61 protein-coding genes (2 of these 61 cut by a window edge) are annotated in these 57671 nt (G+C 30.5%); 57 read left to right on the top strand and 4 right to left on the bottom strand.

Going from position 1 to position 57671, the window contains the following annotated elements; all coding sequences use genetic code 11:
* The 22 genes from der to spoVM form a co-directional block, all read left to right on the top strand.
* Positions 1-400: the final stretch of a ribosome biogenesis GTPase Der gene (der, locus tag AC2JAQ_RS10990; protein ID WP_423237569.1), read on the top strand. The gene continues 917 nt to the left of window position 1, outside the view; the window shows 400 of its 1317 coding nt (coding positions 918-1317); the start codon falls outside the window, past its left edge; the stop codon is at positions 398-400.
* A 4-nt stretch (positions 401-404) separates the two neighbouring features.
* Positions 405-1400, top strand: coding sequence for an NAD(P)H-dependent glycerol-3-phosphate dehydrogenase (locus AC2JAQ_RS10985; protein WP_488456486.1), 996 nt, complete (start codon positions 405-407; stop codon positions 1398-1400).
* 192 nt (positions 1401-1592) lie between these two features.
* Complete coding sequence (spoIVA, locus tag AC2JAQ_RS10980; protein ID WP_488456485.1) at positions 1593-3071, top strand: stage IV sporulation protein A; 1479 nt, start codon at positions 1593-1595, stop codon at positions 3069-3071.
* A 269-nt stretch (positions 3072-3340) separates the two neighbouring features.
* Positions 3341-4324 (top strand): asparaginase, encoded by a 984-nt coding sequence (locus tag AC2JAQ_RS10975; RefSeq protein ID WP_488456484.1) that lies wholly within the window; start codon positions 3341-3343, stop codon positions 4322-4324.
* Between the two features lie 257 nt (positions 4325-4581).
* Entirely contained in the window at positions 4582-5979 is a 1398-nt protein-coding gene (locus tag AC2JAQ_RS10970; RefSeq protein WP_488456483.1) for an NCS2 family permease, read from the top strand.
* A gap of 336 nt (positions 5980-6315) precedes the next feature.
* Positions 6316-7200, top strand: coding sequence for a YicC/YloC family endoribonuclease (locus AC2JAQ_RS10965; protein WP_488456482.1), 885 nt, complete (start codon positions 6316-6318; stop codon positions 7198-7200).
* Positions 7201-7213: 13 nt separating this feature from the next.
* Positions 7214-7483: an extracellular matrix/biofilm regulator RemA gene (gene remA / locus AC2JAQ_RS10960; protein WP_003458433.1), complete on the top strand. Its 270-nt coding sequence runs from the start codon at positions 7214-7216 to the stop codon at positions 7481-7483.
* Positions 7473-8126 (top strand): guanylate kinase, encoded by a 654-nt coding sequence (gene gmk, locus AC2JAQ_RS10955; RefSeq protein WP_423237563.1) that lies wholly within the window; start codon positions 7473-7475, stop codon positions 8124-8126. Before remA ends, gmk begins: the two co-directional genes overlap by 11 nt.
* Entirely contained in the window at positions 8107-8319 is a 213-nt protein-coding gene (gene rpoZ, locus AC2JAQ_RS10950) for a DNA-directed RNA polymerase subunit omega (protein WP_488456481.1), read from the top strand. The genes gmk and rpoZ overlap by 20 nt, the downstream gene beginning before the upstream one ends.
* Before the next feature lie 5 nt (positions 8320-8324).
* Positions 8325-9512, top strand: a complete 1188-nt coding sequence (coaBC, locus tag AC2JAQ_RS10945; protein ID WP_488456480.1) for a bifunctional phosphopantothenoylcysteine decarboxylase/phosphopantothenate--cysteine ligase CoaBC — start codon at positions 8325-8327, stop codon at positions 9510-9512.
* A gap of 38 nt (positions 9513-9550) precedes the next feature.
* Positions 9551-11746 carry a primosomal protein N' gene (gene priA, locus AC2JAQ_RS10940; RefSeq protein ID WP_488456479.1) on the top strand — a complete coding sequence of 732 codons (2196 nt, stop codon included), beginning with the start codon at positions 9551-9553 and terminating at the stop codon, positions 11744-11746.
* Positions 11747-11760: 14 nt separating this feature from the next.
* A complete protein-coding gene (def, locus tag AC2JAQ_RS10935; RefSeq protein ID WP_488456478.1) occupies positions 11761-12204 on the top strand; it encodes a peptide deformylase in 444 nt (147 codons plus the stop codon).
* 19 nt (positions 12205-12223) lie between these two features.
* Positions 12224-13153: a methionyl-tRNA formyltransferase gene (fmt, locus tag AC2JAQ_RS10930; protein WP_488456477.1), complete on the top strand. Its 930-nt coding sequence runs from the start codon at positions 12224-12226 to the stop codon at positions 13151-13153.
* A gap of 17 nt (positions 13154-13170) precedes the next feature.
* Positions 13171-13866, top strand: coding sequence for a zinc metallopeptidase (locus AC2JAQ_RS10925; RefSeq protein WP_488456476.1), 696 nt, complete (start codon positions 13171-13173; stop codon positions 13864-13866).
* A gap of 10 nt (positions 13867-13876) precedes the next feature.
* Positions 13877-15202 carry a 16S rRNA (cytosine(967)-C(5))-methyltransferase RsmB gene (rsmB, locus tag AC2JAQ_RS10920; RefSeq protein ID WP_488456475.1) on the top strand — a complete coding sequence of 442 codons (1326 nt, stop codon included), beginning with the start codon at positions 13877-13879 and terminating at the stop codon, positions 15200-15202.
* 34 nt (positions 15203-15236) lie between these two features.
* The gene (rlmN, locus tag AC2JAQ_RS10915; protein ID WP_488456474.1) at positions 15237-16280 is read left to right on the top strand and encodes a dual-specificity RNA methyltransferase RlmN; all 1044 of its coding nucleotides are present in this window, start codon (positions 15237-15239) and stop codon (positions 16278-16280) included.
* Between the two features lie 12 nt (positions 16281-16292).
* Positions 16293-17012 carry a Stp1/IreP family PP2C-type Ser/Thr phosphatase gene (locus AC2JAQ_RS10910; RefSeq protein WP_488456473.1) on the top strand — a complete coding sequence of 240 codons (720 nt, stop codon included), beginning with the start codon at positions 16293-16295 and terminating at the stop codon, positions 17010-17012.
* Position 17013: 1 nt separating this feature from the next.
* Positions 17014-19017 (top strand): Stk1 family PASTA domain-containing Ser/Thr kinase, encoded by a 2004-nt coding sequence (gene pknB / locus AC2JAQ_RS10905; RefSeq protein ID WP_488456472.1) that lies wholly within the window; start codon positions 17014-17016, stop codon positions 19015-19017.
* Between the two features lie 200 nt (positions 19018-19217).
* Positions 19218-20081, top strand: a complete 864-nt coding sequence (rsgA, locus tag AC2JAQ_RS10900) for a ribosome small subunit-dependent GTPase A (RefSeq protein ID WP_423237553.1) — start codon at positions 19218-19220, stop codon at positions 20079-20081.
* Complete coding sequence (gene rpe, locus AC2JAQ_RS10895) at positions 20081-20734, top strand: ribulose-phosphate 3-epimerase (protein WP_488456471.1); 654 nt, start codon at positions 20081-20083, stop codon at positions 20732-20734. The genes rsgA and rpe overlap by 1 nt, the downstream gene beginning before the upstream one ends.
* Position 20735: 1 nt before the next feature.
* Complete coding sequence (locus tag AC2JAQ_RS10890) at positions 20736-21365, top strand: thiamine diphosphokinase (RefSeq protein ID WP_488456470.1); 630 nt, start codon at positions 20736-20738, stop codon at positions 21363-21365.
* A 65-nt stretch (positions 21366-21430) separates the two neighbouring features.
* The gene (gene spoVM / locus AC2JAQ_RS10885; RefSeq protein WP_423237950.1) at positions 21431-21514 is read left to right on the top strand and encodes a stage V sporulation protein SpoVM; all 84 of its coding nucleotides are present in this window, start codon (positions 21431-21433) and stop codon (positions 21512-21514) included.
* A gap of 92 nt (positions 21515-21606) precedes the next feature.
* On the opposite strand, the gene rpmB is transcribed toward spoVM, so the two are convergent.
* Positions 21607-21798 carry a 50S ribosomal protein L28 gene (gene rpmB, locus AC2JAQ_RS10880; RefSeq protein WP_003458496.1) on the bottom strand — a complete coding sequence of 64 codons (192 nt, stop codon included), beginning with the start codon at positions 21796-21798 and terminating at the stop codon, positions 21607-21609.
* Positions 21799-21992: 194 nt separating this feature from the next.
* Between rpmB and AC2JAQ_RS10875 the strand changes: the two genes are divergently transcribed.
* From AC2JAQ_RS10875 to AC2JAQ_RS10850, 6 genes are all read left to right on the top strand, one after another.
* Positions 21993-22340: an Asp23/Gls24 family envelope stress response protein gene (locus AC2JAQ_RS10875; protein ID WP_423237550.1), complete on the top strand. Its 348-nt coding sequence runs from the start codon at positions 21993-21995 to the stop codon at positions 22338-22340.
* A gap of 13 nt (positions 22341-22353) precedes the next feature.
* A complete protein-coding gene (locus AC2JAQ_RS10870) occupies positions 22354-24000 on the top strand; it encodes a DAK2 domain-containing protein (RefSeq protein WP_488456469.1) in 1647 nt (548 codons plus the stop codon).
* A 254-nt stretch (positions 24001-24254) separates the two neighbouring features.
* Positions 24255-26288 (top strand): ATP-dependent DNA helicase RecG, encoded by a 2034-nt coding sequence (gene recG / locus AC2JAQ_RS10865; RefSeq protein WP_488458798.1) that lies wholly within the window; start codon positions 24255-24257, stop codon positions 26286-26288.
* Between the two features lie 64 nt (positions 26289-26352).
* Positions 26353-26910, top strand: coding sequence for a 16S rRNA (guanine(966)-N(2))-methyltransferase RsmD (gene rsmD / locus AC2JAQ_RS10860; RefSeq protein WP_488456468.1), 558 nt, complete (start codon positions 26353-26355; stop codon positions 26908-26910).
* 1 nt (position 26911) lies between these two features.
* Positions 26912-27406, top strand: coding sequence for a pantetheine-phosphate adenylyltransferase (coaD, locus tag AC2JAQ_RS10855; RefSeq protein WP_488456467.1), 495 nt, complete (start codon positions 26912-26914; stop codon positions 27404-27406).
* Positions 27407-27409: 3 nt separating this feature from the next.
* Positions 27410-27940, top strand: a complete 531-nt coding sequence (locus AC2JAQ_RS10850; protein ID WP_423237546.1) for an ATPase — start codon at positions 27410-27412, stop codon at positions 27938-27940.
* Here AC2JAQ_RS10850 and ylbJ read toward each other — a convergent pair.
* Both ylbJ and AC2JAQ_RS10840 read right to left on the bottom strand, forming a co-directional pair.
* A complete protein-coding gene (gene ylbJ, locus AC2JAQ_RS10845) occupies positions 27923-29083 on the bottom strand; it encodes a sporulation integral membrane protein YlbJ (RefSeq protein WP_488456466.1) in 1161 nt (386 codons plus the stop codon). The genes AC2JAQ_RS10850 and ylbJ overlap by 18 nt on opposite strands.
* A 68-nt stretch (positions 29084-29151) precedes the next feature.
* Positions 29152-30357 carry a nucleotidyltransferase gene (locus AC2JAQ_RS10840; protein ID WP_488456465.1) on the bottom strand — a complete coding sequence of 402 codons (1206 nt, stop codon included), beginning with the start codon at positions 30355-30357 and terminating at the stop codon, positions 29152-29154.
* A gap of 235 nt (positions 30358-30592) precedes the next feature.
* Between AC2JAQ_RS10840 and pta the strand changes: the two genes are divergently transcribed.
* The 20 genes from pta (at position 30593) to rnhB (ending at position 47643) form a co-directional block, all read left to right on the top strand.
* Positions 30593-31594: a phosphate acetyltransferase gene (gene pta, locus AC2JAQ_RS10835; protein ID WP_423237543.1), complete on the top strand. Its 1002-nt coding sequence runs from the start codon at positions 30593-30595 to the stop codon at positions 31592-31594.
* A gap of 90 nt (positions 31595-31684) precedes the next feature.
* Complete coding sequence (locus AC2JAQ_RS10830; protein ID WP_488456464.1) at positions 31685-32881, top strand: acetate/propionate family kinase; 1197 nt, start codon at positions 31685-31687, stop codon at positions 32879-32881.
* Between the two features lie 119 nt (positions 32882-33000).
* Positions 33001-33495: a YceD family protein gene (locus AC2JAQ_RS10825; protein WP_488456463.1), complete on the top strand. Its 495-nt coding sequence runs from the start codon at positions 33001-33003 to the stop codon at positions 33493-33495.
* Positions 33496-33510: 15 nt separating this feature from the next.
* Positions 33511-33693 carry a 50S ribosomal protein L32 gene (gene rpmF, locus AC2JAQ_RS10820; RefSeq protein ID WP_488456462.1) on the top strand — a complete coding sequence of 61 codons (183 nt, stop codon included), beginning with the start codon at positions 33511-33513 and terminating at the stop codon, positions 33691-33693.
* Positions 33694-33749: 56 nt separating this feature from the next.
* A complete protein-coding gene (gene plsX / locus AC2JAQ_RS10815) occupies positions 33750-34769 on the top strand; it encodes a phosphate acyltransferase PlsX (protein ID WP_488456461.1) in 1020 nt (339 codons plus the stop codon).
* A gap of 76 nt (positions 34770-34845) precedes the next feature.
* Positions 34846-35076, top strand: coding sequence for an acyl carrier protein (gene acpP / locus AC2JAQ_RS10810; protein ID WP_003458423.1), 231 nt, complete (start codon positions 34846-34848; stop codon positions 35074-35076).
* A gap of 98 nt (positions 35077-35174) precedes the next feature.
* Positions 35175-35888, top strand: a complete 714-nt coding sequence (rnc, locus tag AC2JAQ_RS10805) for a ribonuclease III (RefSeq protein ID WP_488456460.1) — start codon at positions 35175-35177, stop codon at positions 35886-35888.
* Positions 35867-36940: an elongator complex protein 3 gene (locus AC2JAQ_RS10800; protein WP_488456459.1), complete on the top strand. Its 1074-nt coding sequence runs from the start codon at positions 35867-35869 to the stop codon at positions 36938-36940. The genes rnc and AC2JAQ_RS10800 overlap by 22 nt, the downstream gene beginning before the upstream one ends.
* A gap of 90 nt (positions 36941-37030) precedes the next feature.
* The gene (locus tag AC2JAQ_RS10795; RefSeq protein WP_423237537.1) at positions 37031-37126 is read left to right on the top strand and encodes a DUF4044 domain-containing protein; all 96 of its coding nucleotides are present in this window, start codon (positions 37031-37033) and stop codon (positions 37124-37126) included.
* Between the two features lie 16 nt (positions 37127-37142).
* On the top strand, positions 37143-40700 hold the full coding sequence (smc, locus tag AC2JAQ_RS10790; protein WP_488456458.1) for a chromosome segregation protein SMC: 3558 nt from the start codon (positions 37143-37145) through the stop codon (positions 40698-40700).
* A 13-nt stretch (positions 40701-40713) separates the two neighbouring features.
* Positions 40714-41628 carry a signal recognition particle-docking protein FtsY gene (gene ftsY / locus AC2JAQ_RS10785; protein ID WP_488456457.1) on the top strand — a complete coding sequence of 305 codons (915 nt, stop codon included), beginning with the start codon at positions 40714-40716 and terminating at the stop codon, positions 41626-41628.
* A 206-nt stretch (positions 41629-41834) separates the two neighbouring features.
* Entirely contained in the window at positions 41835-42173 is a 339-nt protein-coding gene (locus AC2JAQ_RS10780; RefSeq protein WP_488456456.1) for a putative DNA-binding protein, read from the top strand.
* 11 nt (positions 42174-42184) lie between these two features.
* Positions 42185-43543, top strand: a complete 1359-nt coding sequence (gene ffh, locus AC2JAQ_RS10775; protein ID WP_488456455.1) for a signal recognition particle protein — start codon at positions 42185-42187, stop codon at positions 43541-43543.
* 33 nt (positions 43544-43576) lie between these two features.
* The gene (rpsP, locus tag AC2JAQ_RS10770; RefSeq protein ID WP_003458442.1) at positions 43577-43822 is read left to right on the top strand and encodes a 30S ribosomal protein S16; all 246 of its coding nucleotides are present in this window, start codon (positions 43577-43579) and stop codon (positions 43820-43822) included.
* Positions 43823-43868: 46 nt separating this feature from the next.
* Positions 43869-44096 (top strand): KH domain-containing protein, encoded by a 228-nt coding sequence (locus AC2JAQ_RS10765; protein ID WP_322502720.1) that lies wholly within the window; start codon positions 43869-43871, stop codon positions 44094-44096.
* A gap of 56 nt (positions 44097-44152) precedes the next feature.
* Positions 44153-44650 carry a ribosome maturation factor RimM gene (gene rimM / locus AC2JAQ_RS10760; RefSeq protein WP_423237532.1) on the top strand — a complete coding sequence of 166 codons (498 nt, stop codon included), beginning with the start codon at positions 44153-44155 and terminating at the stop codon, positions 44648-44650.
* Entirely contained in the window at positions 44640-45350 is a 711-nt protein-coding gene (trmD, locus tag AC2JAQ_RS10755) for a tRNA (guanosine(37)-N1)-methyltransferase TrmD (RefSeq protein ID WP_423237531.1), read from the top strand. The genes rimM and trmD overlap by 11 nt, the downstream gene beginning before the upstream one ends.
* A gap of 119 nt (positions 45351-45469) precedes the next feature.
* A complete protein-coding gene (rplS, locus tag AC2JAQ_RS10750; protein WP_423237530.1) occupies positions 45470-45817 on the top strand; it encodes a 50S ribosomal protein L19 in 348 nt (115 codons plus the stop codon).
* 146 nt (positions 45818-45963) lie between these two features.
* Positions 45964-46809, top strand: a complete 846-nt coding sequence (gene ylqF, locus AC2JAQ_RS10745; RefSeq protein ID WP_423237529.1) for a ribosome biogenesis GTPase YlqF — start codon at positions 45964-45966, stop codon at positions 46807-46809.
* A 15-nt stretch (positions 46810-46824) separates the two neighbouring features.
* On the top strand, positions 46825-47643 hold the full coding sequence (gene rnhB / locus AC2JAQ_RS10740; RefSeq protein WP_488456454.1) for a ribonuclease HII: 819 nt from the start codon (positions 46825-46827) through the stop codon (positions 47641-47643).
* Here rnhB and AC2JAQ_RS10735 read toward each other — a convergent pair whose 3' ends face one another.
* The gene (locus AC2JAQ_RS10735; RefSeq protein WP_488456453.1) at positions 47644-48012 is read right to left on the bottom strand and encodes a YraN family protein; all 369 of its coding nucleotides are present in this window, start codon (positions 48010-48012) and stop codon (positions 47644-47646) included.
* 128 nt (positions 48013-48140) lie between these two features.
* Between AC2JAQ_RS10735 and AC2JAQ_RS10730 the strand changes: the two genes are divergently transcribed.
* From AC2JAQ_RS10730 to uppS, 9 genes are all read left to right on the top strand, one after another.
* Positions 48141-49664: a YifB family Mg chelatase-like AAA ATPase gene (locus AC2JAQ_RS10730; protein WP_488456452.1), complete on the top strand. Its 1524-nt coding sequence runs from the start codon at positions 48141-48143 to the stop codon at positions 49662-49664.
* Positions 49665-49705: 41 nt separating this feature from the next.
* Complete coding sequence (dprA, locus tag AC2JAQ_RS10725) at positions 49706-50746, top strand: DNA-processing protein DprA (protein WP_488456451.1); 1041 nt, start codon at positions 49706-49708, stop codon at positions 50744-50746.
* A 44-nt stretch (positions 50747-50790) separates the two neighbouring features.
* Positions 50791-52893, top strand: a complete 2103-nt coding sequence (topA, locus tag AC2JAQ_RS10720) for a type I DNA topoisomerase (RefSeq protein ID WP_488456450.1) — start codon at positions 50791-50793, stop codon at positions 52891-52893.
* 141 nt (positions 52894-53034) lie between these two features.
* Complete coding sequence (codY, locus tag AC2JAQ_RS10715) at positions 53035-53811, top strand: GTP-sensing pleiotropic transcriptional regulator CodY (protein WP_488456449.1); 777 nt, start codon at positions 53035-53037, stop codon at positions 53809-53811.
* A gap of 405 nt (positions 53812-54216) precedes the next feature.
* Entirely contained in the window at positions 54217-54918 is a 702-nt protein-coding gene (gene rpsB, locus AC2JAQ_RS10710; protein ID WP_423237522.1) for a 30S ribosomal protein S2, read from the top strand.
* A 79-nt stretch (positions 54919-54997) separates the two neighbouring features.
* Entirely contained in the window at positions 54998-55909 is a 912-nt protein-coding gene (gene tsf, locus AC2JAQ_RS10705) for a translation elongation factor Ts (protein WP_488456448.1), read from the top strand.
* 94 nt (positions 55910-56003) lie between these two features.
* The gene (gene pyrH, locus AC2JAQ_RS10700) at positions 56004-56717 is read left to right on the top strand and encodes a UMP kinase (protein ID WP_488456447.1); all 714 of its coding nucleotides are present in this window, start codon (positions 56004-56006) and stop codon (positions 56715-56717) included.
* A gap of 11 nt (positions 56718-56728) precedes the next feature.
* Positions 56729-57286, top strand: coding sequence for a ribosome recycling factor (gene frr / locus AC2JAQ_RS10695; RefSeq protein WP_488456446.1), 558 nt, complete (start codon positions 56729-56731; stop codon positions 57284-57286).
* A gap of 68 nt (positions 57287-57354) precedes the next feature.
* A protein-coding gene (uppS, locus tag AC2JAQ_RS10690; RefSeq protein ID WP_488456445.1) for an undecaprenyl pyrophosphate synthase crosses the window boundary here: on the top strand, positions 57355-57671 show its beginning. It continues 445 nt past the right edge of the window; 317 of the gene's 762 nt are visible here — the first part of the coding sequence; its start codon is at positions 57355-57357; the stop codon falls past the right edge of the window.

Genomic DNA, 57671 nt, shown 5'->3' with positions numbered 1-57671 from the left:
TTTAAGCAATTACCAAAAAGATTTACAACAAAAGCTTAAGTTTATGCCATATGCTAAGTACTTATTCATATCAGCATTAACAGGACAAAGAGTGCATAAAATCTTATCAACAGCTAAGTACTGCTATGATAACTACTCAAAAAGAGTTTCAACTGGAGTATTAAATGATGTTATAAGTAAGGCTGTTTTAATGAAGGAACCACCAGTAGTAGCATTAAAGAGATTAAAAATATACTACGCTACACAGGTTGCTACAAAACCACCTAAATTTGTATTTTTCGTAAATGATCCAAGTTTATCACATTTCTCATATGCTAGATACTTAGAAAACCAACTAAGAGATAGCTTTGATTTTGATGGAACTGGAATAGAAATAGAATATAGAGCTAGAAAGGAGTAATTTTATGAGTAAAGTGGCTTTTTTAGGAGCAGGAAGTTTTGGTACTTCCTTAGGAATATTATTGGGGAACAAAGGCGTTACGGTATCTCTGTGGGATAGAGATGAAAATGTAATACATGATATTAACGTAAACAGAAAAAATGATAGATATATAAAAGATCTAGTTATTCCTACAAATGTCACTGCTTATAAAGACTTAGATGAAGCTTTAAATGGGGCTGAATACGTAGTTCTTGCAGTGCCTTCACATGTTATAAGAACAGCTTGTAAAAGCTTAAAAGGTAAAATTAGTGATGATGTAATCATAATTAATATTGCTAAAGGAATTGAAGAAGGAACTAATCTAAGATTATCTCAGGTTATAAATCAAGAGCTACCAAATAATAGAGTAGTAGTTTTATCTGGACCAAGTCATGCAGAAGAGGTTTCAAAAGGAATTCCTACAACTTTAGTTGCAAGTTCAGAATGTATGGAGTGTGCGGAAAAAGTTCAAGATTTATTTATGGATAAAAACTTCAGAATATATACTAATGATGATATTATTGGTGTAGAAATTGGAGGAGCTGTTAAAAATATCATAGCTTTAGCTGCTGGTGTTTGTGATGGTATAGGATATGGAGATAACTCAAAGGCTGCTTTAATGACTAGAGGAATGGCTGAAATAGCTAGAATAGGAATTAAAATGGGTGGAAAAGCTGAGACTTTCTTTGGATTAACTGGTATGGGGGACTTAATTGTTACTTGTACAAGTATGCATTCAAGAAATAGAAGAGCTGGAATACTTATAGGTCAAGGAAAAACTGCAGAAGAAGCTATAGAAGAAGTTGGAATGGTTGTTGAGGGTATAAAAGCCTGTAAAGCCTTCTATGAGTTGAAAGAAAAAGAAGGAGTAACAATGCCTATAACTGATATAGCATATAAAGTTCTTTTTGAAGGTGCAAAGGCAGAAAATGCTGTTACTTTCTTAATGGAAAGAGACAAGAAAAAAGAAGAGATATAAGTTGTTTTTAATAAAAGAGATGTGTCAAAATTAATAATTTTGTGCATCTCTTTTTGTTTTTATATTTATAAAAGTGAAAATATTGAAATAAATTGTCCACAATTAAATGAAAATATATTTTACCTAAAAGTATACTTTTTTGAGATTTCTAATATATATATAGTGTTAATAATATTTATAGGAGGGTGTATCTTGGAAGATTTCAATATATACAAAGATATAGCAGAAAGAACTCAAGGAGATATTTATGTTGGAGTTGTTGGGCCAGTAAGAACAGGAAAATCTACATTTATAAAAAGATTTATGGACTTAATGGTAATACCTAAGATTGATAATACTTATAAAAAGGAAAGGGCTAAGGATGAATTGCCACAAAGTGGTTCAGGTAAAACTATTCATACGACAGAGCCTAAATTTGTTCCAAATGAGGCAGTTGAAATTGCATTAGACGATGGTATTAGGTTTAGTGTTAGAATGGTAGATTGTGTTGGATATATTGTTAAAGGCGCAAATGGTTATTTCGATGAGGGCGAGCCTAAAAAAGTTCATACCCCTTGGTTTGACTATGAAATTCCATTTGAAGATGCAGCTGAAATAGGAACTAGAAAGGTAATAACAGACCATTCAACAATTGGTTTAGTAGTGACTACAGATGGAAGTATAACTGGCATAGATAGAGAAGATTACTTAGATGCCGAAGAAAGAGTAGTGGCTGAGTTAAAGTCAATAGATAAACCATTTATAATTGTACTTAATTCATTATATCCAAGAGGAGAAGAGACATTAGATTTAAAACAGGAGTTAGAAATCAGATATGGAGTTCCAGTTCAGATAATGGATGTAGCCAATATGAATGAAAATGACATAAACGGTTTATTTACAAAAGTACTTAAAGAGTTTCCTGTTAAGGAAATTAATATAGACATGCCTCAATGGATTGAAAGACTAGAGCCATCTCATTGGTTAAAAGCTAATTTCATAAACATAGTTAAAGACATGTGTAAAAACATATCAAAAATTAGAGACGTTAAGGATCTGCTTAGTACTTATGGAGAAGAAGATTTCTTAGGAGTAGCTGATATAAATGAGATGAATTTAGGAGATGGAACTGTAAGAGTTAAAATGACTCCTAAAAGTGGAATATTCTATAAAATAATAAGTGAGATGTGTGATGAAGAATTAAATGATGAAAGTGATTTAATCGCCTTAATTAAAGAGCTTCATAGGGCAAAATCTGAATATGATAAGGTAGCTGAGGCTATAAATAGTGTTAAGGAAACAGGGTATGGATTGGTCGCTCCTCAATTATCAGAAATGAAATTTGAAAAACCTGATATTGATAGGCAGGGTTCAAAATATGTTGTTAAACTTAAGGCTAGTGCCCCTAGCTTGCATTTAATAAAAGCGGATATTCAAACTGAGATTTGTCCAATAATGGGAACTGAAAAAGAAACTCAAGAAGTATTCAAAACATTACTTGAGCAATTTGAAAGTGATCCGGAAAAATTATGGCAAAGCAATATGTTTGGAAAATCATTAGAGACATTAGTTCAAGAAGGATTAAGAAGCAAGCTTTATAAAATGCCAGATGACATTCAAAGTAAGATTCAAAAGACTCTTCAAAGAATTATTAATGAGGGTGAAGGTAACTTAATCTGCATTATATTCTAGAATATTAATATGTACTTAAAGACTATATCAAAGTTTTCTTTGATATAGTCTTTTTATATTGGTAATTGTTCTGTGTGAAATTTATGGTTATAAAGAAGTCACAAAAATTAATGAAAGAAATTAGAGAGTTAGGGATATATTAAATTTTAGACTTGAATACTTGAAGCAATATAAGTTTTATAATCATTGAAGAAAAATACTAATTTAAGTATAATAATCAATAGGACGAATGATGCTTAATCAAATATAAAAGAAATTCGGAGGTACTCATGAAGAAAATAGCTGTAATTTTTAATGGTGGAACAATATCAATGAAAGTTGATGATAGAATAAAGGCGGCAGTTCCAAGCCTAACGGGAGAAGAAATAATGGCTATGGTAACAGGAATAGAGAGCTTTGCAACTATAGAGTCACATAGTTTTTCTTCATTACCAAGCCCACATATTACTCCAGAAATAATGCTTGAATTATCAAAATTTATAAATGCTTTAATAGATAGAGATGATATAGATGGAGTTGTAGTAACTCATGGAACAGATACTTTAGAAGAAACTTCTTATTTTGTGAATTTAACAACTAAAACAAGTAAGCCAATAGTATTTACAGGAGCAATGAGAAGTGGATCAGAATTAGGATATGACGGACCTGCTAACTTAGCTGCAGCAATATGTACTGCTGCATCAGATGAGGCAAGAAATAGAGGGGTTTTAGTTTGTTTTAATGGAGAATTAAATAGTGCTTCAGAAGTAACTAAGGCTAACTCAATGGCTTTAAATGCATTTAGAACACCTAACTTTGGACCTATCGGAATAGTTGATAATAATAGGGTTATATTCGATAGAAGAGTTCCACAAGAGGACTTTATACCATTAGAGGTTATTGATAAGAAGGTAGCCATAATTAAATGTGCTGCAGGAATGGATGGAGACTTCATATATCACTGTATAGAAAAAGAGTATGATGGAATAGTTATAGAAGCTTTAGGAAGAGGAAATGTTCCTCCAACTATGGTAGAGGCAATAAAGGCTGCTTTAGATAAGGGAATAGTTGTTGTGCTTACTTCAAGATGTTTTGAAGGCAGAGTAAGTGATAGCTATGGATATCTTGGAGGCGGAAAAAATCTTAAGGAGCTTGGTGTTATATTCGGAGAGAGTATGCCAAGTCAAAAGGCTAGAATAAAGCTTTTAACTCTTCTTGGATTTAATAAGGACTATAGATATATTAAACATAGTTTTGAGAAGGAAAGATACTAAACACATATAATTTATTAAAAAAGTTATGAAAAATATTCGATAATAGTTGAATAATAATCTATAATGGTGTACAATAACATTCGTAGACAGATAAAACGTTCATAAATCGTAAAAATATTCGTGTTTTAAGTTTGAGGAAATGTTATTAGTAAACTTTTCTAAGGTTATTATTCATGGGGAATAAAGCTATTTTAAGTTTACTAAGCTTAAAATAGCTTTTTTATATTTATGAACTTAAGATGAAGGTGGAGGTTTTTATGGAAAATAAAATTCATGTTTTACACGAAGAAGAAAATTTACGTGTCTTACCTGAACACAAAAGTGAGTATAAAAGAGAGATTTTAGCCGGAACAACAAGTTTCTTAGCAATGGCTTATATAATAGCTGTTAACCCATCAATATTAAGTGCAGCAGGGATGCCAGCAGGGGCAGTAGTAACAGCAACATGTATATCTGCTGTCATAGGATGTTTAATAATGGGTCTTTATGCAAAACTACCATTTGGATTAGCTCCTGGAATGGGATTGAATGCATTCTTTACTTTTTCAGTAGTTATAGGAATGGGCATTTCTTGGGAAGTAGCTCTTACAGCCGTTTTCGTAGAAGGAATAATATTCATACTTTTATCATTATTTAAAGTAAGAGAGGCTGTTGTAGATGCAATTCCAATAAATTTAAAATATGCAGTTACAGCAGGAATCGGTTTATTTATAGCTTTCATAGGATTTAATGGAGCGGGAGTAGTTGTTGGAAATCAAGACACAATGGTTTCTATGGGACAAGTTGGTCCTAAGATGTTAATAGCAATGGTTGGTCTTTGCATAATAGTAATTTTAGAAAAGAAAAAAGTTAAAGGCTCAATGTTAGTTGGTATAGTAGTTTCAACTCTTTTAGCTTGGGGATATGCTTTAATAAATACTGATGCTGCAGCTAGCATAGGAATATATTTACCGAATGGAATATTTAAGTTTGAATCAATTGCACCTATAGCAGGAAAAGTTGATTTTTCATACTTAACTTCACCACAACATGTATTTAACTTTATAACTATAGTTTTCACATTCTTATTTGTTGACTTTTTTGATACAGTAGGAACTTTAATAGGAGTTGCTTCAAGAGCTAATATGTTAGACAAAAAAGGAAGAGTACCTAATGCAGGTAAAGCTTTAATGACAGATGCTATAGCTACTACTGCAGGGGCTTTACTTGGAACATCAACTGTAACAGTTTATGTTGAAAGTGCTACTGGAGTTGAGCAAGGTGGTAGAACGGGATTAACAGCTATAACAATAGGAGCTTTATTCTTCATAGCAATGTTCTTCTCACCAATATTCGTAGCAGTACCAGCATGTGCTACTGCACCAGCTTTAATATATGTTGGATATTTAATGTTAACTAGCGTATTAAAAATAGATTTTAGCGATATTACAGATGCAGTACCAGCATTCTTAATAATAGCTTTAATGCCTTTAACTTATAGTATAGGTGATGGTTTAACAATTGGAGTTTTAGCATATGTAATATTAAACTTAGTACACAACATTTTTACTAAGAAGAAAGAAGATAAAAAAGAGTTATCAATGGTAATGAAGGTACTAGCAGTCATATTTGTAATAAAACTTTGTTTACCTATAATAACTCAAATGGTTGGCTAATAATATTATATAAAATATATTAAGAAAATCTCATGTTTCGTTAAGTTACGTACTTAAAAAGACTTTGCTAAAAATTGATGATTATTTTGTAATAAATAATTTGATGTTTTTAAGCAAAGTTTTTTTTATTAGGAGATATTTTAAATCAATATTCATCTAAGCATAGTCTTTTGTTAAATAATATATAAATTAATTTTATCTGAAAAATATTTTTACAAGTATAGGTTGGAGGAATTTTTTATAAAAATAAATGTTAACAAATTGTAAATAATATCTTGTTATTATAGAAATTTTATATTAAAGTATATTTATATTATTTTCAAGGAGGCTCTCTTTATGGTTAAAAGCATGACTGGTTTTGGGAGAGCAACTAGTGAAGAAGGAAAAGATAGAATATTTTCTTTAGAAATGAAAAGTGTAAACCATAGATATTTAGACATGAACATAAGAATGCCAAGAAGTATGGTTTCTTTAGAAGAAAAGATAAGAAATATGGTTTCTTCTAAGCTTAGCAGAGGAAAAGTTGATATCTTTATAAACTATAAAGACTATGCTAAGAATCAAGGGGCTGCTGTTTTAAATGAAGAATTAGCTAAAAGCTATGTGAATTCTTTAGAACAGTTAAAATCTTTGTTTCCTAACATGCAAGATGATTTAAGTTTATCACTAGTAGCTAGATACCCAGACATAATAACTATAGAAGAAAAATCAGAAGATTTAGAATCTATATGGGAAGAAATAGGCTCACTACTAAATGAAGCCATAGAAAATATGATTTCTATGAGAAAAGTTGAAGGTGAGAAATTAGCTAGTGACATATTAGTTAAGTGCAATGCTATAGAGGAAATAGTAGCTTGTATAGAAATGAAGGCAGATGTTGTTGTTAGTGCCTATAAGCAAAAGTTAGAGGATAGACTTAAGGCTTTATTAGGAGAAGTTGAAGTTGATGAAAACAGAGTAGCTATGGAAGTTGCTGTTTTTGCTGATAAGGCTTCAATTGATGAAGAAATAATAAGACTTGGAAGTCATATTAATCAATTAAGAAAGACTTTAATTTTAAATGAACCAATAGGTAGAAAGTTAGACTTCATAGTTCAAGAAATGAATAGAGAAGCTAATACTATAGCATCAAAGTCAACAGATTTAGAAATAACCAATAAGGTTATAGATATAAAAAATATTATTGAAAAGATTAGAGAACAAGTTCAAAACATAGAATAATAGGAGGTAGCAAATGAGTATAAAGTTAATTAACATTGGTTTTGGAAACATAGTTTCAGCTAATAGATTAGTAGCAATAGTAAGCCCTGAATCAGCACCTATAAAGAGAATCATACAAGAAGCTAGAGATAGAGGTATGCTTATAGATGCAACTTATGGTAGAAGAACAAGAGCCGTAATAATTACAGACTCAGATCATGTAATTCTTTCAGCTGTTCAACCTGAGACAGTGGCTCACAGATTATCAACTAAGGAAGAAGTAGTTGTTGAAGATGATGAATAAAATACATAAGGAAAATAATAAGGGTGTGTTAATAGTTATTTCTGGTCCTTCAGGTGCAGGTAAGGGAACTATTTGCAAAGCTTTATTAGAAAAACATGATGACATATTCATATCAGTTTCTGCTACGACTAGAAGTCCTAGAGTAGGAGAAGTTGATGGAGTAAATTATCACTTCTTAACAAAAGAAGATTTTAAACAAAGAATAGCAGAAGATGATTTCTTAGAGCATGCTGAAGTTTATGGAAATTATTATGGAACTCCTAAATCAAGCGTTGAAAAAATGCTTGATGAAGGAAAAGATGTAATATTAGAAATAGATATACAAGGTGCTTTAAAGGTTAAAGAAAAAGCTACTGATGGAGTATTTATATTTATATTACCTCCTTCAATGGAAGAACTTAAGCAAAGAATCATAAAAAGAGGTAGCGAAACTCCAGAAAGCTTAATGACTAGATTTAAGTCAGCTTATAAAGAAATTAATTATGTATCAAAATACAACTATGCTGTAGTTAATGATAATGTAGAAGATGCAGTGAAAAAAATAGAAGCTATATTATTAGCAGAGAAATGTAGAGTAGACAGATTAAAAGAAAATATATTAGAGTCAAAGGAGGACGAAATGCATGAACAACTCTATGATTAATCCATCAATCGTTGAATTATTAAAAAGGGTAGAAGATAGATATTCTTTAGTAATATTAAGCGCAAAGAGAGCTAGACAAATAATTGACGGAGCAGAGACTTTTGTTGATGTTGAGTCAAACAAACCGCTAACAATAGCTATAAACGAAATAGATCAAGGATTTGTACATTACAAAGACGCTGAGGAGAAATAAGAGACATGAAAGATAAGAAATGTGTTGTTGTAGGAGTAAGTGGAGGAGTAGCTGTTTATAAGGCTTTAGATGTTATAAGCAGACTAAGAAAAAAAGATGTAGAAGTACATGTAATAATGACTAAATCCGCTACTGAGTTTGTAACACCATTATCTTTTCAATCATTAAGTCAAAACATGGTTATAACAGACATGTTTGCTGAACCAAAAGCTTGGGAAATACAACATATATCATTAGCTAAGAAGGCTGATTTAATGCTTATTGTACCAGCTACAGCAAACATTATAGGAAAAGTTGCAAACGGCATTGCCGATGATATGTTATCAACAACTATAATGGCAACAAAGGCACCAGTTGTTTTTTGCCCTGCAATGAATACAAACATGTATGAAAATCCTATAGTTCAAAGAAACATAAGTCTTCTTAAGGAGCTTGGTTATGAATTCGTAGAGCCAGCTAGTGGAAGATTAGCATGTGGTGATGAAGGGAAAGGTAAACTTCAAGATACTGAAATTATTGCAGAAGAAATATTGAGAAGGTTACATTCTACTAGTGATTTAGTAGGCAAAAAGGTTGTTGTTACTGCAGGGCCTACTGTAGTACCAATAGATCCAGTAAGAATTTTAACAAATAGATCTTCAGGAAAAATGGGATATTCAATAGCAGAAGAAGCTAGAGATAGAGGAGCAGAAGTTGTTCTTATATCAGGACCTACTTCTTTAAAAAAACCTAATGGGGTTAAGGTTATTGATGTTAAGACTAATGAAGAAATGTTTGATGCTATAAAAAAAGAGTTTGAAGACGCTGATATAGTTATTAAATCTGCGGCTGTAGCGGATTATAAAGCTAAGAACTATAGTAGTGAAAAGATTAAAAAAACAGGAGATGATTTAAATTTAGTCTTTGAGAGAGATAGAGACATTCTACACACTCTTGGGGAAATGAAAAAAAATCAAATCCTAGTTGGCTTTGCAGCAGAAAGTAGCAATGTATCAGAAAATGCTAAAGGTAAATTAGAGAGAAAAGCTCTAGATTATATTGTTGCAAATGATATAAGTAAACCAGAAACAGGTTTTGCTAGTGATGAAAACAAGGTTACTATAATAAGTAAATCTGGTGAAGAGATATCTTTAGAAAAGATGTCTAAAAGAGAGGTTGCAAAGAACATATTTGATATTATAAAAGGGCGCTAATTGCGCCTTTTTATTCTATATGAACAAGGGTGATTATTTTGGAGAAATTTGCTGAAGTAATTGTAAATAGTGATGCTGTTACAATTGATAAGCCTTTTACATATAAGATTAAAGAAGATTTAGTCCATAAGATAGAGGTAGGCCATAGAGTGCTAGTTCCTTTTGGAAATGGAAATAAAAAAATTGAAGGTTTTGTTTTAAAAATATTAAATAATGTTGAAAATAAAAATATAAGATATAAGGCTATATATGCTGTTTGTGATGAGAAGCCCTTATTAAGTGAAGATTCTTTAAAACTTATTGACTTTTTAAGAGAAAAGTATTTATGTAAGTATATAGATGCCATAAGAGTTATGATTCCACCTAGAATAATGAGTGGTAATAAAGAGAAAACAAAACAGGTTGTATTATTTAAAGAATATATAGAAGAATTAAGTGAACCACAAAAAAATGCCTTAGAGTTAATTGAGGAAAAAAGTGGAGGTTTCACAAAGACAGAATGGAATAAGTTTTTTAATGTATCAACATACATGATAAATAAATTAATAGAGTTAGGATGCGCTTCTATTGAAGAAGTAAGAGTTTCTAGGGAAGACTTAAGAGAGTTTAAGCCTTATCCACCTAAAAGTTTAAATGAAGAACAAATAAAAGCATATGATACTGTTTTAGAAAGTGATAAAAATATTTTTTTATTAAAAGGTGTTACAGGAAGTGGAAAAACTGAAGTTTATATGAACTTAGTTAGCTATATGCTTCTCTTTGAGAAAAGCTCGTTGATTCTAGTACCAGAAATAGCATTAACTCCTCAAATGATTGAAAGATTTAAAGGAAGATTTGGAAAAGATGTGGCAGTCTTTCATAGTAGACTTTCAGACGGAGAGAGATATGATGAATGGTATAGAGTGAAAAATGACCAGGTTAAGGTTATTATAGGTGCAAGATCAGCTATATTTTTACCTTTTAAGGATTTAGGATTAATAGTAGTTGATGAAGAGCATGAAAGTAGTTATAAATCAGATATGAATCCTAAATACAATACCATAGAAGTTTGTGAGTATTTAAGCTACTTAAAGGATTGTAAGGTAGTTTTAGGATCTGCAACCCCAAGTGTGGTTAGTTATTATAAAGCTCTTAAGGGAATGTATGAACTTATTGAACTTAAAAATAGAGTTAATAATGGAGAACTTCCTGAGGTTTCTATTGTTGACATGAGAGAAGAATTAAGAGCAAACAATAAGACTATGTTTAGTAGAGATTTATATTTGAAAATAAAAGATAGGTTAGAGAAAAAAGAACAAATAATTTTGTTTTTAAATAGAAGAGGATTTTCATCTTTTGTTTCTTGTAGAAGTTGTGGATTTGTTTTTAAATGTAACAATTGTGACATATCAATGACGTATCATAATAATGGATACTTAATTTGTCATTATTGTGGAAACACTGCAAGGATGCCTAAAATTTGTCCTAAATGTGGAAGTACCTATGTTAAACATTTTGGAGTAGGTACAGAAAAATTAGAGGCAGCGGTTCATCATTATTTTCCAGAAGCAAAAGTTTTAAGAATGGATGTGGATACAACAAGAAAGAAAAATTCTCATGAGGAAATTTATAATTCCTTTAAAAGTAAAGAAGCTGACATATTAATAGGAACTCAAATGATAGCTAAAGGACTAGATTTTCCGGATGTAACCCTAGTTGGGGTTATGGCAGCGGATATGTCTTTAAATTTACCAGACTATAAATCAAGTGAAAAAACATTTCAGATTATAACACAGGTAAGTGGTAGAGCAGGACGTGGTGATAAAAAGGGAGACGTAATAATTCAAAGTTACTCACCTGAACATTATGCTTTAATATGTGCAAAAAATAATGACTATGATGAGTTCTTTAAACAAGAAATAAACATAAGAAAACTTATGGGATATCCTCCTTTTGATGATTTATTCTTAATAAGTTTAAGTGCAAAAGGAGAAATAAAAATAAAGCTCTTTGCAAAAAAATTAGAGAAGCATTTACGTAATATATTAAAAGAATATGATAATATATTTATATATGAGGCATGTCCTTGTTCTATAAGTAAAATAAAAAATGTTTATAGATGGCAGATATTAATCAAAGGAAACTTAGATTTACAGGTATGCAATAAAATAAAAAAAGGGGTTTATGAATTATCTAAAGATGTTTATAATGAGATTAAGATTGGTTTAGATATAAACCCTAATAGTTTAATGTAAGGGAGGAACCTATTTTGGCAATAAGAAACTTAAGATTTAATGATGATGAAATACTAAGAAAAAGATGTAGAGTAGTTGATGAGATTAATGATAGAATAAAAGTCTTAACAGAAGATATGATAGAAACTATGTATGAAAATAATGGAGTTGGATTAGCAGCACCACAAGTTGGAATACTTAAAAGAGTATTTGTTGTAGATGCTATGGATGGGGCAGGTTCTAGAGTATTTATCAATCCAGAAATTCTAGAAAAAAGTGGAGAGCAAACTGATGAAGAAGGATGCTTAAGCTTACCTGGAAGGCATAAACCAGTAAAAAGAGCCAATAAAATAAAGATAAAGGCTTTAGATTCTAATGGAAAAGAGTTTATATTAGAAGCAGAAGGCTTTTTAGCAAGAGCTATACAACATGAATATGATCATTTAGATGGAGTGCTTTTTATAGATCATGAAATTTAAGACTGAGGAGGAATAAGACATGAAGATAGTATTTATGGGAACACCAGATTTTGCTGTTCCGTCATTAAAAAGTCTAATAAAAGAATTTGGAGTAGAAGCTGTTTTCACTCAACCAGACAGACCGAAGGGAAGAGGTAAGAAATTAGGTATGTCTCCTGTAAAGGAAGTTGCTTTAGAGCATAATATACCAGTTTACCAACCTTTAAGAATAAAAAATGAACCAGAAACTATAGAAGAATTAAGAAATATGGAACCAGATTTCATAATAGTAGTAGCTTTTGGTCAAATTTTACCTAAGGAAGTTTTAGATATTCCTAAGTTTGGATGTATAAATTTACATGCTTCATTACTTCCTAAATTTAGAGGAGCAGCACCTTTAAACTGGAGTATAATTAAAGGTGAAAAAGTAACAGGAAATACAACTATGCTAATGGATGTAGGTCTTGATACTGGAGATATGCTTTTAAAAGATGAAGTGGAAATTACAGATAACATGACAGCAGGAGAATTACATGACATTTTAATGGAGAGAGGCGGAGACTTATTAGTTAGAACTATAAAGGGAATAGTTAATAATGAAATAACTCCAGAAAAGCAAAATGAGGAAGAAACTTGTTATGCTTCAATGCTTAATAAAGAAATAGCTAAAATTGATTGGTCTCTTTCTGCACAAGAGATTCATAATCTAGTTAGAGGTTTAAATCCTTGGCCAGTAGCCTTAACTTCATATGATGATGTAACAATGAAAGTTTATCAAACTCGTGTAGAAAAAGGTGACAGTAATAAGGAACCAGGAACTATCATAGCTGTAGACAAGACTGGAATTAAGGTAGCTACAGGAAAGGATATATTAGTAATAGAAAAATTACAATTCCCAAATAGTAAGCAACTATTTGTAGAGCAATTTATAAATGGAAATTCAGTGGAAATAGGAAAAGTATTAAAATAATTTTAGAAGGTGATTATATGTTTTACCCGTTTTATTTTGATCCAACATATTTAATTCTTATACCAGCGATTTTAATATCTGCATGGGCTCAGTTTAAGGTTTCAAGTACATTTAATAAGTATAGTACAGTTAGAAGTACAAATGGATATACTGGAGCGCAGGTTGCTAGAATTCTTTTAAATAATGCTGGACTTCAGGATGTAGAAATTCAACAAGTACCAGGAAGATTAAGTGACCATTATGATCCAAGAGCTAAGGTTTTAAGATTATCATCAGATGTTTATGGAAGCACTTCCGTAGCATCAATAGGGGTAGCAGCACATGAAGTTGGGCACGCTATACAGGATAAGGAATCTTACGCAGCATTAGTTTTTAGAAATGCTATAGTTCCTGTAGTTAACTTTTCATCAAGTTTATCATGGATATTATTCTTTATTGGAATATTATTTAGTTATAAAAGTTTGGTGGCTATCGGCATAATATTATTCTCAGCAGTTGTATTATTCCAGTTAGTAACATTACCAGTAGAGTTTAATGCTTCATCAAGAGCTTTAAAACTTTTAGAAGGACAGGGAATACTTTATGATAATGAAGTAAAAGAAGCTAGAGAGGTACTAAGTGCGGCGGCATTAACTTATGTAGCAGCAACACTTATGGCTATTTTACAATTAGTAAGACTTATAGCTATAAGTAATAGAAATTCAAATGATTAGAGGTTAGAGTATGAATGCAAGAAAAATAATAGTAGAAATATTAGATAATGTCTTATTAAATGGAGCATATTCAAATATAGAAATAAATAAACAATTTGCATCTAATGATATAGATCCAAAGGATAAAGGATTAATAACAGAAGTTGTTTATGGAACAATAAAGTACAAAAAGATGATAGATATAATTCTTTCAAATTTTGTTGCTGATATAGGAAAAATAGATGAAAGCGTAGTAAACATATTAAGAAGTGCTATATACCAAATGAAGTTTTTAGATAGAGTACCTCCATATGCAATAGTAAATGAGGCAGTAAACTTAACTAAAGAAACAGCTCCAAGTTTAGCTAAGTTTGTAAATGGAGTTCTTAGAAATTATCTAAGAAATGAAAATAAAAACTTCAAAGCTGGATTAAGAAATAATGAAGCTTTATGCTATGATTTCTCATTTGATAGATGGATGATAGAAATGTTTACAAAGCAGTATGGAAAAGAGGATGCTTTAAGAATACTTAGAGGATTAAACACAGTTCCATATGTAACAGTTAGAGTAAATACATGTAAAGCTGATTATGATGATGTTTATGAAAGACTTGAAGAAGAAGGTTATGATATAGAAGAAGGAGCATTTTCACCAGAGGCTATTATAATTAAAAAAGGTAGTGCTATAGAGAAAAACAAACTTTATCAAGAAGGATTAATAACAGTTCAAGATGAAAGTGCTATGCTAGTAGCTCCTTTATTAGATTTAGAGGGAAATGAGCAAGTTATGGACTTATGTAGTGCTCCAGGAACTAAAACAACTCATATTGCTGAGTTAATGATGAATAAAGGAAAAGTTGTAGCTTTTGATGTTCATAATCATAAATTAGCTTTAATAAAAGAAAATATAGATAGATTAGGGCTAACTAATGTTGAAGTTGAATTAGGAGATGCTACAAAAATTAATTCTAAGTATATAAACTGGGCTGATAGAATATTATTAGATGTTCCTTGTTCAGGACTTGGAATTATAAGAAAGAAACCAGAAATTAAGTGGAATAAGAAGAACAACGACTTAACAGAGGTTGTTAAGGTTCAAAAGGAAATCTTAAAAAATGCATGGAACTATTTAAGAGAAGGTGGAGAACTAGTTTATTCTACTTGTACTTTAAATAAAAAGGAAAATGAAGAAGTTATAGATTGGTTTGTAGAAAAGAATTTAGATTGTGAAGTTGAAAAAGTATTCTTAGGTAAAGCAGATAATGTAATATACAATGATAATGGAAGTGTTACAATATTACCTAATAAGTACATGGATGGTTTCTTTATTGCTAAGCTTAAGAAAAAAGTAAAATAATTAGCAAGAAGATGAACGTGGAAGGTGAGGCTATATGAAGAACATCTTAGATTTTACATTAGAAGAGTTAAAAGAATGGATGAAAGAAAATGGAGAAAGTGCTTTTAGAGCAAAACAAATCTTTGATTGGATATATAAAAAAGAGGTTTTTAGCTTTGAAGATATGAAAAATATTTCAAAGACTCTTATAAGCAAACTTTCAGAGAATTTTTATATAGGCATCCCTGAAGTTATAGATTCTTTATCATCTAGTGAAGATGGAACTAGAAAAATCCTTTTAGGACTAAGTGATGGAAACATAATTGAATGTGTTATTATGAGATATAAATACGGTAATTCAATTTGTGTTTCCACACAAATTGGTTGTAGAATGGGATGTAAGTTCTGTGCATCTACATTAGAAGGTATGGTAAGAAATTTAACTGCAGGAGAAATATTATCAGAAGTTTTAATTGGACAAAAACTTCTTGGGGAAAGAATATCTAATATAGTTTTAATGGGGAGTGGAGAACCATTAGATAACTATGATAATGTTATGAAGTTTTTAGAACTTGTTAATGCTGATTATGGATTAAATATAGGGCAAAGACATATAACATTATCTACATGTGGACTTGTGCCGAAAATTCGTGATATGGCAGATAAGGAAATGCAAGTGACTTTAGCAATTTCATTACATGCTGTTTCAGATGAAAAGAGAAGAACTATAATGCCAATAGCTAATAAGTATTCAATTAGTGAGATTTTAGACGCCTGTAATTATTATATTGAGAAAACAGGAAGAAGAATAACTTTTGAATATTCTTTAGTTAGTGGAGTAAATGATACTAAAGAAGATGCCAAGAGCTTAGGTAGATTATTAAAAGGTATGCTTTGTCATGTGAATTTAATTCCTGTAAATGAAATAAAGGAAAATGAATTTAAAAAATCTACTAAGAAGGATATAGAAGCATTTTTAAATACTCTTAAAACATATGGAGTAGAAGCTACAGTAAGAAGAGAGATGGGCTCAGATATAAATGCAGCCTGTGGTCAATTAAGAAGAAGCTATATTAATTCAAAAGGGTTAAAACTGTAGGGGGAAATATTTATGTTAGGATTTGTAACAGATAAAGGTAATGTTAGAGAGTTAAATGAAGATTTTTTATCTTATTGTAGAGAAGATGAATTTTCAATATATGTAGTTGGTGATGGAATGGGTGGACATAATGCTGGAGAAGTGGCTAGTAAAAGAGCCGTAGAAAGCATTATTTGTTTCGTAAAAGAAAATTATGGAGTAGTACCATTAGATAGTTTATTAAAAGATGCAATATTACATGCGAATGCTAAAATATATAATATGAGTCAAGAAAGTACTGGATTATCAGGTATGGGAACAACTATAACAGCTATATTAGAAGTTAAAAATATGGTTTATATTGCCAATGTTGGTGATAGTGCCTGTTTTGGTATTAATGAAAATGGAATAAAAAAACTAACAAAGGATCACTCCTTAGTTCAAGAACTTATTGATAGTGGTTGTATTACAGAAGGAGAAGCTAAAAAGCATCCAAGAAAAAATATAATAACTAGAGCAATAGGAACTAATTCAAATGTTGATGTTGACGTTTTTAAGGTTGATAGACATGAGTATAAAGCATATTTACTTTGTACAGATGGATTAAGCAATGATGTTGATGAAGATGAAATTTGGAAAAAAGTAATAAAAGCTGAAGACTTTGATAATGCATGTAAGGATTTAGTTGAAATGGCTAAAGAAAGAGGAGGACGAGATAATATCACAGTGTTAGTTTTTGGAGGAGAGAAATAGAATGATAGGTAAAATCTTAGGGAATAGGTACGAGTTACTTGAGTGTATAGGCGAAGGCGGCATGTCCTTTGTCTATAAAGCTAAATGTAGAAAACTGAATAGATTCGTAGCTGTAAAAATATTAAAAGATGAATTTAAAAACAATGAAGAAATTGTTAGAAGGTTTAAAAAAGAGGCTACAGCTATTGCAAACTTATCTAATCCTAATGTAGTAAATGTCTTAGATGTTGGAACTCAAGATGACATGAACTACATTGTTATGGAATATATAGAAGGTAAAACTTTAAAGGACATAATCCAAGAAAAAGGAGCTTTACCTTATGAGATTGCTATAAGCATAGGAATAAAAGTTGCTAAGGCTTTAGAATGTGCTCATAGAAGTGGAATTATACATAGAGATGTTAAACCACAAAATATTTTAGTTACAGAAGAAGGCGTTGTTAAAGTAACAGACTTTGGAATAGCTAAATCTATGGATTCGTCAACAATAGCTCATACTAATAGTGTTATGGGGTCAGCACATTATTTTTCTCCGGAACAAGCTAAAGGAACTTATACTGATTATAGAACTGATTTATATTCTTTAGGAATAGTTTTATATGAAATGGTTACTGGTGTCGTTCCTTTTAATGGAGATTCACCAGTTACAGTAGCTGTAAAACACATACAGGAGAAACCAATAGCTCCTAAAAATATAAATTCTAATATTCCAAATAGTTTAAATGAGTTAATATTAAAGGCTATGGAAAAGGATCCTATTAATAGATATCAAACAGCTAAGGAAATAATAGGTGACTTAGAAAAAATAAAAAGTAATCCTGATGTTGTAATATCATCAAAGGCAGCAGAGGATAAAGAACAATTTACAAGAGTTATGTCTCCGGTTGTTGTTCCAAATGCAGATGCTGGTAAGGATGAAGAAGATGAAGAAGATGATGATTATGACTATGAAGATGACGATGAAGAAGATGAAGAAGATGATGAAGTAGTTGAAAATCAAGATAAAAAGCCTATAAATGCAAAGAAAAAGAAGAAAAAATCAACAGTACTAATAGTTCTTGCAACTATTCTAGTGGTTGTATTAGGTATATCACTTGGATTCATGGGTATGAAGAAGTTCGTAGAAGGTGGAAAAGATGTAAAAATACCTAATGTAGTTGGTGAAAAAGAAGAAGATGCTAAGAGTAAATTAGAAGCTTTAGGATTAAAGGTATTAGAGGTTACAGAAGAAAGTGACCAAGAAAAGGGAATTGTTTTAAAAGTTGATCCAAGTGTAGATACTACTGTTAAAGCAGGTAGTGAAGTAAAACTTATTATTAGTGGAGGAGCAAGCCAAGTAAAAGTTCCAAACTTTGAAGGAATGGATTTAGATGGTGTTAAGAGTACTTTAGGAAACTTACAATTAAAACTTGGTGATGTAAGCTATGAATATAGTGACAGTGTTCCTAGGGGGCAAGTTATGTCTCAAAATCCAAATGCTAACGAGTCTGTTGATAAAGACTCTAAAATAAATATTGTTATAAGTAAAGGTAAAGAAATAAAAACAACAACAGTAAATATTCCAGATGTATCTGGAAAGAGTGTGGATGAAGCGAAATCTATTCTAGCTAATGCTGGAGTTGGAGTAAATGCTGTTAAGGGTGATGCTGCTAAGAGTGAAGGTGAGGCTGGTAAAGTTTATAGCCAAAGTCAATCAGGATCTCTTACAATTAAGCAAGGAGAAAAAGTAACTATAACAATTAATTATTATGGTGATTATGTTGCACCAAAACCAACTGAGCCAGAAAAACCAACACAGCCAGAACAACCAACACAACCAGAAAAGCCAACACAGCCAACACAGCCAGAACAACCAACACAACCAGAACAACCAACACAACCAGAAAAACCAACAAATCCAGGTGAAGGTGCTGGAAATGCATCAGATAACCAAAATAATCAAACAAATAACAATAACTCAAATAACCAACATGCAAGTAATAACACTTCAAATAAAAAACAATAGTATTTAAATAAAAAGGGAGTATTTACTCCCTTTTTATTTTATAAAAATTTATAAGTAAAAAATTTTATAGGTGAGAGAATATAAATAGAAATCAGTGTTAAGAGAGAAAGAAGTTAATATATAATGCTTAAGCTTCTTGCATTTTATATTAAAATTTGTTTATTATAAGAATATATAAGTATTAAAGATAGGGAGGAAACATGGAAGGAATTATAATTAAAGGAATAGGTGGATTCTATTATATAAAAACAGAAGAAGGAATAATTGAGTGTAAAGCTAGAGGGAAATTCAGATATAATTCATTAAAACCTATGGTAGGTGATAGAGTTACAATAAAAGTAGAGAATGGAAAAGGTGTAATAGAGGAAATACATGAGAGAAGCTCAGAGCTTATAAGACCAACAGTTGCAAACGTAACACAAGCTTTCGTTGTATTTGCAATAAAGAACCCTGATATAAATTTAGATTTATTAAATAGATTTTTAACTCTTTGTGAGTATAATGATATACATGCTGTTGTCTGTTTAAATAAAGAGGATTTATGTACAGAGGAAGAAAAGGAAAACTTAAAGGAATTAATAAATGATATAGGTTATGAGGTTCTTTTCATAAATGCCAAGGAAGGAAAGGGTTTTGATGCTTTAAAAGAAAGATTAGAGAATAATATAACAGTTCTTTGTGGTCCTTCTGGAGCAGGAAAATCTACACTTTTAAATGCTTTTATCGATAGAGAGCATATGGAAACTGGAAGTGTAAGCGAGAAGATTGGAAGAGGTAAGCATACTACTAGACATAGTGAACTTATAGACGTAGATAATGGATATTTAGTTGACACTCCAGGTTTCACTACTTTAGATGTTACTTTTATAGATAGAGACAGCTTAAAGTATTGTTTCCCAGAATTTAATGAGTACAATAATCTTTGTAAATTCAATGGATGTAATCATTATAAAGAGCCTAAATGTGCTGTAAAAGAAGCCGTTGAAGAGGGTAAAATAAATAAGTTAAGATATGAATTTTATATAAAAACATTAGAAGAGATAATAAATAGGAGGGGTAATTAATGGTTAAAATAGCACCATCAATATTATCAGCAGATTTCAGTATTTTAGGAGAACAAGTTCAAAGAGTAGAAAAAGGTGGGGCAGAGTTCTTACACATAGATGTAATGGACGGTCATTTTGTTCCAAATATAAGCTTTGGCTTTCCAATAATGAAAGCAATAAGAGGACTAAGTAATCTTGTTTTTGATGTTCACTTAATGATAGAGGAACCAGGAAGATACATAGATGAATTCATAAGTGCAGGAGCAGAGTTAATAACTGTACACTATGAAGCTGATAGACATATTGATAGAACAATAAATTACATAAAGAGTAAAGGATGCAAAGCAGGGATAGCCTTAAATCCAGGAACACCAGTGTCAATGATTCAAAATTTAATATCTTCACTAGACATGGTATTAATAATGTCTGTTAATCCAGGATTTGGAGGACAAAGCTTCATACCATATAGCTTAGATAAAATAAAGGAAGTAAAAGAAATGGCTAAGGCATGTGGAAAAGAAGACTTACTAATACAAGTAGATGGTGGAGTAGGTGCGAATAATATAAAAGAAATAGTAGAGGCAGGAGCTAATGTTTTAGTTGCTGGATCAGCTGTATTCAAAGAAGATAAAATAGAAGAGAATATTAAAGCTTTAAGAGAGGCACTATAATATGAAAGCACTTATAATAGCTGGAGGAGAAAAACCTAGTAAAGAGTTATTGGAAAGTGAAATAAAAGATTGCGATGTATTAATAGCTGCTGATAGAGGGGTAGAAGTTTATTTAGAAAATGGCTTTACTCCAGATTATGCGCTAGGAGATTTTGATTCCATAGGAGAAGAATTTAAGGGTATATTAGATAATATAAAGGTAGAAAAATTTAATCCTGAAAAAGATAATACTGACACAGAAATTGCATTTTTTAAGGCTGTAGAGCTGGGAGCAACAGAGATTGCTTTTTTAGGAGTTACAGGAACAAGGTTAGATCATGTTATGGCAAATTTAGGTCTTTTAAGAGAGGCTTTAATAAGAGGGATAGATTCATATATTATTGATAATAATAATAAAATTTATTTAAAGAATAAAGGGACAACTCTTAAAAAAGAGTTTGGAGAATATATATCTTTTCAAGCTTTGGGTTCACCAGTAAACAATTTTTCTATAAAAGGTTCTAAATATGAACTTCATAATCATAAACTTTTAATAGGAGATTCATTATGTGTGTCTAATGAGTTCGTTGATGAATATATTGATATATCCTTTGAAAAAGGTGAAGTTTTAGTTATATATTCAAGAGATTAAACACAATTTGAGTTTCTTCTGCATAAAATAAAATAAGAAATAATTTTGAAAGTAGGAGAGAGTTTATGAGAATAATGACTATTAAGTTGCCAAAATTCTTAGCTAAAATAGTTAGAATTTTTAAGGGTAATAAGAAATCTGATACATAAGATGGAAAAAGTAAGGGATAAGTAAGACTTATCCCTTATTTTTGTGCAAAATAAAAATGCAGTTTAATAACTGCATTTTTGCCAAAGATTTCTTATATAGCTCTTTGAACTTTTCCAGATCTTAAGCATCTTGTACAAACGTGAACAGTTTTTGGTGTTCCTTTAACGATTGCTTTAACCTTTTTTATGTTAGGAGCCCAAGTTCTCTTTGATTGTCTGTGTGAGTGACTGTATTGTACTCCAGCGACAACTCCTTTGTTACAAATCTCGCATCTTCTTGCCATTAAAAACACCTCCTTTAAAATGAAGATAAAATCTTCAATAGGACAGATAATATTCTATCATAAGATATACTAATTATGCAAGTATAATATTAAAATAAATCTTTAAAAATATGTTGCTAAACGTATATAGTTCTTGAATAATAAATGTATTTAATATAGAATATAGTATATGTAATAGTTGAGGAGGAATCGCCATGATAGGATATTCAAATGAATATGGAAATGTGTCTTACACTGATGACGTTTTAGCAAAAATTGTTGGGTTATCAACAATGGAATGCTACGGAGTTGTTGGAATGGTTTCTAAGAGTGCTACAGAAGGCCTTTGGGAGTTAATGAGAATAGAAAATTTAACAAAAGGCGTAAAGATAGATAATAAAAATAATAAGTTAACAATAGAAGTATTTGTTATGGTAGAGTATGGTACAAAAATATCTGTAATAGCAAACAATATAATTCAAAAAGTTAAGTACAATGTTGAAAATTATACTGGGCTTAAAGTATCTAGCATAACAGTAAATGTTCAAGCGGTTAGAGTCTAGGAGGTAAAACAGAATGAAATTTAATAAAATAAATGGGGAACACTTGTATTATATGATGAGTAATGCAGCAAATAAGTTAGAGTTACAGAGTGAATATGTAAACTCTCTTAATGTTTTCCCAGTTCCAGATGGAGATACAGGAACAAACATGTCTATGACATTTAGGGCAGCTGTTAAGGAAATTGAAGGAATGAATAGCAAGAACATTGGAGAAGTTTCTAAGAAACTTGCTAAAGGTGCACTTATGGGTGCTAGAGGAAACTCAGGTGTTATTCTTTCACAAATCCTTAGAGGTATCTCAAAAGGGCTTGAAGGAAAAGAGGAAGTTGATGCAAGTGAATTCGCTAATTCACTTTTAGAAGGTAGCAAGTCAGCCTATAAGGCTGTAATGAGACCAACAGAGGGAACAATACTTACAATTGTTAGAACTGCTGGAGAAGTGGCTGTAGCTCTAAAAGAAGATGATATAACTGAGCTTATGAGAGAAGTTTGCAGAGAAAGCAAAATAATGCTTGATAAAACACCAGAAATGTTACCAGCGTTAAAGAAGGCTAAAGTTGTTGATTCAGGCGGAATGGGATTATTAATAATCCTTCAAGGAATACAAGAAGCTTTAGAAAATGATTTAAAAGTAACTACAGGAAAACCTCAAGCTGTTAAATCTTCAGTGGCTCAGGCTCAAAGAAGTGAAACTATGAGTGAAGAAGACATTAAATTTGGATACTGTACTGAGTTCATAATATTAGGAGATGCAACTCATGCAGAAGACTTCAGAGCAAAGGTTATAGAGCAAGGTGATTCTTTAGTTGTTGTTGGATATGAAGATGTAATTAAAGTTCATATTCATACAAATAATCCAGGAAAAGTTCTTGAAGAAGCAGTTAAATTTGGAGAACTTTCAAAGATTAAAATTGATAACATGAGAGAAGAGCATAGAGAAATGCTTGAAGGTATGTATGAAGAAGCCGCTGAAACAGAGGAAAGCGTTGCAGCTGAAGAATTTAAGAGATATGCATTTATATCAGTAGCAATGGGTGAAGGTATGAAAAACATATTTAAGGACTTAGGTGTTGACTATGTTATAGAAGGTGGTCAAACTATGAATCCAAGTACTCAAGATATGTTAGCAGCTATTGAAAAATTAAATGCTGAACACATATTCATTTTACCTAATAATAAAAATATAATTATGGCAGCTAACCAAGCAGCTGAAATTTCAGACAAGGATATAAGAGTTATACCAACTAAGACAATTCCTCAAGGAATAACTTGTATAACTATGTTTAACCCTGAGGCTGATGTAGAAGCAAATGTTGAAGAACTAAAAGAAGCTATGGAAATGGTTAAAACAACTTCTGTAACATATGCTGTTAGAGATACTGAAATTGATGGAAAAGAAATCAAAGAAGGTAATATTTTAGGCTTAGTTGAAGGTAAAATAAAAGAAGTTGGAGAGGATCCATATAAAGTAGCTGAGGATTTAATAGATTCTTTAGTTGATGAAGATTCAGAGTTAATTACTATATTCTATGGTAAAGACTGTGAAGAAGAAAAAGTTGATGCTTTAATTGAGAAGTTAGAAGAAAAATATGATGACTTAGATGTTCAATGCTATAATGGAGAACAGCCATTATACTACTTCATAATGTCAGTAGAATAATTGAGACTTAATAATTATTATATAAATTTTAGTTTTTGATAAAACTAATAGAAATAGAAATCTTATTATGGGGTTATAGCTATATTTTTATGGTTATAATCCTTTAATTTTGCAATTTTACTTTAATAATTGCCTATGTTTTCAAGTGCTATTTACTTAAAACATAATTTGAAAATTATTAATTAATCTTCATAGTTCTATGAAAATTAGATAGAAAGATTTAGTTAAACTTTTATCTGAAGGAGGGGATTAGGATTAATATATATGATGATATAGGATTTATAAAAGGTGTTGGACCTAAGCTTAAAGAAAAATTTAATAAAGTAGGAATATTCACTGTTTTAGATTTACTTTTATATTTTCCTAGAGATTATGAGTTTTTAACTGATGACATAAATCTAAATGGAGATACAAGTGGTGAAAAAGCTATTTTAAAATGTAGGGTTCAAAGTTATGGAAGCTCTATAAGAACTAGAAATGGAAAAACATTGACTACTATTAATTTTACATACAATAATTTAAAGGTTGTAGGAAAATGGTTTAATCAACCTTATATTAAAAGAAATTTTATTTTAGGTAATGAATATAATCTTATGGGGAAATTTAAGAAGGTTGGTAATACTTTAGAGGTGATTAATCCATTAATACCTTGTAAGGAAGCTAATAAAAGTGAAATATTACCTATATACACATTGAAAAATGGATTAACTAACAAGATAATAGTAAAGTTGATAAATGAAATACTTAAGAATATGATTATAAAAGAGAATTTACCTAATGAAATAGTTGATAAATATAAGCTTATTTCCTTAGATAAAGCCATAAGAAGTATCCATTTTCCAGAAGGAAGAGGAGAATTACAAAGTGCTATAAATAGATTGAAGTTTCAGGAACTCTTTACTTATTCTTTAAAGATAATAATGATGAAAACTCATATAAAGAAAGAAAATAGTGGTATAAGCTTTAAAATGAGTCCTCTTCTTAAAGAGTTAAAGGAATCATTACCATATACCTTAACTAATGCACAATCTAGAACTCTTAGAGAAATACTTATGGACCAAAAGAGAAATATTGCTATGAATAGATTGGTGCAAGGAGATGTTGGTTCAGGAAAAACCCTAGTTGCTTTAATATCTATGTTTAATGTATATATGAATGGATATCAAACAGTACTTATGGCACCTACTGAAATTTTAGCTAATCAACATTATGCTGAGGCTAAGAAATATTTAGATGCTTTTGGAGTAGATATAGAGCTTTTAACAGGTAGTACTAAAGAGAAGGAAAAGAAAAGAATAAAAGAAAAAATTGCTTCTGGAAAAGAAATAATGTTAATAGGAACTCATGCGATTATACAAGATGATGTTGAGCTTAATAATTTAGGCCTTGTAGTAACTGATGAACAGCATAGATTTGGTGTTGAACAAAGAAGCAAACTTATAAATAAAAATAAGAGAGCAGATGTTTTAGTAATGACAGCGACACCTATTCCAAGAACTCTTTCTTTATATTTATATAGTGATTTGGACATATCTATAATAGATGAACTTCCACCTGGAAGAAAACCAATAGATACTTTATTAGTAGATATGAACCATAGAATGAAGGCTTATGAATTTGCTTTGAAAGAAGTTAAGAAAGGAAGACAGTTTTATATAGTCTCTCCTTTAATAGAAGAAAATGAAAAACTTAATTTAAACGCTGTTGAGAAGATTTATGAAGAACTTAATGATGGTATATTTAAAGATGTAAGAATTGAGATTTTACATGGTAAAATGTCAGGAAAAGATAAGGAAGAAATCATAAATACCTTTAAAAAAGGGGAAATAAAAGGTATAATATCTACAACGGTTATAGAAGTAGGTGTTAATGTACCAAATGCTACAATGATGATTATAGAAAATGCAGAGAGATTTGGGCTAGCACAACTTCATCAGCTTAGGGGAAGAGTCGGAAGAGGAGAACATAAGTCATCTTGTATTCTCATAGCAAACACTAAAAATGATGTTACTAAGAGAAGGATGGAGATAATGACGGAAAGCTCAGATGGCTTCTACATAGCTGAGGAAGATTTGAAATTAAGAGGTGCAGGTGAAGTTTTTGGTATGAGACAGCATGGAGATGAAGGATTTATTTTGGCTAATGTAGTTGATGATATAAATATACTGAAATGTGCTAACCATGAAGCAAAATTAATCGTAAATAACATAAATGAAGATAATAAAAAACTTTGTACAGAAATAATGAGAGGAATTGAAAGAAATAGTAGATATATTTGTTTCAATTAGTAAATTGTTCAAAAACTAGTAATATGATAAAATAATTAAGGAAAATCAAAGGAGGACATAAAAAATGAGAATAATAGCAGGAAAAGCAAGAGGAAGAAAACTATTATCACCACCAACATATGAAACAAGACCAACACTAGATAGAGTAAAAGAATCAATGTTTAGCATGATTCAATGGGATATTCCTGATGCAGTAGTTATAGATGTTTTTGCAGGAACAGGAAGTTTAGGATTAGAGGCGGCAAGTAGAGGAGCTAAGGAATGCTACTTAGTTGATAAAAGTCCAGTAACATTTCCAGTTTTAAAGAAAAATATAGAGTCATTAGGATTCGGAGATTTTTGTCATGCTCTAAACACAGATGCTTATTCTGCATTAAGAAGTTTAGCTTCAAGAGGAAAAGTATTTGATTTAATGTTTATAGATCCTCCATACATGAAAAATCTTATTCCAGAAGCTATAGAGATAATAGAAGAGAAAAACTTACTTCAAGAAGATGGATTAATAGTTACTAAGATAGATTCAAGTGAAGAAATATTTGAAGGAACTGAAAAGATAAAACTTACAAAGGTTAAAAAATACGGAAATACAACAGTTTGCTTTTATAAAATAGAGGAGGACTAAAATGAGGGTAGGGGTTTATCCAGGAAGTTTTGACCCTATTACTAAAGGACATCTAGACCTTATTGAAAGAGCGGCAAGTAAATTTGATAAGGTCATAGTAGCTGTTCTTATAAACATAAATAAAAAAGGTATGTTTTCTATAGAAGAAAGGGTTAATCTTATAGAGAAATGTGTTGAGAAGTACCAGAATGTAGAGGTTAAGAGTTTCAATGGACTTTTAATCGATTTTGTAAGAAAAGAGAAAGCAGATGTAATAATAAAAGGACTAAGATCGGTAACTGATTTTGAATATGAATTCCAAATGGCGCTTATGAATAGAGAATTAGCAAATGAGGTTGAAACTGTATTTATGGTTACAAGTCCTAATTATTCTTATATAAGTTCATCTGCAATAAAGCAAGTTGCAAGTTTTAATGGAGAAATAAAGAATTTTGTTCCTAAGGAAATAGTAGAAGATTTAGAGGAAAGGATTAGTAGTTTAAGAGGGGAGGAGTAAGGTATGGATTCAGATGTTATGTTAGCATTAGATTATTTGAGGGATACTGTAGAGAATGCATCAAAAGTACCTATCACCGGTAAAGTAGTGGTTGATAGAAAAGAAATGATTGAATTTATAGATCAAATAACTAATTGTCTTCCGGATGAGATTAAGAAAGCACAATGGGTTTTAAGTGAAAAGGAAAGAATTTTAGCTGAAGCTAGAAAAGAAAATGAGAGTGTTAAGCAAGAAACTTACGAGATGATGAAAAAGAGGATTGAGAATCATAATATAGTAAAAGAAGCAGAATTAAGAGCCCAGGAGATAATAGCTAATGCTCAAAGACAAGCAAAAACTATTAGACTAGGCTCAAGAGAATATGCTGATGAAATATTATCTCAATTAGAAAATGAAATAGCAAATAAAAGAGAAGACTTTCTTAACCATATGAAGAACAATATGGAGAAATTTGCTATTGGTTTCACTGAAGACTTAGATAAAGCAACAAATGAAATAAGAAGTAACATTAGGGAATTAAGAGGCGATAAGTAATTTATACAAAATAGCCAATCCTAAGGTTATTCCTATAATAAGTATTAGTGGAGAAAGTGTAATTAAGAAAGAACTTTCTATCAAAAATACTGATATATTATTTTTAAATATAATATAGATAAAGAACATTAATACGAAAGAAATTATTCCTTGTAAAACTTTATAAAAAAAGTATTTTGTAATAGATACCTTTTCTTTATAGAAGAAAGAAGAGGTTTGAGCTATAATTGAAAGTCCACCAAAGGAACTTAAAAATGAAATCAAGGATAATTTGCTTAAAATTGATAAGTTACTAGAAGCAATTATGTTACAGCCGTTTGTGACCTCTATTCCTCCTAGAAATAAGCCATTAAATATATCTTCTGGTATGTTTAATAGTGAACTCAAACTTGTTAATGTTCCAGTTGAAATAAATAAGGTTTTTACCATGCTTATTATTACTGAAAACATAATTACGTATCCGCATAGGACAAGTATATTTAGTGAAGCGTCTTCAATAGATTTTTTTATTACTTCTCCTAGATTATAGTATGCTTTGCTTTCAGTAATTCCTTCATTAGTAAGAGAGATTTTTTTCTCTCTTTTTTTATTTTTGGTTATTATTCCTATGATAAATACTGAAATATAACTTGGTATTAATAGTAAATATCCTAAAGTAGAATTACCTAACATGGATGTGCCCACAGCCCCTAATAAAAATAAAGGTCCTATATTAGAAGCAATATTTATGAGACGCGAAAATTCATCATATTCTATAATTCCTTTTTTATATAAGTCTGTAGAATATTTTGCTCCTAATGGATATCCACAAAGAAAACTTGCTACCAAAGCAAAGCTACAAGGATAGCTTAATCCTAATGGTTTACACAGTATAGGGCCTAAAATTTTTGAGTATAATTTTATTCCATCTAGGTTAATTATCATATTGCAAATAACCATGAATGGAAACATTGTTGGAAGTACAGAGTTAAAAAATAACTTTGCACCAGCTAAGGATGCTTCCATGGAAAGTTTGGGATTAATTATGAAGTATATTACGGTTAGGGTTAGGAATAGGGAAAAAATAATATTGCTTTTTATCTTCAATAATTTTATTAAAATTATACTAAGTATTATTATAAGTAAAAATAAAATACTATACATGGTTTCCTCCTTTTGCGAAATCATATATAGTATTTATATTTAAGTACATATAATAATATTATTGTTATCTAAAAAATAATAGGACTATTTAAATAATCACTATTGATTTTAACAGATGGGTTTAAAAGACTATAAATATTAGTAGCTTTTATGTCAAAGTCTAATAGAGGGTCTGGTTTAGATTTTGATAATTTATTAACGATGTTTATTTCTGAATTTTGCTTAATCTCTTTTAAAATTTCTCTTCCTTTATTATTAAAACCTAAAATTCTTATATATTTAGGAGGTGATTTTCTAAGAGATAAAAGTTCATTATCTACACATAAAAGTACATGACATAAAATTCTATTAAGTCTAGTATAAGAATAGCGTTTACTCTTACATAAATTTATTAGTTCATCTAAAGAATTAGCTTTTCCTATATTTTGAACTATCTTATTATCTATTCCTTCAGATGCTTCAGGTATTTCCTTTAATATATTAGGATTACTTATTATAGCATATTTAACTAAATCAAACATTTTATCTAGGCTACTAAATGAAGAATTCTTAAGTATTTCATAACTATGAGCAGGCATAAATTCAAGACTTTCTTCTATATTTGATGTATAAATGCTCTTTCTTATAGCAGATGCAGAAGCTATTTCATTTTTAGATAGCTCATCTTTATTATAATCAGCTCCTAATCTTTTAATTGTAAAAGGTGTTATAGAACTTTTAAGTTTATAAAGGCTTTTACAATATTCTATACCTAATATATTATTAGAAGAATTTAAAACAGTTTCTAAATAAGAAAAGTCTATTTTAAAATTAGTACCTTCTAGATACTTCATTAAAGCTTTACTTCTAGCTTTTGGAAAAGGAAGGCCATCCTTTAATAACTCTTTTAAATATTCTTTAAATTCTTGTGGTTCATTGACAATTATTTCACTAAGTTTTTTTATTAAATCTATATCTCCACATTCAGAACCAAAGCAAAGGTTATCAACAATATTTAGAGAATTCAGTAAAGATACAGCTCCAAAGGCAAAGAACTCAGCAGATGAAGTTGCAAAAAGAGTTGGTAACTCTACTACTAAATCAACTCCTGCTTCTAAGGCCATTTTAGTTCTAGTCCATTTATCTGTTAGAGCTGGTAAGCCTCTTTGGACAAAGTTTCCGCTCATAACACAAATAACTCCATCACAATTTGTAATCTTTTTTGAATTTTTTAAGTGAAGTTCATGACCTAGATGAAATGGGTTATATTCAGTTATTATGCCGGTTATATTCATATTAAATCACCACTTTTTCATATTTTGATAAAAATATAATACCGTAATATGTAAAAATAATAAAGTGTATAAATTTTTGAGAAAATTCAGATAATTTTTAATATAAAAAAAATAATATGATACCGTTTTTTTGTTTGTTATCTGTTGAAAAATATATTAGTATAGGAGTATAGTATTATTAGTATTGTGTGTGATGACACATAACATCTGCTTTGACTTGAAAGGAGAAATGAACATGGAACTTATGAAACAAATATGGGAAAGTGCTAAAAATAATAGAAAAAAGATAGTACTTCCAGAAGGTGATGAAGAGAGAACTCTTATTGCTTCACAAAAAATAAAAGAAGAAGGACTTGCTGACGTTTATTTAGTAGGTTCAGAACAAGTAATTAGAGAAAAAGCTGAAAGTTTAGGAGTGAATTTAGACGGAGTAAACGTAGTTGATCCTGAGACTTCAGATAAATTAGAAACTTATATAAATGCTTTTTATGAGTTAAGAAAAGCTAAAGGAATGACAGTCGAAAAGGCTAGTAAAATCGTAAGAGATCCTTTATATTTTGGAACTATGATGGTAAAAATGGATGATGCAGACGGAATGGTATCAGGTGCTGTGCATACAACTGGTGACCTTTTAAGACCAGGTCTTCAAATAATAAAAACTGCTCCAGGAGTATCTGTAGTATCAAGTTTCTTCATAATGATGGTACCAGGATCAGAGTATGGAGAAGGTGGAATGTTATTATTCTCAGACTGTGCTGTTAACCCAAATCCAAATGCAGACCAATTAGCGGCAATAGCTATAGCTACTGCTGATACTGCTAAAAATCTTTGCAAAATGGATCCAAAGGTAGCAATGCTTTCATTCTCAACAATGGGAAGTGCTGATCATGATCTAGTAACAAAAGTAAGAGTTGCAACAGAAAAAGCTAAAGAATTAAGACCAGATTTAGATATCGATGGTGAATTACAATTAGATGCTGCCATAGTTGGAAAAGTAGCTGCTCAAAAAGCACCAAACAGTAAAGTAGCAGGAAATGCTAATGTTTTAGTATTCCCAGACTTACAAGCAGGAAACATAGGATATAAATTAGTTCAAAGATTTGCTAATGCAGAAGCTATTGGACCAGTTTGTCAAGGCTTTGCTAAACCTATAAACGACCTTTCAAGAGGATGTAGTTCAGAAGATATAGTTAACGTTGTTGCAATAACTGCTGTTCAAGCACAAGCAACTAAGTAGTAAGTGATTAGAATTTTATATAGATGGATAAAATTAAGATGAATTAAGCTTAATAAGCTGAGGTTATAAGTTTAATAGGAGGATTTTGTAATGAACGTATTAGTTATAAACTGCGGGAGCTCATCATTAAAATATCAATTAATAGATATGAATACTGAAAGTGCTTTAGCAACTGGATTAGTAGAAAGAATAGGATTAGAAGGGGCAAACTTAACTCAAAAGAGCGAAGGAAAAGATAAATATGAGATTATAGAACCAATGAAAGATCATCAAGATGCTATTAGATTAGTACTAGGAGCTTTAATAGATGAAAAGCATGGTGTTATAAAATCATTAGATGAAATAAACGCTATAGGACACAGAGTTGTTCATGGTGGAGAAAAATATGCTGAATCTGCTTTAGTTACAGATGACGTTATGAAAGATTTAGAAGAATGTGCTAAATTAGCACCACTTCATAATCCAGCAAATATAATTGGAATCAATGCTTGTAAAGCATTAATGCCAAATGTTCCTATGGTTGTTGTATTCGATACAGCATTCCATCAAACAATGCCAGAAAAAGCGTTCGTATATGCATTACCATATGAATTATATGAAAAAGAGCACATAAGAAAATACGGTTTCCATGGAACTTCTCATAAATATGTTTCAGCTAAAATTGCAGAAGCTATGGGTAAAAATATAGAAGACTTAAAAATAATAACTTGTCACTTAGGAAATGGTGCAAGTATTGCAGCTATAAAAAATGGAAAATGTATAGATACTACTATGGGATTCACACCTCTTGAAGGTTTAGTGATGGGAACTAGATGTGGAAGCATAGATCCAGCTGTAGTTACATACTTAATAGATGAATTAGGATATACTTCACAAGAAGTAAATACTTTAATGAACAAAAAATCAGGAATATTTGGAGTTTCAGGAGTAAGCAGTGACTTTAGAGATGTGGAAGCGGCTGCTGATAAAGGAAGTAAAGAAGCTCAAATAGCTTTAGATTTATTCAGAAACTCAGTTAAGAAAAATATAGGAGCATACATTGCAGAAATGAATGGATGTGATGTAATAGTATTTACTGCTGGTGTTGGAGAAAACTCAATTATAGAAAGAGGAGCTATATGTAGAGATTTAGAATTCTTAGGAATTGAGTTAGATGAAGAAAGAAACAATATAAGAGCTAAGGTTGCTGAAATAAGCAAAGAAGGTTCAAGAATTAAACTTTACGTAGTTCCAACTAACGAAGAATTAATGATAGCAAAAGATACAGTAAGTATTGTAAGCAAATAATTATAAAATGCTTGACTTTTAAATAGGTAATCAATATAATAAGATATGTGTTGTTTAGGAATAAACAATGCATATCTTATGTTAAGGAGCGTGAAAGTAGTTATTTAACTACGTAAATTATGAAATTAAATTTTTCAGAATTATGCTCAAAAAGAGAAAGAAGAAAATCATTAGATTTTGTTCTAGATTTAAAAAGCTTTGAATTTGAAGGCGAAAATATGAAGGTTGTAAAGCCTCTACATTTTACTGGTGAAGTTATATCTAGTGAGTCTTTTATAGAGTTAGTAGGTAACATTACTGGAGAACTTCAAATGAAGTGTTCAAGATGCTTAACAAATTTCTCTTATGAAGTATCTATAGATATGGATGAGAAATTTACAAATAATTCAAATCAAGAAGATGATTCTATTGCTTATGTAGAAGGTGACGAATTAGATGTTGCTGAAGCGGTAGTAGAAAACGTAATTTCAACCTTACCTATAAAAAGACTTTGCAGCATAGACTGTAAAGGGCTTTGTCAAAAATGTGGTATTGATTTAAATAAAGAAACATGCCAGTGTGACAATGAAGAAATTGACTTAAGAATGGCAAAGCTAATGGACTTGTTTAAGTAATAAGGAGGTGTAACAATGGGAAATCCAGCTAGAAAAACGTTCAGAGCAAAAAGAGATTCAAGAAGAGCTCAAACTTTCAAGGCGAGCTTACCAGGTATCGTAGAATGCCCACAATGTCATGAAATGAAAATGGCTCATAGAGTATGTGAAAACTGCGGACACTACAAAGGTAAAGAAGTAGTATCAGTTGAAGAATAAAAGAAAGTCTTATGACTTTCTTTTCTTTGTATATAGGAAAAAAAGGGGGTAAACTCATGAGAATTGCTGTAGATGGAATGGGAGGAGATCATTCCCCTAATGCAGTAGTTGAAGGGTGTGTTCAAGCATTAGAAGAATTTAAGGATATAGAGATAAGTATAACTGGTCCAGAAGATATTCTAAAAGAAGCCTTTTCAAAGTTTAAATATGATAAAGAAAGAGTTACTTTCATAGATGCAAAAGAAGTGATATCTACTAATGAGCATCCGGCTATGGCTGTTAAAAAGAAAAAGGATTCAAGTCTTGTTAAAGCACTTAGACTTGTTAAGGATAATGAGTGTGAGGCTGTTATATCAGCAGGAAGTACAGGTGCCTTTTTAACGGGATGTACACTTATTGTAGGAAGAATAAAAGGGGTTGAAAGACCTGCTTTAGCACCAGTTATGCCAGGGAAAAATGGTCCTTTTATGATAATTGATGCAGGAGCTAACGTTGACTCTAAACCTTCTTATTTAGTTCAATTTGCTAAAATGGGTGAGGTTTATTTTAAATCTGTTATGGGAGTTAGTAACCCTAAAGTTGGATTGGTTAATATTGGAGAAGAAGAAGAGAAAGGAAACGAGCTTACAAAAGCTACTTATCAACTTTTAAAAGAAGAAAAAGATATTAATTTCGTAGGCAATGTTGAGCCAAGAGAGGTTTCAACAGGAGATGTTGATGTTTTAGTTTGTGATGGATTCGTTGGAAATACTGTACTAAAAATGTACGAGGGAGTTGCTTCTACAATATTAAGTATGATTAAAGCAGAAGTAAAATCATCATTTTTAGCTAAGTTAGGAGTACCATTTTTAGCACCAGCGTTATTAAATCTTAAGAAAAAAATGGATTATAAGGAGTATGGTGGAGCACCATTTTTGGGTGTAAAGGGAATATGTGTAAAAGCACATGGAAGTTCCGATGCTAAGGCTTTCAAAAATGCAATAAGACAAGCGAAAATATTCCATGATAATGACTTAATTGGAAAATTAAGTGAGGAGATTGCGAAAAAAAGCTTTGATAATCAAAAAAATATTTAAAAATTATGTAATGCATATTGACTATGTATTTTATATATAATAATATTTTATTAGATTAACTTAGGAGGTGAATTGAATGTTTGATAAGTTAAAAGAAATTATTGCTGATAAATTAAGCGTAAACGAAGATGAAATAACTATGGAGTCAACATTTATAGATGATTTAGGTGCTGATTCTCTTGATATAGTTGAATTAATAATGGCTCTTGAAGAAGAGTTAGAAATGGAAATCCCAGATGAAGATGCTGAGGGCTTCAAAACAGTAGGAGATGTAGTAGAATACATTACAGAACATACAGAGAAGTAATAAAGTCCCGCATTAGGCGGGATTTTTAATTTAAGTTTATTCTTGAAGTTGTTTCAAAAACAACTTGAAGAATAAACCTTAAGGAGATGAATTTTAAGGTGAAAGAGATAAAATTAACAGAAGTTGAAAAGCTCATAGGAATTGAGTTTGAAAACAAAGGAGTGCTTATAACAGCATTGACGCATAGTTCTTATGCAAATCAATTTAAAGATGTAAAATACAATGAAAGATTAGAGTTTTTAGGAGATTCAGTTCTTCAGCTTTGTGTAACAAAGTATTTATTTAATAATTACAAGGAAAAATCAGAAGGTGAATTAACTAAAATAAGAGCTTTAGTAGTTTGTGAAAATTCTTTACATAAAGTTTCTAAAAGACTATTACTTGGAAAGTATATAAGAATGAGTAAGGGTGAGGAGTTAACTGGAGGAAGAGAAAGAACCTCAATTCAAGCCGATGCTTTAGAAGCGGTAATTGCGGCCGTTTATTTAGATAAGGGAATAGAGGTTGCAAATGAATTTATCTTAACAAACTTTAAAGATGTTATAGATAAGGCTATAAATGAAGAAATAATCTTAGACTTTAAGACTAGATTACAAGAGGTTCTTCAAAAAAATGGAGAAGTTAACATTGCTTATAATCTAGTTAAACATGAAGGTCCTCCTCATAGAAGAAAATTTTTTACTAATCTTATGATAAACGATGAGGTTATGGGCGAAGGTGTTGGATATAGCAAAAAAGAAGCAGAGCAAAATGCGGCTAAAGCAGCACTACAAAGGTTAGGTGAAATTAAATGGGAAAAAGACACTATATAATACCTATATTTGTTCCTCATGAAGGATGTCCTCATGATTGCGTTTTTTGTAATCAAGGGAAGATCACTGGGGAAAATAAGGAAATTATATTAGGGCCAAAGTACAAACAAGAGAACAAGGTTAATAGTGATTTTGTAAGAAAGACAATTGAAGAATATATAGAAACAATTGGCGAAGGTGATAGAGTATTAGAGGTTTCTTTCTTTGGAGGGACTTTTACTGCTATTGATATCAACAAGCAAAGAGAGCTATTAGCTGTTGCGAAAGAATACAAAGATAAAAAAATTATAGACTATATAAGATTATCTACTAGACCAGATTATATTGATGAGTTTATTTTAGATCATTTAAAGAATTATAGAGTTGATATAATAGAACTTGGAGTTCAATCTTTAGATAAGGAAGTATTACATAAATCAGGTAGAGGACATGGTTATGAAGAAGTTCTTGAAGCTTCTAAGCTTATAAAGGATTACGGATTTACATTAGGTCATCAAATAATGGTAGGTTTACCTGGGGATACTTTTGAGAAAGATATAGAAACAACAAAAGAATCTATAAAAATGAAACCTGATATATGTAGAATATATCCTGCTCTTACAGTTAAAAATACTCCCATGGAAGATATGTATTTAGAGGGAACTTATAAGCCATATACTTTAGAGGAAGCTGTATACATAAGTTCTAAGATTTATAAGATGTATAAGGAAAATCATACACAAGTTATAAGAATAGGTCTTCAGCCAACAGATAATATAGCTTTAGGAAAGGATATTGTAGATGGACCTTTCCATCCTGCTTTTAGAGAGTTAGTAGAAAGTAGTATTATAAATGAAAATATCTATAATATACTAAAGGATAAAAGTGGAGAGGTGATTATAAGGATTAGTAACAAGTCGGTTTCTAAACTTTATGCAGATAAGAAGAGATACTTCAATGAACTTAAAGACAAGGCAAAAAATTGTGAGTTGAAGGTTAAGGTAGAGAATTCTATGGAAGTAGATAAAATTAATATAGAAGTAGAATCAAAAGTATATAAAATAGATTTATAAATTATATGCCTTGGAGTTAATCTCTAAGGCTTTTTTTATTGATATTTTAATTAGCATAATATAAACTTATACCATGAGGAGTGAAGTGAAGTGAGAAAAAATACAAGAGAAAAAGTTATAAAATATACCATTATATTTATAATAATATGCTTTTTAGCAACTTTATTACCAGTTATGTTTATGTAAGGATAGGAGTGAATATATGTTTTTAAAATCTCTTGAGATAAGGGGATTTAAATCATTTGCTGATAAAACGGAATTAAATTTTAAGAAAGGGATAACTGCTATAGTTGGTCCTAATGGAAGTGGTAAGAGTAATGTATCAGATAGTGTAAGATGGGTTTTAGGAGAACAAAGTGCTAAAACTTTAAGAGGTGCTAAGATGGAAGATGTAATCTTCACTGGTACAGAATATAGAAAGCCTATAGGATATGCTCAAGTTTCCTTAACTTTAGATAATTCTTTAGGAGAACTTCCTTTAGATTATTTAGATGTAAAAGTTACTAGAAAATTATTCCGTTCCGGAGAAAGTGAATATTTAATAAATAATTCTCCTTGTAGACTAAAAGATGTGGTAAACCTATTTATGGATACAGGAATAGGAAAAGAAGGGTATTCGCTTATTGGTCAAGGTAAAATAGATAGTATTCTAAGTGGTAAGCCGGAAGATAGAAGAGCTATTCTAGAAGAAGCAGCAGGAATTGTTAAGTTTAAATCTAGGAAAGTTGAAGCTGAGAGAAAGTTAAAAAATACGGAAGAAAACTTAGTTAGAATAAATGACATAATCTTTACTTATGAGGAGAGGTTAGGTCCTTTAGAAGAAGAAAAGAATAAAGCATTAAGATATTTAGAACTTTCTAATGAGCTTAAACATAAAGAAATTTCATCTATTATGAGTGAACTTCATAGTATTGATGAGGTTATATCAAAGCAAAAAGAAAAGATACAAGATCTAATAGCTTTTAATGATAAACAAAAGGAAAAATATAAAACAGAAAGAGAAAAGATGTTTGCTTTAAAGGCAGAACTAGATTCTTTAGAAAATAGTCATTCTGAAAAGCAAGAAGAGTACTTTGCTAAGAAGGAAGAAATAAATAGAAGCTTAGGAAAAGTAAATCTTTTAAATGAAAGAATTAAGAATATTGATGAATTAGTTCTTAAAAATAAAGAAGAATTAGAAGAAAACAAGGAAAAGCTAAATAGCTTAATGAAGGAAAAGAATTCTATAGAGAAAGATTTTACTTCAAATAAAGATAAATTTGCTAAAGAATTAGAAGAAATTAATAAGTTAGAAAAGGAAGTCAATGAATTAAATTCTAAACTTATTTCTAAGGAAAAAGAAGTTAAGCAAATAAAGGATGAGGAGTTAGAGCTTTTAAGAAAAGTTTCTTCCTCTAAAAATAAAAAAACAATGTTAGAAAGTGAATTAAATAATTTAAATGAGAAGCTTGAATCTTCAAAGAATAAGCAAATAAATTATGATAATTCATTAAAAATAAATTTAGCAACTAAAGTAACTCTTCAAAAAGAACTTCAAAATATTGAACAAGAGAAGCAAAATAAAGAAAAAGAATTAAGAGAAAAAGAAAATCAGTTTAGAGAAGGACTTACTAGTATTAAGGAAACTCAAAATAAGTTAAACCAAGTTTTATCCAAAGGAAATAAACTTGAAGCTAATAAGGAAATGCTAAACAAGCTAGAGAAGCAGTATGAAGGGTATAATCTTTCTGTAAAGAAAATCATGGCTAGTGTAGATGCTGGGCGTGTTAAAATAAATAAAAATAAATGTAAGGTTTTAGGAGAAGTATTAGAAACTAAAGCTGGATATGAGACTGCTATTGAAATAGCTTTAGGTGGAAGTATTTCTAACATAATAACTGAAGATGAAGAAGTAGCAAAAATTCTTATTAACCATTTAAGAGAAAATAAATTAGGAAGAGCTACGTTTTTACCTTTATCAATAATAAGAGGTAAGAAGTTAGAACTAAGTAAAAATGTAGTTGAAAGTGAAGGATTTTTAGGAATAGCTTCAGATTTAGTTGAATTTAAAGAGGTTTATACTAATGTAATAAACTATGTATTAGGTAAAACCATAATATGTGATAATATAGATAATGCCATAAAGATTGCAAAGGTACTTAACTACAGGCACAAAATTGTTACTTTGTCTGGTGAAGTAGTAAACTCTGGTGGAGCTCTTACTGGTGGTAGTCTTTATCAAAAGAATACAGGTATAATGTCTAGAAAAAATGAAGTTAAGACATTAGAAGATGAACTGGTTAGAGTTAAAAATGAAGAATATATATTAACTAAAGAATTAGAGGAATTAAATAATCTTCAAGAGGATTTAAATAGACAGAGGAAAGAAATCACAGATAAGATATATGAAAAGAATTTAGAATTAGCAGATTTAAATAATAAGATTAAAAATGTTAACGATGAAACTTTCAAAATAAAAAATTCTATAAAATCTTTAGAGTTAGAACTGAGAGATACTGATTCAAGAAAAGCCAAGATAGAAAAAGAGATAGAATTGGTTAGTGAAAAAATTAGCCAGGTTGAGAATAAGGAAGTAACTAATTCGCAAAGGATTAAAGAACTAGAGAAGAAGTGTGAAGAACTTTCAAAAACTCTTTCTAAGCATAAAGATAGATTAACTAATATGAAAATAAACAAGGCTAAACTTCAAGAAGTTATTGAGGGAAGAGAAAAAGAAGCTTCTAGAATAAATTCTTCTATAGAAGATATAGAAAATAAAATTGTTAATATTACTAAGTACTTAGAAGAGATTAAATCTAATAAGGAAGAAAGTAAGAAGGAAATAACTTTATGCGAAAAGTTTATAAAGGATGAAGAGGGAAATATACTTACTCTTGAGGAAAACTTTAAATCCTTTGAACTTAAAAAAGGTAAGTTGAAAGAAAATATTAACTTAGTAGAAAATGCTATAGAAGTTCTTTCAGTTGAAATAGCCAAAAAGGAAGAAGAAGTTCATAAGAATGATATAACATACACTAAACAGGAAAATGAAAAAAATATTTTAAATAAGAGACTTTTAGAGGAGTTTAATACAAGTTTTCATGAGGAGAAAAATAGGTTTAAGCCTATTGAAGATATTAATGCTCATAAATCAAGAATAACAACTCTTAAAGCTAGAATAACTGGATTAGGTAATGTAAATGTAAATGCTATAGAAGAATTTAAAGAAATATCCGAGAAGCACAATTTTATGGCTACAGAAAGAGATGACTTAGAGAAGGCTAAGGAAGAACTTTTAAATGTTATAGAAGAGATGACTTCTAAGATGAGAGTAGTATTTAGACAGAACTTTAATATTTTAAATAAATTATTTGATGAAACTTTCAAAGAATTATTTAAAGGTGGTAGTGCAAAACTTGTTTTAGGTGAGGGTGATGAGCTCACAGGAAACATAGATATAAATGTTCAACCACCTGGTAAAAAGCTTCAGAACATAAATCTTATGTCTGGAGGAGAGAAGGTTTTATCTGCTATAGCCTTATTATTCTCAATATTAAAGATGAAACCTACACCGTTCTGTATTCTAGATGAAATTGAGGCTGCCTTAGATGATGCCAATGTAAGAAGGTATGCAGAGTTTTTAGGCAAGTTTAGAGATAATACGCAGTTTATAGTAATAACTCACAGAAAGGGTACTATGGAAGCTGCTGATATTATGTATGGAGTCACTATGGAAGAGAAGGGTATATCTAAAATTGTTTCAGTAGACTTAGACAAATAGAGGAGGACAAAAAATGTTTGGAAAATTATTTGATAAATTAAAAACTGGATTAACAAAAACAAGAGACAACTTAACAGATAAAATAAATGAGGCTTTAAATTTAGCTGTTACTATAGATGATGATATGTATGAAGAACTTGAAGAAGCTCTTATAATGTCAGATATAGGAATGGATACAACTGTTGAAATAATAGACAGATTAAAAGCTAAGATAAGAAAAGAAAAAATAAATGATGTTGAAATGGTTAAACCAGCTTTAAAGGAAGTTATTGCAGAAATGATGCTAGAAGGTGACTATGAAGAGGAAGAAGAGGATAACGAAAAGAAAGTTATGCTTATAATAGGGGTTAATGGAGTTGGTAAAACTACTTCAATAGGTAAAATAGCTGCTAGAAATAAAAATAATGGTAAGAAAGTATTATTAGCTGCGGCAGATACTTTCAGAGCGGCTGCTATAGATCAATTAGATATTTGGAGTCAAAGAGCTAATGTTGATATAGTTAAACACCAAGAAGGATCAGATCCAGCGGCTGTTGTATTTGATGCTGTTCAAGCTGCTAAGGCTAGAAATGTAGATTTATTAATATGTGATACAGCAGGAAGACTTCATAATAAGAAAAACCTTATGGATGAGTTAGCTAAGATAAATAGAATAATAGATAGAGAGTTAGGAGATAGAAAAAAAGAAACTCTTCTAGTATTAGATGGAACAACAGGACAAAATGCTGTTATTCAAGCAAAACAATTTATGGAAGCCTGTCCTATTGATGGTATAATATTAACTAAATTAGACGGAACAGCTAAAGGTGGAGTTGTTATATCAATAAAGAACACTTTAAATATTCCAGTTAAGTATATTGGTGTTGGAGAAGGTGTAGAAGATTTACAAAAATTCAATGCTAAAGAATTTGCAGAAGCATTATTATAATTTAGGTTTTAATTAAAACTTATATTTAATTTTGAAAAAGAATAAAAATTTTTTTTAAAATATTATCTTGCTGTAATTTATTTATATTGAAAAGTAGTAATTATCTAGCTTGATGGGGATAATATTAAAAATATAAGTGTTAAGTAAAAATACTTGACACTTATAAAAATATTTGTTATTATCTTATTCGTGAGCAAGGTGGTTATATGGAAAATAGATTTGAAATATCAATATTAATAGATTACTATGGAACATTGCTTACGGAAAAGCAGTTTAATGTTATGACCCTTTATTATAATGAAGATTTGTCATTAGCAGAAATTGCTGAAATTAATAAAACCAGTAGGCAAGCAATTTATGATTTGATAAAAAGATGCTGTAAGCAACTACACTCTTATGATGAAAAATTACAATTATCAAAAAAATATGATAAAAAGTATAGAATTAAAGAGGAGCTTATGGCAGAATTAAATAAGAACTCCAATTTGAATGAAGATATTAAAAAATATATAAATGAAAAGTTGGAGGAGATTATAAACGCTTAGGAGGGTTAAGCATGGCTTTTGATGGTTTAGCGTCTAAATTACAAGATACGCTTAAAAAGTTAAAGGGTAAAGGAAAGCTAACAGAAAAAGATATAAAAGAAGCCATGAGAGAAGTAAAGCTCGCTCTTTTAGAAGCTGATGTTAACTTCAAAGTGGTAAAAAAGTTTATATCAAGTGTTAAAGATAAATGTGTTGGTGAGGAAGTATTAAATAGTTTAACTCCAGGTCAACAGGTTATTAAGATAGTTAATGAAGAACTAACAACTCTTATGGGTGAAACTGAAAGTAAGTTAAAATACTCAGATAATGGACCAACAGTGTTCATGTTAGTAGGTCTTCAAGGTGCAGGTAAAACTACTATGGCAGGAAAGCTTGCATTACACTTAAGAAAGAAAAACAAAAAGCCATTACTTGTGGCTTGTGATATATATAGACCTGCAGCTATAAAGCAATTGCAAGTTGTAGGAAAACAAATAGATATACCAGTATTCTCAATGGGAGATAAGGTTAAGGCAGTTGATATTGCTAAGGCAGCAATAGAACATGCTAAAGATAATGGAAATAACGTTGTTATTATAGATACCGCTGGTAGACTTCATATAGATGAAGATTTAATGCAAGAGTTAAAAGATGTTAAGGAAGTTTCAAATCCTAGTGAAATATTATTAGTTGTAGATGCTATGACAGGTCAAGATGCTGTAAATGTAGCTGAGACATTTAATAATTCATTAGATCTTTCAGGAATAATATTAACAAAGCTAGATGGTGATACAAGAGGTGGTGCTGCTCTTTCAATAAGAGACATTACTGGCAAACCAATAAAGTTCGTCGGTGTTGGAGAAAAGATGAGTGATATCGAAGTATTCCATCCAGACAGAATGGCTTCAAGAATATTAGGGATGGGAGACGTACTCTCTTTAATAGAAAAAGCTCAGCAAGCTATTGATGAGGAAGAAGCAAGCAAGTTAAGCGAAAAGATGTTAAATCAAGAGTTTAACTTTGATGATTACTTATCAGCTATGGATCAAATGAAAAAGCTTGGACCTATAAATAAGCTAATAGAAATGATTCCTGGTGTGAATTCAAAAGAACTTGAAGGCATTGACTTTTCTCAAGGAGAAAAACAAATGGCTACAGTTAAAGCAATCATACAGTCAATGACAGCTAAAGAAAGAAAGCATCCATCTTTAGTTATAGGAAATGGTTCAAGAAAAAGAAGAATAGCTAAAGGTTCTGGTACTACAGTACAAGAGGTAAACAAAGTCTTAAAAGGCTATGAAATGATGAAAAAGCAAATGAAGCAAATGAAATCATTCCAAAAAAATGTTAATAAAAAGGGATTTTTAAATAAACTTCCTTTTATGAAATAAATTGAACACACTTTTGAAGGAGGTGAAAATGTAATGGCAGTTAAAATAAGATTAAGAAGAATGGGTGCTCACAAAGCTCCTTTCTACAGAGTAGTTGTTGCTGATTCAAGAAGTCCAAGAGACGGAAGATTCATCGAAGAAATTGGATACTACAACCCAATCGCTAAGCCAGAAGCTGAAGTTAAAATAGACGCTGAAAAGGCTGCTAAGTGGTTAGGAAATGGTGCTCAACCAACTGATATAGTTAAAAAGTTATTCAACCAAGCTGGTATAAAATAATTTTCCTTAGGGAGGTGGATCTACTTAATTTATTAAGTAGGGTAATATGAAAGAATTAGTTGAAATACTTGCTAAGTCACTAGTAGATAAACCTGAAGATGTTCATGTAAATGAGATCACAGGCGAGCAATCAATCATATTAGAACTAAAGGTATCACCTGAAGATATGGGAAAAGTTATTGGAAAGCAAGGTAGAATTGCCAAGGCTATCAGAACAGTAGTGAAAGCTGCTGCAATTAAAGAAAATAAAAAAGTTGTAGTAGAGATCATTTAAAAAAGAGTTAGGGGAATACCTAACTCTTCTTTTATATACAGAAAAGGGGTGTAGTAATGGACAATTTATTAGTAGTTGGTCAAATAATAAACACTCATGGATTAAGAGGAGAAATGAAGGTTATGCCTCTAACTGAAGACATGAGAAGATTTGATTACTTAGAGTATGTTATCTTAAAAGGAAAAAAAGTTAAAGTAGAGGGCGTAAAATACTTTAAAGATAAAGTTATACTTAAATTAGAAGGAATAAACTCAATAGAGGAAGCTGAAAAATTAAAAAGAACTTATTTAGAAATAGACCGTGAAGATGCTATAGAACTTGAAGAAGATGAATATTTCATAGTTGATTTAGTTGGATGTACTGTTGTTGATACAGAAGGATTTGAATACGGAAAAATCAAAGATGTTATACAAACTCCGAGTAATGATGTTTATTGGGTTCAAGGAAATAAAGAGGTTTTAGTTCCAGTTTTAAAGGATATAGTTTTAGATATTAATATGGATGAAAAATTAATAACTATTAGACCTTCTGGAGAGTGGCAATATGAAGATTAATATTCTTACCTTATTTCCAGAGATGTTTGATATATTTAAACATAGCATAATAGGAAGAGCTCAAGAAAATGGTTTTCTACATATAGAAGCAGTAAATATAAGGGATTATACTTTAAATAAACATAAAAAGGTTGATGACTATCCTTATGGTGGAGGAGCTGGAATGGTTATGACTCCTCAACCTGTTGTAGATGCTATAAAGGCTGTTAAAGAGAAAAATAAGGGTAAAGTTATATTCTTAGGACCAAGAGGAAAAACTTTTAACCAAGAGATGGCTAAGGAGCTTTCTAAAGAAGAGAATCTTATTTTTGTCTGTGGACATTATGAGGGAATAGATCAAAGGGTTTACAAATATTTTGATTTAGAAATTTCTCTTGGAGATTTTGTATTAACAGGTGGAGAAATGGCATGTATTCCAGTTGTTGATAGTATAGCTAGATTAGTACCAGGAGTTTTAGGAAGTGAAGAGAGTTTCCAAGATGAGAGTTACTATGATGGAACCTTAGAATACCCACAATATACCAGACCGCTTGAGTTTGAAGGGGAAAAAGTACCAGATGTTCTTATGTCAGGTCATCATGAAAATATAAGAAAGTGGAGAAGAAAGCAATCACTTCTTATAACAAAGGAAAGAAGACCTGATATGTTTGAAAAAATAAAACTTTCAAAAGAAGATATAAAATTATTAAAATCAAAATAAATATATTGATTAAAGAATATAAGTATGATAGAATAAACTTCGTGCTAGTACCGGCGGTCCTCTGTCACAGAGTGTGTTAAGAACGTCAAAATTTTTTAGATATCAAGGAGGAATGCACAATGAACGAAATCATAAGAGCAATCGAAAAAGAACAAATCAGAGAAGATTTAACTCAATTCAACATAGGTGACACTATAAAAGTTCACGTTAGAATCAAAGAAGGTAACAGAGAAAGAATCCAAGTATTCGAAGGAACTGTTATCAAGAAACAAAACGGTGGATTAAGAGAAACTTTCACAGTAAGAAGAGTTGCTTACGGTGTAGGTGTTGAAAGAACTTTCCCAATCAACGCTCCAATCATCGAAAAGATTGATGTTGTAAGAAGAGGTAAAGTAAGAAGAGCTAAGTTATTCTACTTAAGAGACAGAGTAGGTAAAGCTGCTAAGGTTAAAGAATTAACTAGATAATTTAAACATAAACTGGGACTAGTGAATAGTCCCATTTTTTGTTTGTATAAAAACATTAGAATTTCACATTAAACAATATTGATTTAATTTGTTTAAGATAATATATTAGATATAGCCTAAAATAAAAAATGGAAGGGTGATTTATTATGGCAATAAACTGGTTCCCTGGCCATATGGTCAAAACGAAGAGAGAAATACAGAACAATTTAAAGCTTGTAGATGCTGTTATAGAGATTAGAGATGCTAGAATACCTAAGTCTTCTAAGAACCCAGATATAGATACGCTATGTGCTGGTAAGCCTAGAGTAATACTTTTAAATAAAAGTGATTTAACAGATCCTAAGGTAACTAAGGCGTGGAAAGAAAGCTTAACTAACGAAGAAACAATTGTTTTAGAAGTAAACGCTTTAAAAGGTGAAGGATTAAATGCTATAAAACCTGCTCTTTTAAAACTTCTAAAAGAAAAGCATGATAGATTAAGAGCTAAGGGGTTAGTTAAAATAACTACTAGAGTTATGGTTGTTGGAATTCCTAACGTTGGTAAGTCAACATTCATAAATAAAATGGCTAAGAACAACATAGCTAAAACTGGAGATAGACCAGGGGTTACTAAGAATAAACAATGGATAAAAACTAAGTTAGGTATAGAGCTTATGGATACGCCAGGAGTTCTATGGCCTAAATTTGAAGATGAAACTGTTGGATTAAACTTAGCCTTCACTGGAGCTATAAAAGATGAAATAATGGATACTGAAGAACTTGCACTTAAACTAGTAGAAAGACTTCAAGAAACAAATCCAGAAGAATTAATGACTAGATATAAGCTTACAGAACTTCAAGAAAATCCATTAGATAACTTAGATGCTATAGCTAGAAAAAGAGGAGCTATAATGTCAGGTAATCAAATAGATTATAATAGAATTGCAGGAATAATCTTAGATGAATTTAGAGGCGGAAAAATAGGAAGAATATCTTTAGAAAAACCAGAATAGGAAGTAGGGTTTATTATGGATAATTTAATAAAAGATATAAAAGAAAATTTAAATTCATACTCTTTCAAGGTTATAAGTGATTTAGTGAAAGACTTAGAGATAAAAAGAGACAATAAAGCTGAAGTAAAAGAGATTTCTAATTTATTAAAAGAGGATAAAAGAAAGAATGTATCTTCTTTAGGTAATAGATTAGAGAAGAATCTAAATAGCCTTATTAGAGAGGAAGAAAGAGTTAAAAATATGTATCTTTTTGATAAGAGTTTTGGCGATTATACTCATGTTGCTGGAGTTGATGAGGTTGGAAGAGGACCATTAGCGGGACCTATAGTTTCAGCAGCAGTAATATTAGATTCTAGTGACTTAGAAGATATAATACTTTACATAAATGACTCTAAGAAATTATCAGAGAAAAAAAGAGAAGAATTAAGTGAAATCATAAAAGAAAAGGCTTTAAGTTATTCTATTGCTATGTGTGATAATAATGAAATTGATGAAAAGGGCATAGGATATTGCAATAATGAGGTCTTTATAAGGGCTTGTGAAGGCTTGAGTGTAAAGCCAGATTTAGTTCTTTCTGATGGATACTTAATAAAGAATTTTAATGGAGAGAATAAGCATGTTATAAAAGGTGATACAAAGAGTGCTTGCATAGCATGTGCTTCAATAATTGCAAAAGTATATAGGGATAATATCATGAAGGAATATCATAATAAATATCCACAATATGACTTTGAGAAAAATGTTGGGTATGGAACTAAAACTCATGTAGATGCATTAAATGAATACGGTCCTACGGATATACATAGAATGAGTTTTTTAAAAAACATTTTATAACTATAATCTGAAAGCATCTTTTAAAAAGTTTAATTCATATTTAGAACAATTAAAGTTAAAATTAATTTCAATAACATCAAATCTAATATAGTAATTGTAGAATTTTTTTAGGTGTAGATAATATTTTGAAGCAGCTATTATTCTACGTTGTTTATGGCAGGTTACTGATTCTTTTGGGTTTCCAAAAGACTTGGTAAACCTGCTTTTTACTTCTATAAAAGATAAAATTTCATTTTTAAGAGCTATTATATCAATTTCCCCAGAGGAGCAATTAAAATTTTTTTCTAAAATTGAATAACCTTCTTTTTTCAGAAAATCCACACCAATTTCTTCACCATAAGAACCTATTGATTTATTATATTTTTTCATTGAATCACCTCATCTAAATTTTTAACAATGAAATATTAATTTAAACACTTAATTAGTTTAATGTTTAAAAAGTTTTTTTATGGACAGTATGATTTTTGAAAGTATATCTTTTGAAGAAGGTGGTTTATATGTCTGTTAGTTTAAAAAGTTCAACTCTAGTAGGAATAGAAGGAATAATTGTTAATATAGAAGTAGATATAAGTAAGGGATTGCCTAGTTTTACATTAGTGGGATTGGCTGACACTTCTGTTAGAGAAGCGAAGGAGAGGGTACGGGCCGCTATTGTAAATAGTGGATATGAATTTCCACTAGGAAGAATAACTGTCAATTTAGCGCCTGGTAACTTGAGAAAAGTAGGAACTGGTTTTGATTTGCCTATAGCCTTAGCAATATTAATGGAAAGTGGGCAAGTTGATAAAAAATTTACAGAAGATACAGTTTATTTAGGAGAATTATCCTTAGATGGTCATATAAGAGGTGTTAAAGGAGCATTGTGTTCTGTAATATCAGGAGTTGAAAATAATAATGATAAATTTATTATGCCAATAGAAAATTTAAAAGAATGCTCCTATGTAGAACATATTAGTTTATATGGTTTTTCTCATTTAAGAGAAGCCGTTGGATTTTTAACTTATGAAGATGTTATGCCTTATGAAAAAGATAAGGAGGACTTTTTTGAAAAAGAAGACAATTCTTTTAATGAAATATGTGGGCAAGAAAGTGCAAAAAGAGCAATGATAATTGCGGCAGCTGGAAATCATAATGTTATTTTACAAGGTCCTCCTGGATCTGGCAAAACAATGCTTGCTAAAGGCGTTAAATCTTTATTGCCAGAGTTAAATGAGAAAGAAATATTAGAAACAACAAGAATATATAGTGTTTCAGGACTTTTAAATAATAATGAAGGAAAGATTGAAAGACCTTTTAGAAATCCTCATCATACTGCAACGAGAGTATCACTTATAGGTGGTGGACGAGATTTGAGGGTAGGAGAGGTTACTTTAGCTCATAATGGTATTTTATTTTTAGATGAACTTTTAGAGTTTGATAGAAGAACTTTAGAATGTTTAAGAGAGCCTATGGAAAATGGAGAAATAACAATATCTAGAAATATTGGAAGTGTAACTTATCCAGCAGAGGTTATGTTAATAGGAGCCTTTAATCCATGCCCTTGTGGAAATTATTTAAGTGGATATGAGGGACGAATTTGTACTTGTAGTGAGTATGAAAGAATTAAATATAGAAATAGGCTTTCTAAGGCAATGTTAGATAGAATTGATATTTTTACTTCTGTTAGATATGCTTCATATAAAGAACTCAATTCAAAGAATAAAAAAGAGAGTATTGATGAAATAAAAAATAAGATTAGGGATGCAAGAAAAAGGCAAGAACTTAGATTTAGAGGTTATGGTATAAGCTATAATTCTCAAATGAAGCACAGTCATATTCAAAGCCTTATAAAGTTAGATGAAGAGTGTCATGAGGTTTTAAATAATATATATACAAGGTTTTCTTTAAGTAGCAGAGCTTTAGATAGGATAATAAGAATTTCTAGAACTATAGCAGATATGAATGGAAATAATGATATTAGTAAAGCTAATATATATGAGGCTCTTAATTATAGAAAGAATTTAGAGGGAGAGGTTATATAAATGACAGAGGTTGATTTGAATTATAAAATATGGTTTGGAATTTGAATATTTCAAATAATATAAAAATAGAACTTTTAAATCAATTAGGGAATGAAGAGAATATATACATACATAGAAAAGATATAGAGAAAATTGGAATTAAATGCGCTAGTAAATTTAAAAATGACATTAATATTGATTTGAATAGTAGGATAATTAATGATATAAATAAGAAAGACTATAAAATAGTAACATATTTAGATGAAGAATATCCTGAAAGATTAAAAAATATAGATGAAGCTCCATATATTCTTTTTTATAAAGGAGATTTAGAAAAGGCTGAAAATACTAACGTAGCTATTGTTGGTTCAAGAAGATGTGACCAATATGGAAAAAGATGTACTCAACTTATAAGTACTAGTTTAGGAAAGTTAGGTATTGGCATAGTAAGTGGAGGGGCTTTTGGTGTGGATACCGAGGCTCATAAAAAATGTGTCGAGGGAAATTTCTATAATGTTGCTGTCTTTGGTTGTGGAATAAATTTAGATTATCCTGTTTATAACAGAGAATTGTATAAGAAAATAATTAAAAATGGATGTATAGTTAGTGAATTTTTTCCTGATACACCACCTCTTAGATACAATTTTCCTAGGAGAAATAGAATAATAAGTGGGTTATCAGATGCTGTTTTAGTTATTCAGGCGGGAGAAAAAAGCGGTTCTTTGATAACTGCAAATTATGCTATAAATCAAGGAAAAGATGTTTTTGCAGTACCTGGACATGTATTTTCACCTGAGAGTAAAGGATGCAATAATCTTATAAAAGATGGAGCAGGTATATTTACTAATGTAGGTGATTTATTGAATTCCATACCTTTTAAAATAAAAAAAGAAGGAAAATGTAATAAAGTTGGTAAAAATGAGGAAAACTCAGAGGTTAACCAGTTGCTTTTAAGTATATTAGAGAATAATATTCTACATATAGATGATATTATAAGAGTAACAAATATTGACACATCTATCATATATGAGTTATTATGTGAATTGCAATTTGAAAATAAAATAGAAGTTATACCAGGAGATTATTATACAAAAATAATATGATAGTTTGAGGGGGTGAACACTCTGGAGTTAATTCAGGGTTTACGATGGGTCAAAAATTAGTAATTGTTGAGTCACCAGCTAAGGCTAAAACAATAGAAAAATACTTAGGTAAAAACTATGTAGTCGAAGCATCAATGGGACATGTAAGAGATTTGCCAAAAAGCCAATTAGGCGTTGATATAGAAAATAATTATAATCCTAAATATATAACAATAAGAGGAAAAGGTGAGCTTTTAAGTAAGCTTAGAAAATTAGCTAAAAAAAGTGATAAGATATATCTTGCAACAGACCCCGATAGAGAGGGAGAAGCTATATCATGGCATTTAGCTAACATACTTAAAATAGATGAAAATGAAAATTGCAGAATAGAATTTAACGAAATAACAAAAGATGCTGTTAAAAACTCAATAAAGCATCCAAGAAAAATAAATTGTGATTTAGTAGATGCTCAACAAGCAAGAAGAGTGTTAGATAGATTGGTTGGATATGAAATAAGTCCACTTCTATGGAGAAATGTAAAATGGGGATTAAGTGCTGGAAGAGTTCAATCAGCAGCATTAAAACTTATATGTGATAGAGAAGAAGAAATAAAAAAGTTCAATCCAGAAGAATATTGGACTGTTGATGTTAAACTTAAAAAAGGAAAGAAATCTTTTCCCGTTAAGTTAACAACTAAAAATAAGAAAAAAATAGAAATAAAAAATAAAGAGCAAGCAGATAAAATAATAGAAGAATTAAAAGAAAGTGAATATGTAGTAAGTAAGATAAAAAAAGGAACTAAAAATAAAAATCCTTTAGCACCATTTACTACAAGTACTCTTCAACAGGAAGCTAGTAAAAAACTTAATTTTATGACAAAGAAAACAATGTCTGTTGCACAGCAACTTTATGAAGGGGTAGAAGTTAAGAAGTTCGGAACAGTAGGTTTAATTACTTATATGAGAACTGATTCTGTTAGAATCTCAAATGAAGCTCAAGAAAAAGCACTTAATTTTATAAATGAGACATATGGGGAAGAGTATGTTCCAAGTGAGCCAAGGGTATATAAAGGAAAGAAAAATATACAAGATGCCCATGAGGCAATAAGACCTACATATGTTGAAATAACACCAGAAGTTGCTAAAGCGAATTTAAGTAATGATCAATACAAGTTATATGCTTTAATATGGAAGAGATTCATAGCAAGCCAAATGGCTACATGTATACTAAATACTAATAGCTTAGAAATAAAAAATGGAGATTACATTTTAAGAGCAAGTGGTTCCACAATAAAATTTGATGGCTTTATGAAAGTATATGAATATATTTCTGGAGAAGAGGAAGAATCAGTTCTTTTACCAGAATTAGAAGAGAATGAAGTGTTAAAAGAGGAATCAGTTGAAGGAAAGCAACATTTCACTCAACCGCCAGCTAGATATTCAGAAGCAGCTTTTGTTAAACTTCTAGAAGAAAAGGGTATAGGAAGACCAAGTACTTATGTTCCAACAATATCTACATTAATAAGTAGAAAGTATGTAGATAGAGAAAAAAAGATTCTTATTCCTACAGAATTAGGATTTATCGTAAATGATATACTTTCAAATTATTTTAAACAAATAGTAGATACTGATTTTACAGCAGAAATGGAAGTTAAACTTGATAATGTTGAAGCAGGAAAGGAAAGTTGGACTCATATAGTTGATGAATTCTTTACTCCATTAAAAGAAGATATAGAGAAGGCTGAAAAAGAAATATCTAAGGTTATAATAGAAGACAAGGTAAGTGATGTTCCTTGTGATAAATGTGGAAGACTTATGGTTATAAAACATGGAAGATTTGGAGATTTCTTAGCTTGTCCTGGATATCCAGAATGTCAAAATACAAAACCTATAGTTGAAGAGGTTGATGCAAACTGTCCGTTATGCGGAGGAAAGATCTTAGTTAAGAGAAGTAAAAAAGGAAATAGATTCTATGGATGTAGTAATTATCCAGAGTGTAATTTTGTAAGTTGGTATGAGCCAACAAATGAAAAATGTCCAGAATGCGGTTCATATATGGTTAAGAGATATTCAAAGAGCAAAGGTGAATATTTACAGTGTAGTAATAAAGAATGTAAACACGAGAGAATAATCGAAAAAAACAACGATGAAAATAACTCAGAAAAGTAGTTTGTAGGCCTTATCTTCACCATGAATACTGGTTGAAATGAAGTATGTACTATGTTAATATTTAAATAATAGGTTTATTATAAGAATATTTTAAAAATTCTGAAATTTACATCTTTTGTAAAATGGTGCGAGGAGGATATAATGTCGACACTACTTAGTAAAACTAGAAGATTAAATAAGATTTTACAAAAATCAGGTACTGAAGCTATAGCTTTTGGAGATATATGCGAATTATTAAGTGATGTTATGTTATGTAATGTGTATTTAGTAGGGAAAAAAGGAAGAATATTAGGTTATTCTTTCTCAGAAAAATTTGAATGTGACATAATGAAAGAAAAAGTTGTTGTTGATAGAAAATTCCCAGAAGATTACAATAATAAATTAATAAACATTCAAGATACAATTGCTAACATACCTAATAAAGGCATTTGCGTTTTTGAAGGGGTAGGAGAATGTTTAATCTCTAAAAAAATATCAACTATTGTTCCTATAGTAGGTAATGGAGAGAGACTAGGAACTTTATTATTAGCTAGATTTGGTGAAGAGTTTAATGATGATGACTTAGTTTTAGCGGAATATAGTGCTACAATAGTTGGAATGGAGCTTTTAAGAGCTAGACAAGGAGAAATAGAAGAAGAAGCACGTAAAAAAGCTGTGGTTCAGTTAGCTATAGGAACCTTATCTTATTCTGAGCTAGAAGCTGTAGAGCATATTTTTAATGAGTTAAATGGAGACGAAGGATTATTAGTAGCTTCTAAGATCGCTGATAAAGTTGGAATAACTAGATCAGTTATAGTAAATGCATTAAGAAAATTTGAGAGTGCTGGAGTTATAGAATCAAGAAGTCTTGGGATGAAAGGTACTCATATAAAAATATTAAATGAAAAGTTAATGGATGAACTTAAGAAAATAAAGTAAAAGTATAAGGAGGTGTGTAAGCATCTCCTTATTTTTTTATTTAGACAATTAAATTTAAATGAAATAAGATGTTAAACATAATTATTAAATTTAATATGTTAATATTATTTTAAAAGTTTCATAAGTGATTTAAGAAGAAAAAATAAAATTTTATAATATGTAGGTTTTTAGTATATTAATAGGCGATTTGAGGTAAAATTCAATTAGGTTAAAAGTATGATGACAATTAATTCTTATTTTATAAAAAACTTTGAAAAATCTTATTGATACTTTTATAACCCTATGTTATACTATCAAAGGTAACAAAATACACACATTATCGAATCTATAAGCTGGTGCTACTTTGTGTAGTGCTTATAGTAAGGAAGATAGTGGAGGAAACAACCAATCGAGGAGGAAACAATAATGTCAGTAATTTCAATGAAACAATTATTAGAAGCTGGTGTTCATTTCGGACATCAAACAAGAAGATGGAACCCTAAAATGGCTCCTTACATCTTTACAGAAAGAAACGGTATATACATAATCGATTTACAAAAGACTGTAAAGAAAGCTGAAGAAGCTTACAACTTCATAAGAGAAGTATCAGAATCAGGTAAAGACGTAATATTCGTTGGAACTAAGAAACAAGCTCAAGAAGCTGTTAAAGAAGAAGCAGAAAGATCAAACATGTACTTCGTTAACCACAGATGGTTAGGAGGAATGTTAACTAACTTCTCAACTATAAAAACAAGAATAAACAGATTAAACAAATTAGATGAAATGGAGCAAGACGGAACTTTCGACGTTTTACCTAAGAAAGAAGTAATCAAGTTAAAGCTTGAAAGAGAAAAATTACAAAGAAACTTAGGCGGAATCAAAGAATTAGACGCTTCAAACATCGGAGCTATGTTCGTTGTTGACCCAAGAAAAGAAAAGAACGCAATAGCAGAAGCTAAAATATTAGGAATCCCAGTAGTTGCTATAGTTGATACTAACTGTGATCCAGAAGAAGTTGACTACGTAATTCCAGGAAACGACGATGCTATAAGAGCAGTTAAATTAATAGCTGGTAAAATGGCAGACGCTGTAATCGAAGGAAGACAAGGCGAGCAATTAGCAGAGTAATATTAAGATAAATACTGAAAAGGTAGATGAAGCTCTCTGCTTCGTTTACCTTTTAATTAAATAGTCAGGAGGAATTTCAATGATAACAGCTAAAGCAGTTAAAGAGTTAAGAGAAAGAACTGGCGCAGGAATGATGGATTGTAAAAAAGCGCTAACTGAAACAAATGGAGATATGGAAAAAGCAGTTGAAGTTTTAAGAGAAAAAGGATTAGCAGCTGCAGCTAAGAAAGCTGGAAGAGTAGCCGCTGAAGGTATCGTTAAAACTTACGTATCAGAAGATATGAAGAAGGGTTCAATAGTTGAAATCAACTGTGAAACTGATTTCGTTGCTTTAAACGAAGAATTCGTTGGATTTGCTGGAAGAGTAGCAGAGTTAGTTGCTAACTCAAATGTTTCAACTGTAGAAGAGTTATTAGCAGAAAAGTTAGACGGAGACAAAACTGTTCAAGAAGTTTTAACTGAGTTAATAGCTAAAATCGGTGAAAACATGAGCGTAAGAAGATTTGAAAGATTCACTGTTGAAAACGGATTAGTTCAAAGCTACATCCACGGTGGTGGAAGAATAGGTGTTATGGCTGAGTTAGGATGCGAAGCTTCATCACCTGTATTATCAGAAGTTGCTAAAGATATCTGTATGCAAATAGCAGCTGCTAACCCACTATTCTTATCAGAAGCTGATGTTGATCAAGAAGCTTTAGAAAAAGAAAAAGAAATATACAGAGCTCAAGCATTAAATGAAGGTAAACCAGAGCACATCGTTGATAAGATGGTAATGGGAAGAGTTAAGAAATACTGCAAAGAAGTATGTCTTTTAGAGCAAGCTTGGGTAAAAGATGGCGATAAGTCAATATCTAAATTATTAGAAGAAAAATCTAAAGAAGTAGGTTCTCCGATAACTATCAACAAATTCGTAAGATTCGAAAGAGGAGAAGGTATCGAAAAGAAAGAAGAAAACTTCGCTGAAGAAGTAGCTAAAATGGGCGGAAAATAATAACATAAGAGAACACAATGTGTTCTCTTTTTTTTAGAGTATAGACATAAAAATTAACAAAAAATAGAGAATTTCAGCGTTTTGGAGGTTTGAGATGGGAACTTGTAAATACAAAAGAGTTATGCTTAAGTTATCAGGTGAAGCTTTAGCAGGAGAAAATGGCTTTGGAATAGATTTCAACATAGCAATGAATATAGCAAAGGCTGTAAAAGAGCTTGTTGATATGGGCGTAGAAGTTGGTGCTGTTGTAGGTGGCGGAAACATATGGAGAGGTAGAAGTGGAGAAGGCATGGATAGAACTACTGCTGATTATATGGGAATGCTAGCTACTTCAATAAATGCATTAGCACTTCAAGATTCATTAGAGTCTTTAGGTGTTGATACTAGAGTACAAACTGCTATAGAAATGAAAGAAATAGCAGAGCCATACATCAGAAGAAGAGCTATGAGACACTTAGAAAAAGGCAGAGTAGTAATATTTGGAGCAGGAACAGGAAACCCTTATTTTTCAACTGATACAGCTGCAGCATTAAGAGCAGCTGAAATCGAAGCTGATATAATATTATTAGCTAAGAAAGTTGATGGAGTTTATGATAAAGATCCACATAAATACGATGATGCAAAAAAATATGATGAGTTATCATATATAGAAGTACTTGAGCAAGGATTACAAGTAATGGATTCAACAGCAACATCACTTTGTATGGACAATAACATTCCTATCTTAGTTTTCGCTTTAGACCAGCCAGAAAACATTAAAAAGGCTATTTTAGGTGAGAAAATAGGAACAATAGTAAGTAAAAAATAAGGAGGATTTTTATGATTAAAGATGTTCTAAAGAAATCAGAAGAGAAAATGAACAAAACTATACATTCTTTACACTCAGAGCTTGCTACAATGAAAGCAGGAAGAGCTAACCCAACTATGTTAGATAGAATACAAGTTGAGTACTATGGAAGCATGTGCCCTTTAAATCAGGTGGCTAACGTTTCATCACCAGAACCAAGATTATTAGTTATAACACCTTGGGAAAAACCAATGCTTAAAGAAATAGAAAAGGCTATATTAAAATCAGATTTAGGAATAAATCCTAATAATGATGGTGCAATAATAAGACTTTTAGTTCCAGAATTAACTGAAGAAACAAGAAAGAATTTAGTTAAAAATGTTAAAAAAGCTGGAGAGCAAGCTAAAGTTGCTATAAGATCTATAAGAAAAGATGCAAATGATAAGATCAAGAACTTAAAGAAAGAGGGAACTCTTACTGAAGACGAAATGAAAAAGGGCGAAGATGACGTTCAAAAAGTAACAGATAAATTTGTTAAAGAAATAGATAATATAGTAGCAGCTAAAGAAAAAGAAATTATGTCAATTTAATTTTAAAAACCTGCTTCTTTAGCAGGTTTTTATTATTTTATAATTGGTATTATAAGGAGGAACCTTCTATGTTAGATTTTTTTAATAAAAAAGGAAATGATAATTCAGAAGAAATAGTTCTAATAGAAGATAAAATGCCAAAACATATTGCCATAATAATGGACGGTAATGGGAGATGGGCAAAAAAAAGAGGGCTTCCAAGAACTATGGGACATAGAGCTGGTGTCAAAACTATAAAGACTATTGTAAAAGAATGTGACAAGCTAGGAGTCAAATACTTAACTTTATATGCTTTTTCCACTGAAAATTGGAAAAGACCAGAAGAAGAAGTAAATGCTCTTATGAAATTAGTTGTTGAATTTATAAAAAATGAAATTGAAGAACT

It is taken from the genome of Clostridium sp. LIBA-8553, from assembly GCF_057782465.1.
Note: the sequence above shows the minus strand (reverse complement) of the source record. Positions and strands in the feature narration are given on the sequence as shown.

What these genes read in the sequence shown, in the direction of transcription:
- AC2JAQ_RS10985 (WP_488456486.1), top strand. Translation starts at nt 405, where the DNA reads ATGAGTAAAGTGGCTTTTTTAGGAGCAGGAAGTTTTGGTACTTCCTTA.
- AC2JAQ_RS10975 (WP_488456484.1), top strand. Translation starts at nt 3,341, where the DNA reads ATGAAGAAAATAGCTGTAATTTTTAATGGTGGAACAATATCAATGAAA.
- AC2JAQ_RS10970 (WP_488456483.1), top strand. Translation starts at nt 4,582, where the DNA reads ATGGAAAATAAAATTCATGTTTTACACGAAGAAGAAAATTTACGTGTC.
- AC2JAQ_RS10965 (WP_488456482.1), top strand. Translation starts at nt 6,316, where the DNA reads ATGGTTAAAAGCATGACTGGTTTTGGGAGAGCAACTAGTGAAGAAGGA.
- remA (WP_003458433.1), top strand. Translation starts at nt 7,214, where the DNA reads ATGAGTATAAAGTTAATTAACATTGGTTTTGGAAACATAGTTTCAGCT.
- gmk (WP_423237563.1), top strand. Translation starts at nt 7,473, where the DNA reads ATGATGAATAAAATACATAAGGAAAATAATAAGGGTGTGTTAATAGTT.
- rpoZ (WP_488456481.1), top strand. Translation starts at nt 8,107, where the DNA reads ATGAACAACTCTATGATTAATCCATCAATCGTTGAATTATTAAAAAGG.
- coaBC (WP_488456480.1), top strand. Translation starts at nt 8,325, where the DNA reads ATGAAAGATAAGAAATGTGTTGTTGTAGGAGTAAGTGGAGGAGTAGCT.
- fmt (WP_488456477.1), top strand. Translation starts at nt 12,224, where the DNA reads ATGAAGATAGTATTTATGGGAACACCAGATTTTGCTGTTCCGTCATTA.
- AC2JAQ_RS10925 (WP_488456476.1), top strand. Translation starts at nt 13,171, where the DNA reads ATGTTTTACCCGTTTTATTTTGATCCAACATATTTAATTCTTATACCA.
- rsmB (WP_488456475.1), top strand. Translation starts at nt 13,877, where the DNA reads ATGAATGCAAGAAAAATAATAGTAGAAATATTAGATAATGTCTTATTA.
- rlmN (WP_488456474.1), top strand. Translation starts at nt 15,237, where the DNA reads ATGAAGAACATCTTAGATTTTACATTAGAAGAGTTAAAAGAATGGATG.
- AC2JAQ_RS10910 (WP_488456473.1), top strand. Translation starts at nt 16,293, where the DNA reads ATGTTAGGATTTGTAACAGATAAAGGTAATGTTAGAGAGTTAAATGAA.
- pknB (WP_488456472.1), top strand. Translation starts at nt 17,014, where the DNA reads ATGATAGGTAAAATCTTAGGGAATAGGTACGAGTTACTTGAGTGTATA.
- rsgA (WP_423237553.1), top strand. Translation starts at nt 19,218, where the DNA reads ATGGAAGGAATTATAATTAAAGGAATAGGTGGATTCTATTATATAAAA.
- rpe (WP_488456471.1), top strand. Translation starts at nt 20,081, where the DNA reads ATGGTTAAAATAGCACCATCAATATTATCAGCAGATTTCAGTATTTTA.
- AC2JAQ_RS10890 (WP_488456470.1), top strand. Translation starts at nt 20,736, where the DNA reads ATGAAAGCACTTATAATAGCTGGAGGAGAAAAACCTAGTAAAGAGTTA.
- spoVM (WP_423237950.1), top strand. Translation starts at nt 21,431, where the DNA reads ATGAGAATAATGACTATTAAGTTGCCAAAATTCTTAGCTAAAATAGTT.
- rpmB (WP_003458496.1), bottom strand. Translation starts at nt 21,798, where the DNA reads ATGGCAAGAAGATGCGAGATTTGTAACAAAGGAGTTGTCGCTGGAGTA.
- AC2JAQ_RS10875 (WP_423237550.1), top strand. Translation starts at nt 21,993, where the DNA reads ATGATAGGATATTCAAATGAATATGGAAATGTGTCTTACACTGATGAC.
- AC2JAQ_RS10870 (WP_488456469.1), top strand. Translation starts at nt 22,354, where the DNA reads ATGAAATTTAATAAAATAAATGGGGAACACTTGTATTATATGATGAGT.
- rsmD (WP_488456468.1), top strand. Translation starts at nt 26,353, where the DNA reads ATGAGAATAATAGCAGGAAAAGCAAGAGGAAGAAAACTATTATCACCA.
- coaD (WP_488456467.1), top strand. Translation starts at nt 26,912, where the DNA reads ATGAGGGTAGGGGTTTATCCAGGAAGTTTTGACCCTATTACTAAAGGA.
- AC2JAQ_RS10850 (WP_423237546.1), top strand. Translation starts at nt 27,410, where the DNA reads ATGGATTCAGATGTTATGTTAGCATTAGATTATTTGAGGGATACTGTA.
- ylbJ (WP_488456466.1), bottom strand. Translation starts at nt 29,083, where the DNA reads ATGTATAGTATTTTATTTTTACTTATAATAATACTTAGTATAATTTTA.
- AC2JAQ_RS10840 (WP_488456465.1), bottom strand. Translation starts at nt 30,357, where the DNA reads ATGAATATAACCGGCATAATAACTGAATATAACCCATTTCATCTAGGT.
- pta (WP_423237543.1), top strand. Translation starts at nt 30,593, where the DNA reads ATGGAACTTATGAAACAAATATGGGAAAGTGCTAAAAATAATAGAAAA.
- AC2JAQ_RS10830 (WP_488456464.1), top strand. Translation starts at nt 31,685, where the DNA reads ATGAACGTATTAGTTATAAACTGCGGGAGCTCATCATTAAAATATCAA.
- AC2JAQ_RS10825 (WP_488456463.1), top strand. Translation starts at nt 33,001, where the DNA reads ATGAAATTAAATTTTTCAGAATTATGCTCAAAAAGAGAAAGAAGAAAA.
- rpmF (WP_488456462.1), top strand. Translation starts at nt 33,511, where the DNA reads ATGGGAAATCCAGCTAGAAAAACGTTCAGAGCAAAAAGAGATTCAAGA.
- plsX (WP_488456461.1), top strand. Translation starts at nt 33,750, where the DNA reads ATGAGAATTGCTGTAGATGGAATGGGAGGAGATCATTCCCCTAATGCA.
- acpP (WP_003458423.1), top strand. Translation starts at nt 34,846, where the DNA reads ATGTTTGATAAGTTAAAAGAAATTATTGCTGATAAATTAAGCGTAAAC.
- AC2JAQ_RS10800 (WP_488456459.1), top strand. Translation starts at nt 35,867, where the DNA reads ATGGGAAAAAGACACTATATAATACCTATATTTGTTCCTCATGAAGGA.
- smc (WP_488456458.1), top strand. Translation starts at nt 37,143, where the DNA reads ATGTTTTTAAAATCTCTTGAGATAAGGGGATTTAAATCATTTGCTGAT.
- ftsY (WP_488456457.1), top strand. Translation starts at nt 40,714, where the DNA reads ATGTTTGGAAAATTATTTGATAAATTAAAAACTGGATTAACAAAAACA.
- AC2JAQ_RS10780 (WP_488456456.1), top strand. Translation starts at nt 41,835, where the DNA reads ATGGAAAATAGATTTGAAATATCAATATTAATAGATTACTATGGAACA.
- ffh (WP_488456455.1), top strand. Translation starts at nt 42,185, where the DNA reads ATGGCTTTTGATGGTTTAGCGTCTAAATTACAAGATACGCTTAAAAAG.
- rpsP (WP_003458442.1), top strand. Translation starts at nt 43,577, where the DNA reads ATGGCAGTTAAAATAAGATTAAGAAGAATGGGTGCTCACAAAGCTCCT.
- AC2JAQ_RS10765 (WP_322502720.1), top strand. Translation starts at nt 43,869, where the DNA reads ATGAAAGAATTAGTTGAAATACTTGCTAAGTCACTAGTAGATAAACCT.
- rimM (WP_423237532.1), top strand. Translation starts at nt 44,153, where the DNA reads ATGGACAATTTATTAGTAGTTGGTCAAATAATAAACACTCATGGATTA.
- trmD (WP_423237531.1), top strand. Translation starts at nt 44,640, where the DNA reads ATGAAGATTAATATTCTTACCTTATTTCCAGAGATGTTTGATATATTT.
- rplS (WP_423237530.1), top strand. Translation starts at nt 45,470, where the DNA reads ATGAACGAAATCATAAGAGCAATCGAAAAAGAACAAATCAGAGAAGAT.
- ylqF (WP_423237529.1), top strand. Translation starts at nt 45,964, where the DNA reads ATGGCAATAAACTGGTTCCCTGGCCATATGGTCAAAACGAAGAGAGAA.
- rnhB (WP_488456454.1), top strand. Translation starts at nt 46,825, where the DNA reads ATGGATAATTTAATAAAAGATATAAAAGAAAATTTAAATTCATACTCT.
- AC2JAQ_RS10735 (WP_488456453.1), bottom strand. Translation starts at nt 48,012, where the DNA reads ATGAAAAAATATAATAAATCAATAGGTTCTTATGGTGAAGAAATTGGT.
- AC2JAQ_RS10730 (WP_488456452.1), top strand. Translation starts at nt 48,141, where the DNA reads ATGTCTGTTAGTTTAAAAAGTTCAACTCTAGTAGGAATAGAAGGAATA.
- topA (WP_488456450.1), top strand. Translation starts at nt 50,791, where the DNA reads ATGGGTCAAAAATTAGTAATTGTTGAGTCACCAGCTAAGGCTAAAACA.
- codY (WP_488456449.1), top strand. Translation starts at nt 53,035, where the DNA reads ATGTCGACACTACTTAGTAAAACTAGAAGATTAAATAAGATTTTACAA.
- rpsB (WP_423237522.1), top strand. Translation starts at nt 54,217, where the DNA reads ATGTCAGTAATTTCAATGAAACAATTATTAGAAGCTGGTGTTCATTTC.
- tsf (WP_488456448.1), top strand. Translation starts at nt 54,998, where the DNA reads ATGATAACAGCTAAAGCAGTTAAAGAGTTAAGAGAAAGAACTGGCGCA.
- pyrH (WP_488456447.1), top strand. Translation starts at nt 56,004, where the DNA reads ATGGGAACTTGTAAATACAAAAGAGTTATGCTTAAGTTATCAGGTGAA.
- frr (WP_488456446.1), top strand. Translation starts at nt 56,729, where the DNA reads ATGATTAAAGATGTTCTAAAGAAATCAGAAGAGAAAATGAACAAAACT.